The organism is Kitasatospora sp. NPDC088134 (assembly GCF_044741705.1).
Lineage (GTDB): Bacteria > Actinomycetota > Actinomycetes > Streptomycetales > Streptomycetaceae > Kitasatospora.
The window spans coordinates 1-57,292 of the sequence record NZ_JBIUTD010000031.1 but is presented as its reverse complement, the minus strand read 5'-3'; the positions used below and the strand labels follow the sequence as shown (position 1 = coordinate 57,292).

Sequence of the window (57,292 nt, the reverse complement as noted above, 5' to 3'; positions counted from 1 at the left end):
CCGACCAGCGCCCCGGCCGTGAGGCCGAGCAGCCCGGCCAGCGGCCGGTCCCCCGCCAGCCGCCCGAGCAGCCGTCCGACGGCGGGCCCGGCCCGGCCGCGCCACCCGCCCCGCGCCGGACGGACCGCCACCGCCGGGACGCACCGCTCGGCCCGCCGCCGCACCGACCGCCACCACGCCGCGGCCAGCACCTCGCCCGCCAGCCCGGCGGCAGCCGCCGGCACCAGAACCACCGTCCCGTCCACCACGCTTCCTCCGATTCACCGACACCGAACACCTGTCACCGACCCACCGCCCGGTCGCCGCCACCGTCCGCCACCCGCCCCCGCCCCCGCCCCACGGGCCGGGGACCCGGCGGCCGGGCCGTGGCGGGTCCGGCTGATCCCGCAGCCGGTGGCCGGGGCCCTGGGTGGCCGCGGCCGGGCCGGGGCGTCCTCGGCCGCACGGACGATCCGAGCCGTCCAGAACAGCCCGGCCGTCTCCAGGGCGCCCCCGGCCAACAGGCAGAGCAGACCGGCGGGGGTGTGCAGCAGGACGTGCACGGGGTGCGCACCGAGCGCGGTGCCCAGCCCCAGGCCGACCGCCGGCAGGGCGGCGAGGACGACCACCGTGGTGCGCGGGCCCGCGAGTTCGCCCGTGATCTCCTCCGTGAGGGCCCGCTCGGCGCGCAGCGCGTCCGCGACCTGTTCGAGGCCGGTGGCCAGGCCCGTCCCGCTCTCGGTGCTGACCTGCCAGCAGGCCGCCATGGCTGCCGCGCCCTCTCCGCCCGGCAGTTCGGCCACCAGGCGGAGCGCCGCGGGCAGGTCCGCGCCGTAGCGGCCGGCGGCCAACCCGACCGCCGGTCCGGCACCGAGGCGGCGGCCCCAGTCGGGCGCGGCCCGGGCGAGGACGGCGTTCATCGCCTGCTCCGGCGTCGCGCCGCTGTGCAGTTCGGTCGCCAGACCGGCGCACAGCTCGATCACCGCCACGGCCCGCTGCCGGGCCGCCCTGGCCACCCCGCGCCGGGCCCGCCAGCGGCGCACCGGCAGCACCGCGCAGGCCGCCCCGAGCAGCGGCAGCACCGAATCGGTACCGTGCCCCGCCGCCGCCCCGACCGGGAGCAGCAGCAGTTCGGGCACCAGCCAGCGGGGCCGCCGCCGCTGCCACGCCGCCCCGATCCGGCCGAGTCGCCCGCCCGGGCCGACGGGACCGCGCGACCCCGCCAGCACCCGCCGCGCCCGGCCGGCGCCACGCACCCTGCGGCGCACCGCGAGCAGCCGCCCCGCCCCGAACGACCCGAGCGCGAGCCCGACGGCCACCGCCCCCACCGCGACGGCTCCACCGGCCGGGCCCGCGGCCCCGACCGCGCCGCACACCCGCAGCACGAGCAGTTCCAACAGCCCGCTCACCACGGCCACCCGGCCCCCGAGCGCAGCAACTGCCAGGCCGCCGCCCCGACCACGCAGAGCACGACCACCCAGGCGAACTCGACCTGTTGCACCGTCATGTCCCCTCCCCCGCCGCCCGATCGACGGGCACCGGATCGACCGGATCGACCGAGGAAGCTCCGGGGAGCGCAGGACGAGAGCCACCCGAGGAAGCCGGGGACAGCGCCCCGACCATCTCCCGCTCGCCGGGCACCGGCTCGACCGGCTCGGCCCCGGCAACCACGGCGGGCAAGCCACCCGGGAGCGCCCTGGCCGGTTCCCCGACCCTCGCCCGGTCGACGGACACCGGCTCGACCGGAGCTGCGCCAGGAACCGCAGGGTGCAAGCCGATCGGAGATTCCTGGGCCGGTTCTTCGACCGCCGCCAGTGCCAGGTCCGGTGGGAGGTCGACGCCGCGTTCGGCGCAGAGTTCCCGCAGTCGGGGCCAGCCCGGCCCGGGGCGGCTGCGGCCGTCGCGCTCGAAGTGGACGGCGGCGAGGGTGGCGGTCAGCCCGTCGGCGTCCCCGACCAGCAGGTGCAGGCCGGTGACCCGGCGGCGGCCGTCGGCCCGGTCGCGGCCCAGGTGGACGATCGCGTCGAGCCCGGCCCGGAGCTGGCTGTGCAGCGCGTGCCGGTCGAGTCCGGCGAGTGAGCCGAGCGCCTCCAGCCGGGCGGGGACGTCGGCGGCGGTGTTGGCGTGGACAGTGCCGCAACCGCCTTCGTGGCCGGTGTTGAGGGCTGCCAGCAGGTCGACCACCTCGGCGCCCCGGACCTCGCCGACCACCAGCCGGTCGGGCCGCATCCGCAGGGCCTGGCGGACCAGGTCGCGCAGGGTCAGCTCGCCCAGCTTAGGAACAGTTCAGCTGTCTCAGGGCTCGTACTGTCTCAGAAGCCCGCAGGCACACAGCCAAGAGCTGGTGATCAACCCTATGGCCGCGGTGTCTCAGCGGGATCGGCAAAGCGTTATCTATCCGTGACCTGCGAGATGGCGCCCTCTGGACGCAGTCTTCTCTCACGGGAGGCTCAGTGCCTGGCCCGCCAGGAGGCCGCCCAGGTGTCCAACGAGGGTGCCAACGATGGGCCCGTCGTCGACATGCCGTCAGCTTTGGGGCCTCCAGCAACGGCCTCGCTGGTCGGGAACCTTCTCCCAACGGACAGGCCCGGCCAGATTCCTTGGGCAGTGCGGAGGGACGACACCGTCTCCGGCGGCGGTGCCCGCTTCCGCCCGGCCTGCGCGCTTCCTGACCCCCCGAGGAGGCCGCAGTGCTCGGGTCCGGATGTCAGGCCGGGCCGATAGCGTCATTCACCCGCCAAGCTGAGCCGAGGGCACAGCGTGTCGGCCGTTCACCCGATCGGAGGCGGCGCGCATCCTCGCGTTCCCGCCGTCTCCCTTGGTGCGTCAGGGGTGTTCAAGGAACTGGTGGGCATCTCTGGAGGGATGAAGGGGGAGAGATGACATCCCGTTTCGCGGATCGTCAGTGCCACGTGCTTGACTGCTGGCAGGATCAGGAGCCTCCAGGGAAGGAGCCAGACATGCCCACCGTGATCGATAAGACGCGCTCAGAGGTTGAGGAGTGGCGTGCCCGCCTGCTCGCGCAGACCCGCCTGACCGAGGCAGAACTGGCGGAGCGTGCTGAGACGTACCAGCTCACCCCTCTTGAGGCCGACATTTGGGCCACTTTGCAGGGTCTGGGCTACCTTCTTGAGGGTGACGACTGACCCGCTCAACGAGGATCTGGACCTACACCAGTACGCGAAGGACTTCGCGACAGAGCTGACCGGGACGCTCCAGGGTGTGCTTCCGGTGACTCCCAGCTTCCACGCGGTCCACCAGGGGAAGCGGATCTGGGTCACCACGGTCGCCGACTCCGGCGACGGCCTCCCCACTCAGCGCAAGATCGATCTGCTCATCAACGGGAAAGCCGAGATGAGCATGACGGTCGAGTATTTCTGCTGCTGGGATCAGGCTGGCCAGTTCCTCGCAGTGGACAACTCGGCCGTCAAGATCTACTGCCGCGGACAGCAAGAGCCGTTGTTCCGCTACGAGTACGTACGCAAGCACGGCACCTGGCCTCCAGCCGCCCACATCCAGCTCCACGCCCACCGTGACGAGATCGCCTGGATTCAGCGGCTGGCGGCGCACGGTAAGCCGGCCGTCATGACCAAGAAGGACTCGGTCCCTCGTCTGTCCCAGATCCACTTCCCCGTGGGCGGGCACCGGATGCGTCCGGGGCTCGAAGACGTCCTCCTGATGATCGTCCGTGAGTTCGGCATCGACACCGTGGACGGCTGGGAGGACGCGCTCCTCGCCGGCATCCAGCTCTGGCGGCACAAGCAGGTGCGGGCTGCCGTACGCGACGCACCTGACGAAGCCGCCGACGTACTCCGGCAGCTCGGGTACGAGGTGACCGCGCCAACAGGCACGAGTCCCGGGTCCGCACCCCCGAAGCTCTACCTTCCCTGAAAGTAAAGCTTCGGGGCTGAGCCCCTGCGGGCGGCCTGGGGGGAGCGTCTGAAAGGCAAGCGAAGGCAGGAGCGTACCTGCTATTTACCTGACCAGCCTCAGGACAGGTCGCTGATCTTCAGGGACATCCAGCAACTCTCGGACACGTGCAGGCTTCCAGCCGAGTTCCCGCGCTAGCTTCTCTATAGTCAGGCCACTGTCTTCGACTGCAAGCTGAAATGCCTGGCGCAGGAGGACTGGCTGTTCACCAGCAAAGCTACTAACTGGCTCGGGAGTGAAACCGGGCTGCCCATCCAGCGCCCGCAAGCGTTGATAAGTCCTACTGGTTGTCGCGTCCGAGATCAAGCCCAGCTCCCGGCAGCGGTAAATCAGGGAGTGGATCGAAACTCCCCACGTGCGACGGAGGTCGGCAAGCTGCGCAAGGTCCATTCGCCTGGGCAGCAAAGGGAGGATGCTTTCCTGAGGAGTAAGGAATTCTGCAGCAAACGCGTCGGCTTCCCGTTCCTGACGACTGTCGCCCGTCGCGTCCCCGTGCAAGACCAGGTGCCCAAGCTCATGTGCCGCACTGAACCGGTGACGGTAGACGTCATCGGTCCGGTTGTACGTCAGGACTACCAGCGGGCGCGGGGCACGGGTGGAGAAGGCGTCGACAGTTGCCGCCGAGGCGTCCGCGCTTGGCGGCAGCACAACCACTATGCCGTGAGACTCCATCCGCCGGACGAGATGCGTGACGGGGCCGGTTCCCAGGCCCCATCGACGCCTCAATTCACGCGCTGCGGACGCGGGCTCAGCGGGAAGGTCTTCCCCCGGATGAACCTCCCCGCCGGCGAAGCCAGGAAGGTCCACGAATGGCATCTGAATGCGCTTCTCCAGCGCGAAAGTGAGCTCCCAGATTTGCTCGGCGAATGCTAGGGATCGCTCCCGCTGAGCTTTAGGTGTGCTTCGCAAGCTCCGGAAATGCGCCATGGACGAGTCGAGCCGATTGCTGGGCCTGCCGACCAGGAAGAACTGCATCGGCACATCTAGGAATTCGGCAAGCCTGGGAATTAGCTCTGGGCGAGGCTTTGATACTCCCGTCTCGTACTGTCCTACCGCAGCAGGAGTAACACCCAGGTAGGCCGAGACATCCTTCTTCGTCATCTCGGCCAGTCGCCGGGCCTGGGTCAGGCGGGCAGGGTCGAACCCGTCACAGATGGCGCGTGGAGTGACTCCGCGCTCCTCCATGCCTGGGATCAGATCTTGCTTACTTCTCATCGTCTTCGTTCACTCGGGGCTCGATCGGCTGCTCTTCAGTCTCAGGGGCCAGGTCCAGCTTCACATCGCTGTCCGGACGGGACGACAGGAACACCGGCGGCTCCTCGCCCTGATCGAAGCCCGTGAGCGCCTCGGACACGGTCACACCCTGCTCCGGCACGGAGTGCAGCTTGATCTGCCTCGTCGCCTGGTCGGGAACCGGCAGAGCCTCGGGTGTGGACGCCCACTGGAGGGTCGTGCCGTCGATCCCCAACGAGGCTACCCCCCAGTAGGACTCCAGCAGGCCGCCGACATTGCAGGCGAACGGCACCAGCACGAGCTTCGTGTCGGGCGGCAGGTCAGCCAGGCCGGCCCGCAGAGCAAGGACGTCATCATCGGTCTCGAACCCGTCGAACTCCAGCGCCTCTTGGAAGGTGTCGGGAGCGGTGCCGAAGTTGGCAAGCAGTTCCTTGATCAGAACCGAGGTGTGCGGGATCCGGGCAACCCGGACATCCGCCTGCGTCTTGGCATACCGGAACGGATAGATCAGCCCCTTGCCGACCAGCACGAGTTCGAAGCCGAAGCCGCGGGGCTTGACCAGACGGGCACCGGGAATGGTGATCAGCTCGTCTGCGATTCTCTCGAACTGCCCGGTGTAACGGGCCGCGCCGTACGGGTGAGCCGGCCTGACCGAAGCCTCCTCCTGTGCCGCGCGCGCATTGGCGTGCATGTTCCGGAGCCCTTGTCCGAGTCCGCTCCGGACCCGGTCTGCGTTCTGGTCGAACAGCTGCTGCTGCCACGGCACGGCCTCGTACATGCGTCTGATCCCCTTCCGGGCAGGAACTTCTCAGCTGAGCAGATCACGATCATTGGCACTTTAGTTGATCTACGGCACTTTGCACAAGTGCTTCAGGGGGCGGCGTGTCGGGCTGTGGCACAGGAGTCGCGTCGGCAAGAGACGGCCGGTCTGGCTAGCTGGCCAACGAGGCGCCGAGTCCCTGCTGACGGTGCACGTGAGTGCGCGTGTCGTATTGGTTCAGCCCCTCTCAGGGCTTCGCGTAGTCGCCGGGTACGGTGCTGACTGGACACAGCCAGGCGATCGAGGGCCGTCTGGCGATGATGGCGAGACGAGGGCCCATGCAGAACCGGTACGGGGGCGGCTGCGCAAAATGCTCGGTGTGGGTGTTCGAGGGAGGCGGCTTCCTCAACAAGACAGACGGCAGCTGGGTGGTGAAGTGCGCAACCTGCCACGACCTTGGGGCACTCTATGAGTCCGAGGAGTTCGACCCGGCAGACATAGGCTTGCACCTGCCCAAGGTGCGCTCGCCGTTGACCGCAAGGTTCGTGTCTCTGCGCATTCTCGGACTGACCCGCGAGTGCTGGAAGTGCCACAGGGACACGACATGCCTCGCCGGGCTGTACCCGGAGAGGCCAGCACGCGGGTTCAACTCGCTGCACATGGGCGACGAGGACACACTCGCTCTCTCCCAGAAGCTGCTGCAGCAAGGCGGACGGTCAGATCTCGCCGCGACGATCAAGAGCCGGTACAGCAGCACCATGGGTTCGCGGTACCTGTCCGTCGGCTGCGTCCACTGTGACGCTCTGCAGGGTGACTTCTACCTGCAGGACGAGGTCATCGAGCGTCTCCATCTGCATGGGCTGGGCGGCCTGGAGAACCTGCTGGTCGTGGATTGCCCGGTTCTCGACTGGTATCCGGTGGTCCACCAGAACAGCGGCGGGATCTGGATTGACAGCTGACGGGAGCTCTAACGACTCGGAGACCGCCGGCCTGGGGCCCTGGCCATCGGTCTCGTTCGCGGTTCGACGCGTGTGGCTCGCCCAGGCTCACGCGCCTATCGCGACAGGGACGGCTTGGTCATGTACATCTTGATGATGGAGGCTGGCACCCGGATCGGCTCGTAGGGGGCGATTTCGTCAGCGATCACCTGGGCCAGCTCGTCGATCGTCCGCACTACGTACCTGGGCGGGGTGATCCAGATTCGAGGGGTGGCGTCCCGGTCGTCGCTGTTGTGGATGATCTGGGCGTAGAAGTGCCCGAGGCCCTCTTCCCAGCCCCAGGTGCCGTAGTGCTCCCAGCCCGGCATTGCAAAGTCGTGGAGTCCGCCGACGTTCTCCTCCGTGACCGGCTGGGGGATCGGCGAGTGCTTGTCGGTGTACGACGGCCCGTAGACGATCTCCCAGGTCCCGTCGGAGTGCTCGAGCACGTCCATCTTCACGTGCTGCTTGAGCTGGCGGAGTTGCTGGCGGAACTCCTCCGCGGTGAACCCGGCCCGGGCCGCGAGTGCCGGCAGGTCGGTCTCGGTGACGTCCAGGCCCATGATCTCGGGGATCTCGTGGCCCCACATGCTGGTGGTGGGTTCGGTGTGCTCGGCCAGTACCAGCAGCACCCGCTTGGCGAGCGGATCGGCGACGGCCAGCTGCTGCACGTACTTGATGGCCTGGTCGCTCACTCGAACTCCCGTTTCTTTGCTTCCGGTTAGCACGCCGCGCGGTAGATGGATCACGCTACCGCGACGACTGGCTGGCTCGCGGCCGTTCCCCCCCAGGGCGGCCTTAGGCGGCGTCGGGGTCGAGACGAAGGCGACCAGGCATTGCGGAGCCTCCCGTGGATCTAGGCAGAAGCCTGACGCAGCGCCAAGCCGACTGCGATGATCGGCGAATGCGTACACTCCTGACCCTTGTCGGGCTCGCTGTCGTGTGCTGGATCGCGAACATCGCCAAGCCGACGGTCCTGCGGTGGTGGGAACGGCTGGTGCTCGGGCCGGTGCGACGTCTGCGGGACCGACTGGTGGCAGAGCCCGTGAACGAGATACTGATCAGTGCGGGGCGCGTACTGCCCCACGTCGTGGGAGACCGGGTGCCGGACCTCCAGCCCGGCTTGGTCGGTACGGCGATACGCCGGTGCTTCGAGCAGGTCATCAACGCCCTCCCGATCTATGCCGTCGCCGTGATCATCCTGGTGAGGATGGATGGCCAGAGCGTCATCGACGCCCTCCGGCATGCCGTGGCGGAGGCGAGCCACCCCACCGGGGCCCACACTGTGCGCGATCCACTCAGCTCACTGTTGCTCGGGATCGTCTCGGCGCCGGTCGTCATCGGCAAGAAGCTCCCCGTCCTGCTGTCGGAGCACGGCGCCGTCAAGCTCGTTCCGCTGCTGCTGGCCGGCGCTCTGGTCTTCGTTGTCCTGAGGAGGCTCATGCCCATGGGTGTGGCCGATTCCCTTCGTGGGGAGCCTGGTCACCCAGCCCTGGACCGCAGGCACAACTCGGTGAACTGGTCGGGAGTTGCCGTCCTCGTCGCCACCGCGACCCGGTGTGCGCGTGTTCATCTGCAATGGAGCGCGGAGCCGTCTCTGGATGCACTTTCCCGGGTCTCGCTCAGAGCGGCGGAGCGGGAGATCCGAAAGGCTTACCAAGCTCGCGGGTACCGGCTGAGGCGGCACCAGCGCCGGGTGGCGAAGGCGCATGCGGCGAAGGTGATCGGTGCGTTGCGGGCGGATGAGGCGCGAGTGTTGTCGGAGCCTGCTGCGGCGTTTCAGGACCTCGCGGTCAAGCTGATGACGATTGCGAGCAGGTATGCGGAGGGGCGATGCGCCGCGCTCCTGGAGGAGGAAGATCTCGGGGCGGAGCCGGTCGTCGACCGGCCGTTCCTGCGCTGGCTGGGTGTTGCTGGTGGTGGTCTCGGCGTGGTCGTCGCAGTGACGTACTCGGGACTGCCGACCAGCTTGACCGGGCCCGTCGTCACTGTGGGAATCGCAACGCTGTTCCTCGCGCTGTTCCGCGGCAGTCAGCTGACCGACGCGGCTCAGGCGGCGAGCATGTTCCGTGCCAGCGCGTGACGATTCAGGCCCGGACCGAGCGGCTGTAGCTTCGGGGCCACGGCAAGGTGAATGCCAACCCCGAGTGGACGAGCTTGGCCCCGGCGACTTGACCGAGGTCAGCGGTCCACCGGGGCTTTCAGAACGAGTGTAAGAGCAACAGGCACCCTCTGGCGCGGAGGCCGAGGCGCGAGTCACGCTGCCATGACGGGAAGCGCGCGCAGGCGCTCGCGGAACTCGGCGACGGCGGGTTCGGCGTAGTGGGGCTTGAGGTAGCCGTCGAACTTGGTGAGGCGGTTGACGGCGCGCACGGAGTGGACCTGGGTTTCGAGGAGGCCGAGGCCGCGGTTGGCGGCGTCGAGGGCGCCGTCGAGGTCCTTGCCTGCGAGGCGGGCGGTGGCGAGGCGGCCCGCGCGGACGGCCTGGTCGCGGGGGACGGCGTGGTCGATGGACGAGGCCAGCGCGCTGGTGGCCCGGTCGAGCTGGCCGGAGCGGAGCATGATCTTGCCCTCGGTAGAGCTGAGCTGGGCGTCGCCGTACCAGGAGAGCCAGCTCGGGAGCTGGTCGCCGCCGTTCCTGGACCACAGGTCGTGGGCGCGGTTGAGGGCGGAGCCGGCCTTCTGGTGCTGGCCGTCGCGGGACAGGCTCTCGGCGTGGTGGAGTTCGAGGTAGCTTCGGACGCCGGGCTGCATCGTCGGCGGGGTGTTGGCGAGGGCGGTCTCGACCTGGGCGACGCGCTCGGCGGGGTTGCCGGCGTCGGAGAGGTGGACGCCCATCTCGGCGAGCAGGAAGCCGCCGAGGGCGTCGTCGCCGACGGTCTTGGCGGCGCGCAGAGCGCCGAGGTAGTACTGCTGGCCAGCTGAGCGCAGGCCGCTGTCGTAGGCCATCCATCCGGCGATGTAGTTGACCTGGGCGGCCAGACCGAGCAGGCGGGCCTCTACGGCTTCGGTGTGGCGGCCCTGCTTGAGCAGGGCCGTGATGATGGCGAGGTCGCCGCGGGCCTGCTCGATGAGGCGGGCGCCGCCCATCTGCGCGTCCAGGCTCTGGAGGGTGGCGACGCGGGATTCGAGGGTGTCGACCATGGCGTCCGTCACCTGGTCGCCCCCGAGGGCGGAAGCGAAGGCGGGCGAGGCGGAGGCCCAGCTCGCGGCGACGGTGGCCATGGCGGCCCCGGTGATGGTGAGAAAGCCCCGCCGATCCATATGCCCACTCCTGACCAGTTCCACCAGTACGTCCACGGTACCGGCCTTCGTCCACGGCGCCGTGATGCCGGTCACTTCCCACACCGGGAGCCACATCGGCCACGGATTGGCAACCAGCGTACGGGGATTGACGCCGAGAAGGTCGGCCAGAACGAACTGCGCGTCTGGCTCGGGCTCCTGGCCCTGCTCCCACTTCCACACCAGCGTCCGGTTGGTCGCCAGGTGGATCTTCAGCACGGCTCCGTGGTCGCGCATCATGCGCGCGAACTGGATCTTTCCCCATCCGTGTAACCGCATCAGGTGGGTGAGTGGGTGGACTGCCAGAACGTCTGAGCTCATCTCAACCCCCGGCGATTCATGACCTGTTGGTGAGCGTACTGCTACCCGCTGTGGCGCGGGCCGCATCGAGGAGAAACCCCCCAGAAACGTTCCGAGTTGCGCTGCGGCACGGCGAACCTGTACCGGCCGCCCGGCCCCGGAAGCCGACGAGGGGAGGAGCCATGAAGGCAGTCGAGAAACCGCATCAGAGCCGTCAGTGCAGGCGTCGCGGGGCACACCGCGACCCGGTGGGGACAGCGCTCACCGCGCTGTGGGGCTTGGGCCACGTCGTAACGCTCGCGCTGCTCGGGGTCGCCGCCGACCACCAGCTGAGCACCGATCACCCGGTCGCGGCACCGCCCGCACGGTCCCTTACCGATCACGATCCGGCCGTCTGAAGCCCGGGCCCGCGCTGCCGCGACTGCCCGTAACGAAGCCGGCACCCGCCCGACGACTTGGAGGACAAGCACCGTGCCACGCCTGCAAGCACCACTGACCCACCCGCGAGAGACCGCAGCCACGGCAGTACCCGCAGCCTTCGCCCGCCGCACCGCCGTCGTCACCGGTGCCGCCGGATTTATCGGCTCGCACCTGTGCGAGCGACTGCTGGGCCTCGGGGCGGAAGTGGTCGGCGTCGACAACCTGCTGACCGGCCGCCTCGACAACCTCTCGCACCTGCGCTCGGTCGGCGGCTTCCGCTTCCAGACCGACGACGTGACCCGGCCGTTCACGGTCGCCGGCCCGGTGGACTTCGTCTTCCACCTCGCCTCGCCCGCCTCGCCCCTGGACTACGCCCGCCACCCGCTGGCCACGCTGAAGGTCGGCGCGATGGGCACGCTCAACGCCCTCGAGTTGGCCGACGCCAAACACGCACGGTTCCTGCTCGCCTCGACCTCCGAGGTGTACGGCGACCCGCTCGTGCACCCACAGCCCGAGCAGTACTGGGGCAACGTCAACCCGGTCGGACCCCGCAGCGTCTACGACGAGGCCAAGCGGTACGCCGAGGCCCTGACCTCCTGCTTCCAGCGCTCCGGCGGCACCCGCACCCGGATCGTACGGATCTTCAACACCTACGGCCCGAGGATGCGCGCCGACGACGGCCGTGCGGTGCCGGCCTTCATCCAGCAGGCGCTGGCGGGCGAGCCGATCACGGTGGCCGGCGACGGCAGCCAGACCCGCTCGCTGTGCTTCGTGGGCGACACAGTCGCCGGTCTGCTCGCCGCCGCCACGGCGGAGCACGCCGACCCGGTGAACCTGGGCAACCCGCACGAGATCACCATGCTGCAGCTCGCCGAGGAGATCCGGGCGATGACCGGCTCCGCGTCCGCGATCACCTTCATCCCGCTGCCCGCCGACGACCCCAAGCGCCGCTGCCCCGACATCACCGCCGCCCGCGCCCACCTCGGCTGGGAGCCCACCACCCACCTGCGCGACGGCCTGCGCCAGACCCTCGACTGGGCCCAGCAGCACTTCCCCCGCCAGGCCAGCGCCACCACCGGAAGGAGCGCCTCGTGAACACCACCTCGCGCCCGCTGCCCGCGATCGTCTGCGGAGTCGACGACGGATACGCCCGCCCGCTGCGGACGCTGATGCACTCGATCGCCGCCGTCCACCCTGGGACCGTCGGAGAGCTTCGCCTGATCGTCCTCGACCAGCAGATCAGCGACGCCAACCGGAACGCGATCCTGCGGGACGCCGACCGCACCGGCCTGCGGACCGAGCTGCGGCCGGCACCGGTGACCGACCCGCGGTACCCGGTCTCCGACTGGGTCAGCGGCGCCGTGTACGTGCGCCTGGCCATCCCGGAGGTCATCCCCGACGAGCGACGGGTGCTCTACCTGGACGCCGACACCATGGTGCTCGGCGACCTCCGGCCGCTGCTGCGGCAGTCCCTCGACGAGCACCCGATCGGCGCGGTGCGCGACCCACAGAACCCGGTCATCGGCCGCGGCATCCAGCTGCCCGGCTGGGACGAGCTCGGCGTCCCGTACGGCCGGGACTACTTCAACAGCGGCGTCATGCTCATCGACCTCGAGCGCTGCCAGCGGCTCGGCGTCTTCGACCGCTCCCGGCAGTTCCTGTCCGAGCACCCCGACAAGGTCCGGTTCTGGGACCAGGACGCCCTGAACTGGGCAGTCGACGACAACTGGCAGCGGCTGGACCGGCGGTGGAACACCTTCGCCATGTCGCCGCAGGCCGCCCAGCCCGGCTTCATCCACTACGCCGAGGCCGAAAGCCCGCTCGCCCAGCTCCTGAAGGACGAGAAGACCGCCGCCCTCGTACACTTCGCCGGCCCCGACAAGCCCTGGCAGGACACCTACCCGGCGGGCCAACTCCGGGACACCTACCGCCTGTTCCACGACTACGTCGCCGACGGCGGGGCCGAGTGAGCACGCGAGGACGCAAACCGCTGTGGCGAAGCGCCACTTGGTGGATCGCCGCCGCCGTGGCCACGCGCAACCTGAACGGGCACCGGCAGGTCCGCCGGACGCTGGCCCGGGTCGACCGGCCCGCGCGGGCTGGGGACCGACGGGCGGAGGAGCCGATGGTGCTGCACGTCATCGTCCCGGTGCTGCGGGAGCAACAGCAGATCACCGCCGCACTGGCCTGGTTCGTCCCTCTCCTGCGCGACCTCCCCGGCTCCACGCTGACCCTGGTGACCACAGCCCGCGAAGAGGCCGAGCGGCAGCACCTGGCCGCCCAGCTGGCGGGGGCGACGGCGGCCGACCTCACGGTGGAGCACTTCCCGCAGCTGACCAGCGACGAGCTGGCCGCCCTCGGCAAGGCCCTGACCGGCACCGGCGAGAGCGCGCTGACCGATGCCGTGGCCACCGAGGTGCTGTCCGGCTTCCCCACCACGGCGGACGTCGTCACGGCGGAACTCGCACGCCTGCCGGAGCCCGACCCGGTGATCCGGCACGTCCACTACCGGGGCGACGGACGCAAGGCAGCGCAGGTGAATGCCGCCGTCGAACAACTCGCCACCGCCGAACCGGGCCAGGAGTACGTCGCCGTCTACGACGTGGACTCCCGCCCGAGCCGCGAGCTGCTGGCGCGGACCGCCGAGTTCCTGGCCCACCGCCGGGCCGACGACGGCGAACTCCCGTGCATCGTCCAGCAGTCCGCCCGCTTCTCCACCCAGGGTGCAGCCGGCACCTGGTGGGAGCGGAGCCTGTGCCGAGGCGCCGCCCGCGCCCAAACCCTGTGGACTCTCCGCCGGGAGATCCCCAACCTCCGCCGGCACGCCGACGCCGCCCGCCGCCCGCACACCACCCCCGGTCTGTCGGGGCTGGCCCAGACCGTCGGCCACGGCCTCCTCGTGCGTACGGACGTCTTCCGGCAAGTCGGGGGCTTGCCGACCTTCACCGTCCTCGACGACGTCGCCTTCGGCTACCGGCTCACCCTGGACCGCGTCCCGGTGGACAGCCTGCCCTTCACCACCACCGTGCCGGCAGCCGAGTACCTGAGCGAGCTGCTGGCCCAGAGCGAGCGCTGGTTCCAGAGCTACCTCGACTACCCGCAGTGCGCCACCCGCTGGCACGCCGAAGGCCACGGCCGCCGAGCCGACCACGCGGCGGCCCTGACCATCGGCGCCTACCGGGGCATGGCCTGGCTGCTGGTGTCCCCGGCCACCGCGCTCTGCCTGACCCTCGCGCTCGGCCCACGCACGCGGCTGCCCGTCCGGGCGGTGGCCGCGACCGCGCTCTGGGCGGTCACCATCGCACCGGTCCGCGCACTCGCCGCTGCTGAAGATCGCCCCCTGACGGGGCGGGAGACCGCCGTGCGGAGCACGGAAACGCTGGCCGGGCTCCTACTCAAGAGCGTCGGCCCGCTGACCGCGCTCGGCCGCTGGGCGGTCACCGGCACCCGGCACACCGCGCTCGCCCCCAAGAGCAACCGCCGCACCGCCCCATCCACCACCACGGACAGGGAGTTCGCGTGATCCTCGGCATCGAGGGCGTCAGCTGCGTCGGCAAGACCACGCTGGCCGCCCAGCTCGCCCCCCACCTGAACCGGCCCGCCGTCATCCCTTGCTACTACCACGCCAGCCCCGACTCCACCCGGCTGCCGGCCCCCGAGCCGTTCACGGCCGAGCACCAGCTGGCCAACATCGCCCAGTTCCTGGAAGTCGAGGACCTGCGGCTCGCCCGGGCCAGGCAGGCCCACATCGAGGGCCGGGACGTGATCCTCGACCGCACCGTGGACACCCTTCTCGCCCACGCCCACGCTGTCGGCCGGATGCACGGCTTCGACTGCGACGACCAGGCCCGGCGCCTGGTCACCAGCCGGCCGGTGGCGATGCCCGACCTGACGATCGTGCTCACCGCCGACCCGGACGTGCTCGCCCGCCGGGCCCGCCTGCGCAAGGGCATGCCGACGATCTTCTACGACCGGCACTTCAGCGAGCACTTCAACGCCTACCTCGCCCACCCGCTCGCCCCGGCCGTCGTCCTGCTCGACGCCGACTGCGGCTCGCCGGGCGACCTCACCGCCCGTGCCCTCGACTACGTCAACCGCCACCAGGCCGCTCAGCACCGCCCCGGCCCGGCGCTGGGGCCGCACCCGCTCAAGGAGGCGTCGTGAAGGCCGCGATCATCGGCTGCGGCGCCATCGCCAGCCGCTGGGTCCGCTCCCTGCTCGCCGACGGCCGCATCGAGATCACCGCCCTCGTCGACCCCGACCAGCAGGCGGCACGGGTGCTCGCCGCCCGCTACGGGCTGAGCCCGGCCGTCGCCACGACGCTTCCCGAGGCGCTCGCCCAGGCCGAGGCCGACGTCGTCGTCAACCTCACCCCGCCCGAACTCCACTACCCCGTGAGCCGCTCGGCGCTCGCCCAGGGCTTGCACGTCCTGACGGAGAAGCCGCTGGCCCTGAACCTGCCCGACGCCCTCGACCTCGTCCACCTCGCCCGCGAGCGCGGCCTGCTGCTGGCCGTCATGCACAACCGGGGCGCCGACCCGGACTTCCTCGCCTTCGCCGACACGGTCCGCTTCGGCGGACATGCGCCGTTCGCCGTCACCGCCGACACGCTGGTCACCCTGCCCGGCCCGGGCTTCCGCAGCGGCCAGCACCTGCCCGTCACCACGGACCTCGCCGTCCACGCCTTCGACCAGGTCCGCGGGCTGATCACCGCGCCGCCCATCGAAGTGACCTGCACCGAGACGATGACCGGCTTCCTCGCGGCCCACAGCTCGATCGCCGCGATCACCGTCCACTTCGCCGACGGCTCCCTGTTCACCTACCGAGGCGGGTACATCGTCGACCCGGCCCTGCGGACCGACGCGAACGGCGACTGGCGAGTGGAGGGCCGGGGCTTCGCCGCCCGGTGGGCCCCGGACCCCAACCGTCAACGGGACGCGCCCGAGGCCGGGCCTCCGGCCTACCAGCGGTGCATCACCGCGATGGTCGACGCCCTCCACCAGGGCGGCCGCCTGCCGGTGCCCGCCGCCGACAACCTCGCCTCCATCGCCCTGCTGGACGCCGCCCTGGCCTCCGCCACCAGCCGCCGCCCCGTCCCCGTGCCGGAGGTGCCCGATGCCCGCCCCTGACGTGATCAGCCGACCGCACCCGCTGCTGGTCGACGCTCTCGCCGCGGCGGGCTTCGACACCGCCGACGCGCACTTCGCCCCGCTCAAGTCCGGCACCGACAGCCTCCCCTTCGCGGCCACCACCCGCGACGGCCACCAGCTGGTCGTCAAGGTCCGCCGGTCGGGCAGCCGCTCCCGCTACCCGACCGCCGCCTGGGCCTCGGCCCGCATGCGCGAAGTCGGCATCCCGGCCGCCGAGATCCTCTGGCACAGCCGGGAAGCGTGCGTGGAGACCCGTTGCCCCGGCCGGCCTATCGAAGCCGAACCGCCCACGCCGCAGGACCTGGACGCGGCGAGGTGCGCGGGCGAGGTGCTCCGGCGCCTGCACACCATCGAGGTCGGCAGCTTCGGCCAGCTCGACGGCCACGGCATAGGCCAGCACGCCACCATTCAGGGCTGGTTCCTCAGCCTCGCGTCCCGCGGTATCCCGGACATCGACGGCCTCGACCTGGCCCGGCTGCTGCACCGGACCCGCTTCATCCTGGACGTCGGATCGGGCCGCCTGCCCCGCAGCACGCCCCGGCTCCTTCACGGCGACTGGGTCGGCCGGCACCTGTTCACCGACGACCGGCAGATCACCGGCGTCGTCGACCTGGAGAGCGTGCGCGGCGGCGACCCGCTGGCCGAACTCGCCGGCTGGTCGCTGCGCGAACCCGCCCCGATGACCGAGGCCCTGCTCGACGGCTACTTCGACGGCCCGATCCCCGCTGACCGCCTGCTGTCGCTGGTCCTGTTCCGCCTGCGCATCGCCTACTCGCTGCTGCACGTCCACGCCTCCTGCGACGAGACGGACATGGTCCGGCTGCGGGCCGCCCAGCTCCAGGCCGACCTCGACGACCTCGACCACGGCCACCTCGCCGCCGTCCCCCGCATCACCCCCGACGCCGACTCCGACGCGCGCCGCCGCCCGTAACCCCGCCCAACATCCTGTTGCCCCTGCCCGGAAGGACACCCGTGAACGACCCCGCCGTCACCCTCCCGTTCCCCCGCCGGCCAAAGTACGGCCAGGCCGAGAAGGACGCCGTTCTCAAGCTCCTCGACGACGGCCACCTCTCCGAGATCAACCGCGGCCCGGCCACCAACGCCCTCGAAGCCGCCTTCGCCCGCCTCACCGGCACCCGCCACGCACTGTCGTTCAACTCGGGCACCGCCTCCCTGCACGCCGCCCTCCACGCGGTCGGCGCCGGCCCCGAGGCCGGTGTCGCCGTCTCCCCGATGACCTGGGTCTCCGCCATCACCGCCGTCTTCCAGGCCGGGAGCTACCCCGTCTTCTGCGACATCGAGCCCGACAGCCCGAACATCGCCGCCACCGCCGTCGCCGAGGCCGCCGACGCCTGCTCGGCGGTCCTGGCCACCCACACCTGGGGCATCCCCGCCCGCATGGATCAGCTCACCAAGGCCACCGGCCTGCCGGTCGTCGAGGACTGCTCGCACGCCCACGGAGCCCTCTACCAGGGCCGCGCGGTCGGGTCCTGGGGTGCGGCCGGCTGCTTCAGCCTCCAGGAGTCCAAGGCCGTCTCCGGCGGCGAGGGCGGCATCCTGACCACCACGGATCGCCAGGTCTACGAGCGGGCCCTCACCCTCGGCCACCACCCCGCCCGCCTCGCCGCCGAGCTCACCCTGCCCGAGCTGAAGCCGTTCGCCACCACGGGCGCCGCCTACAAGTACCGGATGCCCGCCCTGTCCGCCGTCATCGCCCGCCAGCAGCTGCGATCGCTGCCCGACCGGATGCTGGCCGCCGAGCAGAACCTCGCCACCCTCCGCAAGGCGCTGGAGGAGTACGACGTGCCCCTGGCCTGGCCCGAGATCGGCGAACTGTCGGTGCGCGGCTGGTACGGCACCCCGCTGACGATCGGCGTCCGCGTGCCGGACCCGGCCGAGCTGAGCAAGCGGTTCAAGGCCGCCGGCGTTCCCGTCCGCTCCCTGTACGAGGACTGGACCCAGGCCCCGCTCCTCCAACGCCCCGAGCTCGCAGCCCGCTTCTGGCCGCACCTGACCCACAGCCCCTACCGGCCGCCGACCCGCGAGGAGCTGCCCAACTTCCACCGGGCGATGCGGCAGATGATCGTCCTCAAGGTGCCGCAGATCCCCGCGCCGGACTACATGGAGCAGGTCGCCGAGGCGCTGGCCGCCGTGCTGGTCCGCACGCTGGTCACGGCATAGCCGCGAACGCCTCCTGCACCACCTCGCGCCGCTCGGTCCACCAGGCCAGCAGCCGCTCGGCGGGCAGGAACAGGTGGTCACACGAGTGGTCGTCGCGGTCGTAGTGGAAGACCAGCTGCCAGTAGTCCGACATACGCTTCCACCACAGCCGCTCCACCGCGTCCGCCAGGGCCGACACCGGAAGCTGCACCACCGACCGGTAGCCGGCCACGAACGCGGAGGTCCGTTCCAGGTCGAGGAAGCCGTCCTCGCCGCCGAACTGCACGGTGGCGGTGCGGGCGACTTCCTCGCCGAACGGGCGCACGCGGATGCGGTCCCAGTCGATCACCCCGGCGATCTTGCCGTCGCGCCACAGCACGTTGCGGTGCTGCACGTCACCGTGGGTCCAACCCGCCGGGCCGGCCGCCACCTCGGTGGTGGGGTGAAAGTGGGCGTACTTGTCGAGCAGTACCTTGCGCTCGCCCAGCGCCTGGGCGGCCTCGGTGTCGAAGGCTGTCGGGCTGTCCAGGGCGGCGATCCGCGCGAGATACCGGTTCGCTTCGACGCGCGCCCAGTACGGGGTGATCACCGGGGCTGTCGGGGGCTCCGATGCCGGCGGCAGCAGGCGGGTGGTCCGCTCGTCGTTCAGGCTTCGGTGGATCTGGCCGAGCAGGACGCCGAGGTCTCCGGCCTGGTCCAGGGTGAGTTCCGTTCCCGGCTGGTGGCCGCCTTCCAGCCAGGGGATCAGGCAGTAGCCGCGGTCCGCGACCTCTGCCACGGTCTCCCCAGAGAGGGCGGCCATCGGCCGTCCGACCGGGACTCCGGCGTCGGCCAGCTCGGACATGACGGCGAGGTTGCGGCGGGCGAGCGGCAGCGGCACGTCCATGATCCGCTTCAGTGCGAACGCGCCGTCTGCCGTCTCGAGCCGCCAGTTGCCGTTCATCAGGCCGTTGGGCAGGAAGCGGCACGCCTGGACCTCACCGAGCCCGAAGGACTCGCAGAGGACCACCAGGTCCTCCTCGATGATGCTGTAGCGCGAGCCGCACGAGGGGTCGTCCATCGCTTCCGTCACCCAATGCAGGCTAGCGGAGGACGCGGCCCTGCGAGGCCGGTTCGTCCACCCCAACCCGGCCTGGCCGCGCACAGACCGGCACAGGCTCTCAACCCACTGGGTGTCCCCTGGCTGTGCGGTGCCGTCGCGGGCCCGCTCTGGGGGTTGGGGCGGGGCGGGCCTCTCACTTTCGGCGGGCCTTCTTGTGGTCGGAGTCGGAGGGGTGGCGCTTGGGCGCGGGGAGGTTGTCGATCAGGTCCCACAGCAGTCCGCCGCCGGCCGCCCACGTCTCCAGCAGGTGCCGGTCGACGAGATGGATGCCGTGGGTCTTGCCCCATGGGACTGCCTTGGAGGAGAAGCCTCCGTTGGTGACGATGAGGGCGAACGTGGCGCCGTGGACGGGCTGGGCGGTGCCTTTGACCTGCTGGAGGACCGGGACGCCGATCTTCTTGCCGGCGGCGCCGTCACGCCGGTGTTTGACCTGGACGGCCCAGATCCGCCCGTCCGGGTCCACGGCCCGTACGTCGCAGGCGTCGTCCCCACCGCCGCCGGTCCGCTCTGCTCGGAAGCCGTCGCGGCGCATCAGGTCCCGCACCGCGTACTCGAACCTGCGGTAGTGGAGAGCGTCGAGTTGCGCGAGGGAGTACTTCAGCCCGGTGCGGCGGAGTCGCTCCTCCCACTTCTGGCGGCCCTCTCGCCGGTAGCCCCACACCGCGAGGAGGAAGCATGCCGGCCCCAGCACGGTGGTGGACGGCCACCAGATGCTGTCCAGCCAGTTGCCGAGCACCACGATTCCGGCGATCAGGGCCAACCCGCCCAGCACTGCGGTAGCCACCATCGCCACCTCCGGCCAGTCCCACGTGTTGTCCGGGGCTGGTTCGCCGGACGTTCCCGTGGTCGCGCCCGGCGGCACGCTGTCCAGCGCGTCGTCCGCCGACTCGGCGGCGAGCGCCGAGGTCCTGGCGATCGTCATGCCGCCGCCCTGAGTCGACCGCGCCGGGGCAGGTGCAGGAGGTCGGGCAGGGCGGTGCCGCCCTCGGCCCAGCGTCGCAGGGCCTCGCGGTCCACCCAGTGGATGCCGTGCTTGTCGCCCCACGCCTTGGCATCGCGGGTGAACGACCCGTTGGTGACCACCACCGCGACGTCGGCCCGGTGCACGGGCTGGGCGGTGCCCTTGACCTGGTACATCACCTGGGAGCCGACCTTGCCGCCGACCTTGGTGTGCTTGGCCTGCACGACGATCCGGCCCCACCGGGCGTCCTGGCCGATCACGTCGGCGGCCTGGTCACCCTGCTGGCCGACCTGCCGGGCCTCGATCCCATCGCGCAGGAGTAGGTCGCGCAGGGCGAATTCGAACTGCTTGTCGTCCATCGCGTCGAGCTGGGCGAGGCTGAGCCGCAGCGAAGCGAGCCGCTCGCGGCGCGCGGCCGCACCCACGCGCCGCAGCCACCACCAGGTGACCACGCCCACCACGCCGAGAGCGGCCAGGACCACGAGCAGGGGCATGCCGTCGGTGACCACCCACCGCAGGCCCTGCGCGGCCCACGACACGACGACCAGCGCGATAACAGCGGCGGCGACGCGTTCGGGCGCCGTACGCGGTGCCCGCAGCCCGAGCCGGCGGAGCTTTCGGCGCATCAGTGGCCCGCCGCCGGGGCGGAAGCCGGAGCGGTGGTGCCCGGGCTGGTGTTCGTGGTCGTCGCCGAGCCGCCGCCCTGTCCATACAGCCACAGGCCGCCGACGACGAGCGCGACGATCACCCAGCCGCTGGTCTTCTTCATCCGCGGGCGCGGGTTGCGCCGGATGTGACCACGGACGTAGTGGAATCCCTCGGGTGCCATGGGCTTTCCCCTCCCTGACCGGCGGCCCGCCCGATGCGTTCCCGCCCTGGGGAATTGGTGTAGCAGCGGGCTCCGACAAATCCTGACTGATCATCAACAATGATCATCAGGTGCGGCGTTAACCAGCCATCGGCCCGCCTGCCGGGGCGCATAGCCCCGGGCGAAGCGATGACCAGTGCCGATGTCCCAGTGCCTCGAGGCCATCCGGCTCCGCTGAGGCATGGCGCCACTGCGGGCATCGGGGCTGGGGAATGCGGACCGCCTGCGGAGGGATGCGAATCGGCGCTGTCGCTCCTACGGACGCCTCGTCGCCACAGATGGCGGGTTCACGGCGGTGCACGCCCGCGCACGGTGGCCGCGCTGGCAACGGCAACTGCCTGCTACGGCAGCGCGGCGGCCGCCTCGTGGTTCTCGGTCGGCTGGTCCAGCTGCTGCTGGCGACGGCGCTGTTCGCCCCGCAGAGCCTCGACGCGATCGGTGAGCCTGGCCAGCGCCTCGCCCTCGGTGCCCAGCCCCGCGTACTCGCCCACGCGCAGGGTCGCGGCGTTGGCCTCCTGCTCGATCGCGTCCGCGGTCAGCTGAAGGTAGAACGAGCGTTCACGGAACTTGAAGTAGCCGGTGAAACCCGCCGCCAGGCCGACCGCCAGGCTCACGCCGACCGTGGTCCAGCGGTGGGCAGGCAGAGCGCCCGCCAGCGCGGCGATCGTGCTGGTCAGCAGCGATCCCACGGTGATGACGCACTGGAACCAGTTGTGCAGCCTCCGGTACTTCAGGCTCTCCGCCTGGTACTGCGCGATGATCTCCGAGAGATCCTCGCGGTAGTAGCGCTGACGGACCTCCACTTCCGGATACGTGGTGGCGGCGAAGTGGCGCTTGGCTTCGCGTGCTCTCTCCAGCCGTCCTTGCAGAACCACTTGGCTCGGCAGTTGCCGGTGGACGGCCTTCGTTCCCGTACGCCAGTTCACCCACTCGCCACCGACTACGAGCACCGCGCAGATACCGTCCATCCGGACCAGTTCGGGCCAGCCGACCCGTCCGATCAGGGCGATGGTCCCCACGATTCCCACTGCCCACCCGAGCACGGCCACCGCGGCTGACAACCGCATTCTCCGGTCCACCCGGCGGCGGAGGGCGAGCTCGGCCTCGGTCTCCCGTACGGTGTCCGCCAGCAGCAGCAACTGCTCCAGCCTCACCGGCTGGGACGGGCCGACGGGTGGTTCGCTTCCAGGCACGCTTCCCCCTGCGGGCACCTCGGGCATCTGGCGGGCGGTCGCCTCGTGATCGAACGGAGTATGCCACCGCGGAAACGGGCGCGAGGGTGACAGTGGCGAAGTCCCTTTGCGGCCCAGCAGTTCTACCCGGTCGGCTGGCTCCACCCTGATGGCTCAGTGACGGTGGTGAAGAGGGCTCGTTGTCCGTGCGGACACCAGCGAGGCGGCGGGAGGCCGGCAACGTGGGCAGGCAGAAGATCAGCAAACCACGCAGGCCACGGCGACCCCCGGTCGTGCCCACCAGGTTGAAGCCCACGCTCGCGCTCTCCGAGGAGCGGCCTGACGGGGTGTTCTATGAGCTGTGGGCTCCCACCGACCGCACCGGCCTGGACGTGTGGCGGCTGGTGGACCACGAGCTCCGCCAGCGCGGCGCCAGCGATCTGCAGTTGCTGGAAGACCTGGAGTTCTTCGCCACCGTCTACGGCCCCGAGGCCCCTGTCAACGCGGTCTTCATGCTCGAACACCACATCGGCAGCGGCCAGATCCCCTTGCGCTGGCCCGGCGAGGAAACCTACGAACTCATGCCGGCCCACGGCGCCGGTGGCTGGGCGAAAAACCAGGCCGAAAGCCGCGAGGCCCACCACCGGATGCACGCCGGCGTGTGGATCGTCATGGATGACCACGGGGTGATGTGCTCTCGCGTCACTCCCGACGTCCCTCGTCATGCTCTCCTCTCTATGCTGGCCGGCATGGATGACGGCGACTTGGCGGAACTGGTCGCCGACATCGGCGAGGCAGCGGCGGAGAAGCTGGTGCACCAGCTGCGGTGATGGCCGCCGACCCGCAGGCCACGGGCCGTGGAGCAAGGGCTGCCTGCCGGTCGGCATCGAGGGCTTGACGCGGACGCTCCCCGAGCACCGGTCTCCGACCTCAGGAGAGGCTGGAGCCTGTCACGGCTGTCGCCTGCTAGGCAGGCCCGCGACAGTGCGGCTCTTGCCCAGCTTCTCCTTGAGCTGGAGGTTCTCGCGGTAGAGGTTGGCGGTCACCGAGGCGAGTGCGTCGAGCTTCCCGTTCATCTCGGTGACCTGCTGCTTGGCCTCGCGCAGGTCTTTGCGGAGCTTGGCGATCGTCTCGTCCCGCTCGACTTCACCTGGGGTTCGCAGGACCGGCCGGGCGACCTTCAGGTCCCACTCGGCGAGGATGTCCTCGGCGCGGTGGACCGTGGCATGGCTGACCCCGGCCTCCCGGGCGAGGTTCTCCTTGGTCAGGGCGCCGTCCGTGCGCAAGGGCCGCCCCGCCAGGAGCCTTTCCATGGCCTCTCGCAGCTTGGTCGCGGTCGCGGCGGATACCGGCATCAGTCGTTGTCCGTTTCGTCGTTGAGTGCGTGGGTGATGCGCTGGACGTCGCTCAGGCGGATCAGGACGGCCTCTCGCCTCGGCGGGGCCAGTCGGCGGTTCTTGGCCATCTCGGTGAGGTCGTTCTCCTCGGCGAGCCAGATCGGCGCGTGGGCGCGGGTGATCACGGAGTTTCGGCACCGTGCCGGTTCGCATGCTCCGATCAACGGGGACTGGCCTCGCTGGTCTTCGGGCAGCGCGTTCTGGCATTCGGCCTGCTTGGCGTCCCACATACAGTGGTTGAGCGTGCCCAGGTGCAGTTCGGGGAACTCGTTGTGCAGGAGGATCGTCTGGACTCTCTCGTCGGCGAGCTGGGCTCGCAGTTGCGGGTCGTTGTCCATCGCGGCGATAACCTTGTCCAGGCCGGCGTGTAGGCGGGCGGCGCCTGGCCCGACGGCCACGTCCTCGCCGCTGCGGCGGGCCTTCAGCAGTGCCACCAGCTTCTGGGCCGCGGCGAACTCGAGCTGCCGGTCGAACTCCTTGATCCAGTCCTTGTCGGCTCTCGCGTATCCGAGGGTGACGCGGTTGGCGAGCGCCCGGCGGGCGGCGTGCTTGAGCTGGAGGCCGAGCGCGATCTCCGCGTCGGGTTCCTGCCCGGTGATCACCGCCATCGTCTTGCGGAGCATGTGGGGTCGTACCGCCGCCGGCGCGATGGGCTCCAGTCCCAGCCTCTCGTGGTTCGCGTTGATACCCGCTATGAAGAAGTCGATGGCCTGATCGGCGTGGATGCCGCGTCGGCCGGCCTGCAGGTGGGCGGGGTCACGTGATGGCAGGTCAGCCTGCGAGCCTCTGATCGTGGCGAAGACGTGGGTGTCGTGCCAGGACAGCTGCTCGGCGACCGCGAGTGCCTGCGCGACCGGCTCGATGATCCACCAGTGCTTCTCCGGTTGGTTCTTGTCGTGCTTGATCTTGCGTGAGCGGATGGCGGGGGACCCGTAGTAGGTGGCGAGGGCTCCTCGCTCGATCTCCTGGATCTCACTGTCCCTCATCATGCTCAACGCCCCGATGAACACGTAGCAGGCGGCTCGGAGCATACGCAGTTCGTAGTCGAGATTGGCCATGGTGATGCCTGATCGCCACGGTTCGCAGCTGCCGTCCGGCCGCGTGATCAGGCTGAACTCGACGCCCGCGATCGGGACATCGCGTCCGGTGCCCTCACCGCTCACCCTGACCACCTGGCCGGCCGCCACGGCCGCTTCGACCATGCGGAGTCGGTGCTGTGCTGTGGGGGTCTTGGCCATGAAGACCCCAGTGTCGTTCAGGTCGTAGATCACCCGTGCCAGGACCTTCACGATGGGGCTGCCCGCGGGGCCCTCCGACGTGTCGTGCTCGCGGATCGGAACGAGGTTGTTCGGGTCTGCCAGCCACATCGCGAGTGTGTCGCTCAGCTCGGCGGTCGACCGGTACTTGTGCCGGGGCTGTTGGCGGGCGACCCCCAACTCCTTGGCGGCGTTGCGTGGGTTGACCGCTCGGGTCCGGCCCGCGTCGAGCGCCGGTTGCACAAGGTCACGGCGGGCGCGTCCGAGAGCGCTGGTACCCAGGAAGATCATGTTGTTCGCGCCGTCGGTGATCATCAGGCTCAACGAGCACCACAGGGCGCTTCCGGTGGGAAAGCCGTTGCTCGGGCGGTCCCGTACGGGGACAAGGTTCGCCGGGTCGGCCAGCCACTGGCGGAGCTTGCGGTCGTAGTCGGCGTTCCTGGAGATCGAGGAGCGCGACTTCTGTGTGGTCGTCTCCCTCGGACCGGCCGGCACCTGCTGGGCGCGGGCCCTCGCCTCGAAGATGTCCGGGGCGAAGCTGTGGATGTAGGTCCATGCCGCCCGCAGCAGCGGCCACCAGGTGGCCGGTGGGACCGACGGTGTGGTCACCTCGCCGTCGGCCCTGAGGTCTGCTGCCGTGATCACCAGTTGGTCGATACCGGCGGGGCGGGCGGTCACGCGCGTGGCCGGCACCCCCGGCCACGGGTCCTCGCGCATACCGCCATGGGTCAGGACGGGGGCGAAACGTTGCAGCCTACGGAGTGCCACAACGTAGCCGGGCAGCGTCTGCGGTCCGACCCGCTCGGCGGTGGCGTCGATGAAGTCCTGCCAGTCGTCCGGCTCCCACAGGCCGAGGTTCTCGGGCATCTGCCTCTTGAGCGCCCAGCGCCGCAAGCCGTTGAGCTTATTCAGTGTGTGCCGGCTCGTGCCGAGGCTGTCCGGTTCGGCGGGCAGGTCGATCCCGGCGGCGCGAACAGCCGCGTGGGCGGGGTTGCAGTGGACGAACGACACTTCCCTCGCACGAAGGTTCCACACCGGGTCACGGGTGGGGAACAGGAGCCTCCACTCACCCCGTATGCGGTTCGACGGACGCCGCAGGCAGTCTGCCAGCCACCGGTCGGTCTGTCCGAAGACCGGTACTGGAACCCCGGGCAGGATCGTGGAGAAGGCGGTGAACACCTCCTCGTCGTCGCGGAATTGGCGGGAGGAGTGGGGCAGGAGGCGGGCTGTGGCAGTGCTCACCGGTCGTACTCCGTTCGCATGCCCAGCGGCAGGTCGAGTCTCAGCCGCTCGTCCTCGATCTGCTGGCGGGCTTGGGGGATCTGGTCGGCGCATTCGGTGAACACCTCGGCGAGCGCGGCGGCCTGCTTGCCCCAGTACGCCTGCCAGCGCGGCGGGTCGAGCACCGTCTTCATGTGCTCGATGTGGTCGGAGAGCATCAGCAGGCGTGGGATCTGGGAGGTGAAGATCACCGCGTTGCGGCAGAGCATGCACATGGCCGGGGCGACATGGCAGAGCTTGGTGCCCGGGGTGTACGGGGAGTCGTACGGATCGCGGCAGTTGACCAGGCCCATGTCCAGCTGGCCGTCGCGCAGGGCCTCGGCCTGCGGCACGGTGACGCCCAGTGCGCTCGCGGCCGCCGGCTTGGCGAGATCCTTCTCCGCGTCCTGCTGGACGAGCACCGGCTTCCCCTCGATCTTGCTGAACACCGTCTTCTGGGCCTGGTTGATGGCCCGGCCGGACAGCGTGTAGGTGGTGGTGCCGTGGCCGTAGTGGCTTCGGAACGTCTCAACGTGGTGGTCATCGCCAGCGAGGTCGGACAGAACGCCGCCCAGGACGGCGACTCGGGCCGACTTCACGGCCTTGCGGAAGCGCCGGACGTCGTGCGGCAGGGAGATCTCCAAGGCAGGAGAGCCGTCCTCGCGGACATGGCCGGCGATCCAGTCCGGGAAGCGCCGCTTGGGCAGCTTGAAGCTGACCTGCGCGGCTCTCAGGCTCAGTCCTTCCTTCGTCCTCGGGCCGATTTCCACCGACACCATCAGATACGGGTCGACGGCGAACACGACGCGGGTGAGCTCGGTGGCGGAGATCAGTCGCCGGATCAGGCCCGGCACGTCCCACACGCCCTGGCCCGCGAAGTCCTGGGGTTCGTCGGCGCTCTCGTCGAGCTCGGGCAGGTCCCGGTGCAGGCGCTGTCGGATGCGGTGGGCCCGCAGCTTCTGCTGTACGAGACGGACCCCGCCGTCGGTGAAGACGACATCGGGCAGCATCAGCGTGGGCAGCTCTTCCGGCGCACAGTCCATCCCCATGGTCAGCAGGATGCGGAACGCCTGGAGATCGAGTTCGCCTGGGAACAGCAGCGCGCTGACCTCCCGCATCAGGTTCATCGTGCCCTGAGAGCCGCCCGAAGTCAGCAGTTCCCGCAGTGCAGCGGGCCAGCGGTAGGTATGGCTCGACAGCGCGTCCCGCAGGGTCGTGGTGTTCAGGAGCCCGGCCCGGGCGGCCCACACCAGGTTCGGAAGCTCGTGCCAGCCCTGATGGACCAGCCGCGGGTCCTGTCCGATCTCGAGCAGGCGCCGGCCCTGAGACAGGCGTGCCTCCATGGCCCGGACGTCGGCTCGTGCGGCCTGCGTCAGTGCCAGGCGCTCGGCGTTGGAGAACTCCTCCAGCACCCCGGTCTCCGGCTTCCCGAACGACGCTCCGTTCTCTGCCCGGCGCCGCAGCCGCTCCGACACCTCACCACCGTGCACAGCGCAGGAGTCGATCAGGACCAGCAGGCTATTCGCCAGGCCCCACGGCATCGTCGAGGTCGCCGCGTATTCTTCGCGCAAGGACACCTCCCACGCGTAGATGACCTCGACCAGATCGAGCGGACCACCACTGAGCGTGACCTTCGACGCGTCGAGTCCGTGCGACAGGGCGTGCTTGTCGACGTACTCGGCGAACGCGCGGATCGTCTGGCCGTAGAGCGACCCGTCGCGGAGTTTCGCCCGGCGCACGTAGGCGACCCACTCATCGGCCAGCTGGGCGGCCAGGCGGGAGCAGGTGTACTTGCTCGGGTCGACTGCGGCCGCGGCCTCGGTCCGGCCGCTCTGCTTCTTCCTGACGGTGCGGACACCGACCGCATCCGGTGTCGGCGGCTCCGGGCGCGGGGGTACCGGTGCGGTCCGAGCGGCGCGTTCTCCTCGGCGCGGCATCAGGCCACCGCCTCGTCGGACAGCCAAGTCGCGTAGTCTGCATAGGTCTTGTCCGCGCTGGTCCACTCGGCCAGGGCTCGTTGGACCAGGACGTTTGTGTCCTCCAGGTAGTACAGGTACTTCATGGTCGTGGACGGACTGCTGTGACCGAGGAGCCGCTGCACGGTCAGCAGCGGGTTGCGGGAGATGTGCTTGAACACGTAGGTGGGCGTGGCCGCGTCGCCCGCCCGCTTCGCGCTTTCGACGTATTCCTGAACCAACTGCTCGGTGAGGATCTGGAGCATGTAGACGGCGAACGTGTGGCGGCAGTCGTGGGCGGTCACCTTCGGTGGCATCACCACGGGGCCCTTGATCGTTTCCGCGCGGCTGCTGGCGGCGTCGAAGATCTGCTGCCAGCGCGACTTGCCGAGCATCCGCCCGCCCCGGCCGATGAACAGCGCCATCGGCTCCAGGCCCCGGTCGCCCTCGATGACCGTGATCCGCCGCAGCGGCTCCTTCATCGCCGCGATGGCGAACGTGCGGGTGCGGCCGTGCAGCCGGCCGGTCAGCTTCATCGCCCGGCGGTCCACGTCGGTGACCACGAACAGGTTGGCGCGGTTTCGGTAGAGCGTCGGCGCGGCCTTGGTGATCGTCGCGGCCCGTTCGATCCGGCGGTAGAGGTCCACCGAGCGGAGCACCTCGTGCTGAATCCACAGGTCACGCGGTCGGCCCCGCTTGGCGATGGCTTGCAGCTTGACCTTCGCCGGCGTTCTGTCGAGACGCGGTTCTCCGACCTCGATGTCCAGCAGGGCCCGGAACTCGCGCTGCCGGGCGCCGCTGGTGACTGCCAGCTCGGCCGCCGACATGTTCCGCAGCACGTCCTGGCCGCGGAAGCTCCGGTCCATCCGCCCGTCCGGGAGGTAGCCGCCGAACCCGACCCGATGGAGGTGGTGCCACTGCGGATAGGTCAGGTGCCGGACGGGCATCTCCACGACCACGTCCCACTGGAGCGCGTCCCTACCGTTCTTCCGCTTCAGGTACGGCATCCGGTCGAGCAGATGAGTGTCCACTGCCCACCCGTAGAAGCTGTTGATCGCGGCACGGTTGCGCTTCCATGTACCCGGCTGCACGGGGTTGTCCTGGTGCTCGGTGCGGTAGTCGCGGTACCCGACCAGGTCGTCCTCGGTGGCCGAGAGCAGATCGACCGGCGGATCGAGCGCAGCGAGGTAGTCCTCGACCGCCAGCAGGTCGTAGGTGTAGTCCTCCAAGGACCCCGCGCCGAGGGTCTTCTGCATCTCGAACGCGTAGGAGCACAGCGGCTCACGCGGGCGCATGTCCGGTCCAAGGAAGAACGGCGTGCCGTCCGCCAGAGCGCCCTTCCGATCGACCACGTCCAGGGCCCGAAGGTCCGTACCCGGCACGACATCCAGGTACCGGCGGACCTTGTCCCTCGATACGAAGTAGTAGCTCATCCCCCACTCCTCACTGAGATAGCAAGCAAGCTGGACACTAACCGGCTCATCTGCCGACCTCAGCTCCCTCTGCCAACTCCCTGAGACATGTATTGATACTGGTCCTAACCCAGCGACTCCTGGTTGGGCGGGCGGGACTGCAGGCGGACCACGTGCGGGTGGTCCGGGCGCAGCTCGGCGGAGTCCTCGGCGAGGACGATCCGTTCGTGGTCGGGGACCAGCCCGAGCAGGGCGGCGAGCAGGGTGGTCTTGCCGCTGCCGGTGCCGCCGGAGATCAGCAGCGAGAGCCGGGCCCGCAGCACGGCGGCCAGCAGGTCGGCCCCGGACGGGGGCAGCGCCCCGGCGGCGACCAGTTCGGCGAGGGTGAAGGGCGTGCTGCGGCTGGTGCGCAGCGAGATGTGCGTGCAGTCGGCGGCGATCGGCGGGAGCACGGCGTGCAGCCGGGTGCCGTCGGGGAGCCGGGCGTCCACCCAGGGGCGGGCGTCGTCGAGGCGGCGGCCGGCGGCCGTGGCCAGCCGGTGGGCGAGGCGGCGGACGGCGTCCGCGTTCGGGAAGCGCACTCCGGGAGCGCGTTCCAGACCACGGCCCCGGTCGACCCAGATCCGGTCCGGGCCGTTGACCAGGACGTCGGTGACGCCGCTCTCGGCGAGCAGCGGATCGAGCGGGCCCGCGCCGACGATCTCGGCGCGCAGCGTGCGGACCGCGTTCAGCACGTCGGCCCCGCCGAGCGGCGGCCGGGCCGCGCGCAGGGCGGCGGCGACCGACCCCGCGGTGGGTGGTGCGCCCGCCTCGGCGAGCCGCATCCGGACGGCGTCCACCAGCTCGGCCGCGGCCTCGTCCGGCATCCCGCCGGACGACGCCCCGCCGGGCAGCGCCCTGCCGACCCCCGGCCCACTCGACAACGGCCCGCCCGACGACGGGCCACCCGGCGGGGGCGGTGCGGCGGCGCCCTGCTGACGGCGCACCAGGTACCGGACGGGCGGGGCCTGCTGAGGCCCGGGAGCGGTCCCGTCCGGCTCGGGCACCGGTCCGTCCCCGGCCGGCCCGGCGGGGGCGCCGAACAGGTGGCGGGCCCGCGGTACGGCGATCCGGCGGTGGGTGCGGGCGATCGGCTGCCGGACGGCGCGCGCCGCACCGACGGCCCTCGCTCCAGTGTCCGCCGCGCGGGAGTCCGCGCCCCGGTCGTCGACGGCGTGCAGACGGTTGGTCATGAGTCCTCCTCAGGCCGCCACGACGGGCGGCATCGCTTCGGTCAGGAACCGGCCGCAGAACCGGGCCAGCGGCCCGCGTTCGCGCAGTCCGGGCGGGGTGCCGCGTTCGACGTCCAGCGCCAGGCCGGGCTCGGGGGCGAGTTCGCCGGCCAGCCGCAGGCGCAGGCCGCGGGCGACGTCGGCGGCGGTGAGCCCGGCCGGGCCGGGGGTGCGGACGACGACCCTGAGGTCGGCCAGCCGCATCCGGACGGCGGCGGCGACCCGGTCCGCGGCGGCCATCGCGCGGAGCTCGGCGGGCACCACCAGCAGGGCGGTGTCGGCCTGTTCGAGCGCCTGGTCGGCGGCCGCGTCGAGGTGTCTGGGCAGGTCGAGGACGACCAGGCCACCGCGTCTGCGGGCCGCCGCCAGGACGCTGCGCATGGCCTCGGCGGGGATGGCCAGGGTGTCGGACCTGTCCCAGGACAGTGCACTGAGCCGGTGCGGCTCGGGCAGCGCCCTGGCCAGTTCGGCCCCGTTGATCCGGCCGCGGGAGGCGGCCAGGTCGGGCCAGCGCAGGCCGTCGGCCCGTTCCGCGCCGAGCAGCACGTCCAGCCCGCCGCCGAGCGGGTCGCCGTCGATCAGCATCGTCCGGTGCCCGGCCCGGGCCGCACGGACCGCCAGGGCGCAGGCCAGGGTGGAGGCGCCGGCCCCGCCGCGGCCGCCTAGCACCGCGACGGTGAGCGCGGGCGGCCCGACGCCCTCGGTGGCGTCGGCGATCCGGTCGAGCAGCCAGGACTGCGCGTCGGGCAGGAAGAGGACGTGCTCCGCGCCGAGCCGGACCGCGCGGACCCAGATCTCCCCATCGTCGAGGTCGAGGCCGAGCAGCAGCACCCCGGGCCGCCTGGGCAGGCCCGCGCACCGCTCGGCCAGGTCGTCGCCGACCAGCACCAGCGGGGCGCCCTCCCAGAGCCGGGCGGGCGGTGGGGCGCCGCTGAGCAGTCGTGGCTCGGCCCCGGCCGCGGCGCAGAGCCGGGTGAGCTGTTCGGCGAGCTGCTCGTCGCCGGTGAGGATCAGTGGCCCCGGCGGGGGCTCGGGCGCGGTGGGGTGCGGGTCGGTGACCGGAGCGGACAAGGCGGGCCTCCCGTGGTGCGGGAACGGTCGGACGTCGCGCCGGACCCGACGGCCCGGAACGGGCTCCGCCGAGCGGCGCGGACACCACGGTGAAGGACTGCGCGGAATGTGTCGGCCGAGTTCCCATTGCCTGTGGATAACCGGCCCCTGTGGATAACCGGGGTCACTCGAACAGTGGACGAAGCAGTTGCGAATTGACACATCGGGTATACCAATATGACACTCGCACAACTACGCAGCGTCACATAATCCCGGCCTGCGAAGACCTCGCGGAGACCCCTCGACAGCGGCCCACGAGCCACTGGAGCACCCCCGGAAAGCTTCGGCCCCACCCCTCCCGAAAGCCCCAACTGCCCAAGAAAACGGGCCCGGACATGCGACGACCCCCGCCGGGGGGGAGAGCGGGGGTCGTCTATCCACGGTCCGACTCGGGGGGGAGGAGCCGGACCGGGTTAGCACGGTCGCGCGAACGATCCGTGACTTCCATGGTGTACCCGACCGGCCAGAAACACAAACCCGCACGCCCGCAGGTCCACCGAATGGCCGCCGGTTTTGGTCGCCCCTCTATCCTCGGTTCCCGTGGACACCACCGAGAACGCCGACTTCGCCGACCGCGGCGCCGACCGGAACACCGAACCGGGCGTCGACCGCCAGACCGAACCCGAACCCGGACCCACGACCGCGCCCGCCGCCGGGCCCGCAACAGAACCTGCGACCGAGCCCGCAGCCGAGCCCGCAGCCGGCCCCTCGACCGTGCCCGCCCCCACCGGCTACGGCGTGCCCCGGACGGCCGCCTTCTTCGACCTCGACAAGACGATCATCGCCAAGTCGAGCGCGCTCGCCTTCAGCCGCCCGTTCTACCAGGGCGGCCTGATCAACCGCCGTTCGGTGGTGAAGAGCGCCTACGCCCAGTTCGTCTTCCTGGTCGGCGGTGCGGACCACGACCAGATGGAGAAGATGCGGGCCTACCTGTCGGCGCTCACCCGCGGCTGGAACGTCCAGCAGGTGCGGGAGATCGTCGCGGAGACCCTGCACGGCATGATCGACCCGATCATCTACGACGAGGCCGCCTCGCTGATCGAGCAGCACCACGCGGCCGGGCGGGACGTGGTGATCGTCAGCAGCTCGGGCTCCGAGGTGGTCGAGCCGATCGGCCAACTCCTCGGCGCGGACCACGTGATCGCCACCCGGCTGCACGTCGAGGAGGGGCGCTACACCGGCGAGATCGAGTACTACGCGTACGCCGAGAACAAGGCGGCGGCGATCCGCGAGCTGGCCGGCCGGGAGGGCTACGACCTGGCCAACTGCTATGCGTACAGCGACTCTTCGACCGACCTGCCGATGCTGGAGGCGGTCGGCCACCCGGCCGCGGTGAACCCGGACCGGGCGCTGCGCAAGGAGGCGGTGGCCCGCGAGTGGCCGGTGCTGGTGTTCAGCCGTCCGGTCGAACTGACCCGCCGGCTCCCGGAGTTCCACGCGCCGAGCCGGTCGGTGCTGGCCGCGGTGGCGGTCGGTGCGGCGGTGCTGACGGCCGGGGTGCTCTGGTACAGCGCCCGGCGGCGGCGCCCCGCAGCAGCCTGAGCAGCCCCGCCGACGCCCCACCGGCGGCCCCGCCCGCGCGCGGCGCGAGGGTTCGCCGAATCGGACAGATCCGGAACAAAGGCAGGTTATCGGCCGTTTTCGGGTTCCCCTTTCGGCCGATCTGCGGTAGAAATGGGGTACGGCCCGCGAGACCCGGTAAGGACCCCAAGAGGTCGAACCGACAACGCAGTTCAGGCCCCACGGACCGATGTACGGACAACTGGGCACCCACATGCAGCCGACCCGCTGACGGGCCGCCGCACCAGGCGAACGGGCGCAGGACCCCGCCTGATGGGCAAAGAACACGGTGCATGCACTGGTAACCCGGCCGCCGTACCAGCGGCGGCGCCCGGAGGAGCCGGGCGCCGCCGCATCACTGCGAGTCCCACCGATCCATCCCCCCACGCCCACGCCCCCGGCCGGGTAACTCCGGCCGGGGGCGGGCGGTTTCGGACGGCGGGCGGGTTCAGACCATGCCGCGCTGCATCGCCTCGCACACCGCGGTGCTCTCCCGGACGCCGAGGCCGAGCCCGGCGGCGCAGTGGGTGAGCCAGCGGGCCAGCCCCTCGGGGGTGCCCGCCAGGTAGCCGAGCAGGGCCTGCCGGTAGGCGGCGGTGCCGAGTTCGGCCAGGCCGACCTCGGCGGGGCAGATCGCCTTGGGGTCGAGACCCTCGGCGGTCAGCACGATCCGCTGGGCGGCCCGGGCGACCAGCCCGTTGTACGAGCCGAACGGGCGCAGCGCCAGCAGTTCGCCGTGCACGACCGCGGCGACCACCAGCGCGGGCGCGCCGCCGGTGGGGCGCTCGGCGCGGGCGGCCAGCAGCCCGGCGAGCTGGTCCAGCCGGGCGGCGGCCTCGGCGGGCGGGGGCGGCGGCGGCAGCTCGCCGGCCGGACCGGCGAAACCGGCCGAACCGGCGGAACCGACGGAGGGGCCGCCGTCCGCACCCGCGCCCTCGGTGGCGGCGAGCTCGCGCGGGAACAGCGGGTCGGCCCGCTCGTCGGCGCGGCGCGGCCGACCGGCGGCCGGGTCGCCGTCGCCGACGGCGAGCAGGTGCAGCCGGGCCAGCACCTGGAGCGGGGAGGTGCGCCAGATGCTGAGCAGCTGGCCGGCCTCGGCGGACAGGCGCAGCGCGGCGCCGACCGTCCGGGCCTCGGGGTCGGCGCCGAAGTCGGTGCGGCGGCGGACCTCCTCCAGCGGCCAGTCGGCGCCCTCCAGGGCGGCGGAGGCCCGGGCGCCGCGCAGCGCGGACTCGGAGGTCACCTCGGCCGCCCGGCGCCGCATCACGCGGTGCCCGTAGAGGCGGTCGACGTTCCTGCGCACCTCGGCGACGGCCTCGGGGACCCCGGCCAGCAGGGCCAGCGGGGCGAGCGGGTCAGTTCCTGTGGTCACCTACCCGAGAGTAATGAATCCACCGGGCAGCCGGGAGGCAACCCCCGGGTCACCCTTTCGTGGCAATCCGCTCTTCCCCCACGTGCGACACCCCAAACCACCGCTAGCATGTGGCACTAATCGGTGACGATAACGGTTTCCAACAAGCGTCCACCGCGGCAGCAGGGCCACTCCGACCGCACGGCAGGCGCGGCGCACCGGGTCCGCGCACCGCAAAGCCACAGAGCCCCACAGGGCCACAGAGCCGGAGACTCAGAGATGAAGATCGCCTTCGTCGGCAAGGGCGGCAGCGGCAAGACCACCCTGTCCGCCCTGTTCATCCGCCACCTGGCCGCCGCCGGACACCCGGTGGTCGCCGTCGACGCCGACATCAACCAGCACCTCGGCCCGGCACTCGGCCTGACGGACGGTCAGGCCGCCACGCTCCCCTCGCTCGGCGCCCACCTGCCGGAGATCAAGGAGTACCTGCGCGGGGACAACCCGCTGATCCGCTCCGCCGAGGAGATGATCAAGACCACCCCGCCCGGCCACGGCTCCCGGCTGCTGCGGATCGTCGAGGAGAACCCGGTCTACGCGTCCTGCGCCCGGCCGATCGCGCTGGACGAGGGCTCGGTGCGGCTGATGGCCACCGGCGCGTTCACCGAGGAGGACCTCGGGGTGGCCTGCTACCACTCCAAGGTCGGCGCGGTGGAACTGCTGCTCAACCACCTGCTGGACGGCCCGGACGAGTACCTGGTGACCGACATGACGGCCGGTTCGGACTCCTTCGCCTCCGGCCTGTTCACCCGCTTCGACCTGACCTTCCTGGTGGCCGAGCCGACCCGCAAGGGCGTCTCGGTGTACCGCCAGTACAAGGAGTACGCCCAGGACTTCGACGTCCACCTGCGGGTGGTCGGCAACAAGGTGCAGGGCCCGGACGACCTGGAGTTCCTGCGCCGCGAGGTCGGCGAGGACCTGTACGCCTGCTTCGGGCAGTCCGGCTGGGTGCGTCGACTGGAGCGCGGGGACGAGCCGCCGCTGCGCGAGCTGGAGCCCGCGAACCGGGGCGTGCTGGCCGAGCTGAAGGCCGCCGCCGACGCCGCCCACGAGCTGCGCGACCCGCGCCGGTACAGCGCCCAGGCGGTCCGCTTCCACCTGCGCAACGCGGAGAGCTGGGGCAACGCCAAGGTCGGCGTCGACCTGGCCACCCAGGTCGACCCGGAGTACGTGCTGGGCGCCGAGCCGGTCCGCGCCGCCGACGTCTGAACCCGGCTCCCCGGGGCCGGTCCGCGCATCGCGCCGGATCGGCCCTTCGGCGTATCCGCAGGAATTCCCGCACGGTTCGGATGCCACCCGATGTGGTGAATAGCCCCTTTTGCGCTTCCCCGGCGCGCACACGCTGTGCAAAGGTCTCATTACTCTCGGTTTACCAGCTCTTGAAACTAGGCCGCCGCGCAGGCACCCCTCGCCGCGCGCCCGCCCCCCGCCACACCCGCTGCGACCCACGACAGCCGATCCGACCAGGCAGCACCGCCGGACCTGACTGCGTTCGTTCCCCCGGAAGAAGACGGGCACCACCATGACTCTCGACGTCTCCAGCGCACCCATCGCCTCCGACACCACCGACCACGCCCCGCCGGCCGGCACCCCCGCCGCCCCGCCGGCCACCGCACCCGCCGGCCGGGCCCACGCCCTGCTGGCGCACGACCTGCCGGCTTCGCTCGCGGTCTTCCTGATCGCCGTGCCGTTCGCGCTCGGCATCGCCCTCGCCACCGGCGCCCCGCTGACGGCCGGCCTGGTCTCCGCCGCCGTCGGCGGCCTGGTCGCCGGGGCGCTCGGCGGCACCCACCTCCAGGTGAGCGGCCCGTCCGCGGCGCTCACCGTGGTCACCGCCGGCCTGATCGCCCAGTACGGCTGGCCGACCGCCTGCCTGGTCACGGTCGCGGCCGGGCTGCTCCAACTGCTGCTCGGCGCGCTGCGGGTGGCCCGGGCCGCGCTCGCCGTCTCGCCCGCCGTGGTGCACGGCATGCTGGCCGGCGTCGGCCTGACGATCGCCATCGCCCAACTGCACGTCATCCTCGGCGGCCGGCCGCACAGTTCGGCCCTGGCCGACCTGCTCTCGCTGCCCGGCGAGCTGGCCGGTCCGCACCCGCCCGCGCTGCTGGTCGGCCTGCTCGCGCTCGCCGTGCTGTACGGCTGGCCGCGGCTCGGCCGGCTGCCCGGCGCGGCCGGCCGGATCGGCGCCCGGCTGGGCCGACTGCCCGCCGCGCTGGTCGCGGTGGCCGCCGCCACCGCGCTCTCGGTGGCCGCCGAACTGCGGCTGGCCCGGGTCGAGCTCCCGGTCTGGGAGCACCACCGGTTCTTCTCGATGCCCGCCCCGGGCCCGCTGGCCGCGCACTGGGCGACGCTGCTCGGCCTGGTGCTCACGGTCGCCGCGGTGGCCGGCGTCGAGTCGCTGCTCTCCTCCGTCGCGGTGGACCGGATGACCCGCCGCTCCGGCGACCTGAACCGCGAGCTGCGCGCCCAGGGCGCCGCCAACCTGCTGTCCGGCCTGCTCGGCGGGCTGCCGGTGGCCGGCGGCGCGGTCCGCTCCACCGCCAACGTGCAGGCCGGCGCGGCCTCCCGGATGTCCGCGGTGCTGCACGGCTGCTGGGTGCTGCTGGCCGCGCTCGTCCTGACGGCCGGGCTGCGCCGCATCCCGCTGGCGGCGCTGGCCGCGCTGGTGCTGGTGGTCGGCGTGCAGATGGTGAGCTTCGCGCACATCCGCCGGGTGCACCGGCACCGCGAGTTCCCGGTCTACCTGGCCACCGTGCTCGGCGTGGTGCTGCTCGGCGTCCCGCTCGGGGTGCTGCTGGGCGGCTCGGTGGCCGTGCTGCTCGCCCTCTACCGGCTGACCCGCGCCCACGTCGACGTGCTCGCCGAGGCCGACGGCTCGTACACCGTCCGCACCCACGGCCCGCTGACGTTCGCGGCCGTCCCCAAGCTGTCGAGGGCGCTCGGCGGCGTCCCGGCCGGCGCGCGGGTGACGGTCCACCACGACGGCTCCTTCCTCGACCACGCCGCCTACGAGGCGCTGCACGCCTGGCGGACGGCCCACCGGGGCACCGGGGCCCAGGTCTCGATGCTGACGGACCGCCAGGGGCGGGACGTGCTGGACCCGGACGGCACGGTCCGCGCGGGCAGCTCCCCCGGGCCGCACCGCTGCCGGGCCTGGACGCCCTGGGTCGGCCACCACTGCATCGAGCAGCGCGAGGAGGACCCGCACGTCCGCCTGCTCGACGGCGTCCGCGGCTTCCAGCAGCACACCGCCCCGCTGGTCCGCCAGGAGCTGGCCCGGCTCGCCCGGGACGGGCAGACGCCCTCGCAGCTCTTCCTCACCTGCGCGGACTCCCGGATGGTCACCAGCATGATCACCAGTTCCGGCCCGGGAGACCTGTTCACCGTCCGCAACGTCGGCAACCTGGTGCCCGCCCCCCACGAACCGGGCGCCGCCGACGACTCGGTGGCCGCCGCCGTCCAGTACGCGGTGGAGGTGCTGGAGGTCGCCTCGATCACGGTCTGCGGCCACTCCGGCTGCGGGGCGATGAAGGCCCTGCTGGACGGCGTGACCGAGCAGGACGGCCCGCCCACCGCGCTGGCCCGCTGGCTGCGCAACGGCCGCGGCTCGCTGGCCCGGCTGCACCGCGCCCCCGCCGAGTTCGAGGGCCGCCCGGCGGTGGACGTGGTCGAGCGGCTCTGCGTCACCAACGTGGTGCAGCAGCTGGACCAGCTGATGGCCAACCCGGCGGTGGAGCGCCGGGTGGCGGAGGGTTCGCTGCGCCTGGTCGGGATGTACTTCGACTTCGCCACGGCGCAGGCCTACGTGCTGGACGCGGCAACCGGCCGGTTCGCCCCGGTGCACGCGGAGCAGCCGCAGGAGCTGGCCGCCTAGACCCCTGCGAACCCTGCGAACCCTGCGCCGGCCCCGGCCGGGGCTAGCGCAGCAGGTCGGCCAGATCGGCCGGGGTGACGTAGCCGGGCCAGCGGTGGTCGGTGAAGAGGTGCACCCCGGCGTCCTGGTAGCACTGGTCGACGAGTTGCGAGCAGATCATGTGCTTGCTGCTGGCCACGTAGCCGCGCAGCAGGGAGCCCGCCGGGAGGTGCAGGCGGGCGGCGGCGAGGGCCAGGTAGTCGGCGAAGCTGTAGGGGGTGCCGAGGTAGTGGTGGGCGGCGGTGACGATCGCGGTGCGCTGGGCTTCGGTGAGCGGGATGCGGCCGGTGGACCAGCGGACCGGGTACCCGTCGTAGACGGTGAGCGGGCGGAGTTCCGCGCCGCCGGGCTGGGCCTCGACGAGTTGTCCGTCGCCGACGTGCACGAAGGCGTGCTCGTAGTCGGCGAACCCGTCGCCGTTGAGGAACTGGCCGATCCGGATCAGGCGGCCGGTGCGGCCGCCCATCCGGACGACGGCGAAGTCTCCGGGGAGGGGGGAGGTCGGGGCGGTGGCGTTCATGGGGGCACCCCCGTCGCGGTCGCGTACGGTAGTTGGTCGCGCACCGTCAGTGGAGTACCGGACGGGGGCCGCGTCAAGACGCTGCGCGGGATTGACCGGGGCGGGGGACGGGAAGGCGTGGGGAGGGCCGGCCGAACGGCCGGGGCGGCGTCCACCTGGGACGACGCCACCGGCCGATCAAAGGTCTACACCAATTTTCCGGCAGCTCTTGTCAACACGGCTGTTGGCCTGGTGAGCTGTGCGCTGGGACACACGGGACAATCCCTCCGCACGGGGTTCCCCGGTATTTGAGACTCGATGAGGAGTGCGCGTTGAGCAACGAGAGCCTGGCCAACCTGCTCAAGGAGGAACGGCGCTTCGCCCCGCCCGCGGAGCTCGCCGCGGCCGCCAACGTCACCGCCGACGCCTACGCGCGGGCCTCCGAGGACCGGCTGGCCTTCTGGGCCGAGCAGGCCCGCCGGCTGAGCTGGGCGGTCGAGCCCACCGAGACCCTGGACTGGTCGAACCCGCCGTTCGCCAAGTGGTTCGCCGACGGCAAGCTCAACGTCGCGTACAACTGCGTGGACCGCCACGTCGAGGCCGGGAACGGCGACCGGGTGGCCATCCACTTCGAGGGCGAGCCGGGCGACAGCCGGGCCATCACCTACGCGGAGCTGAAGGACGAGGTCTCCAAGGCCGCCAACGCGCTGCTGGCGCTGGGCGTCGCCAAGGGCGACCGGGTCGCCGTGTACCTCCCGATGATCCCCGAGGCGGTCGTCTCGATGCTGGCCTGCGCCCGGATCGGCGCGGCGCACTCGGTGGTCTTCGGCGGCTTCTCCGCCGACGCCGTCGCCTCCCGGATCGAGGACGCCGACGCCAAGGTGGTCATCACCGCCGACGGCGGCTACCGCCGCGGCAAGCCGTCCGCGCTGAAGCCCGCCATCGACGAGGCGCTGACCAAGGTCGACGGCGTGGAGAAGGTCCTGGTCGTCCGCCGCACCGGCGAGGAGGTGGCCTGGACCGAGGGCCGCGACGTCTGGTGGCACGAGCTGGTCGACGCGCAGTCCGCCGAGCACACCCCCGAGGCGCACGACGCCGAGCAGCCGCTGTTCATCCTCTACACCTCGGGCACCACGGGGAAGCCGAAGGGCATCCTGCACACCTCGGGCGGCTACCTCACCCAGGCCAGCTACACCCACCACGCGGTGTTCGACCTCAAGCCGGAGACCGACGTCTACTGGTGCACCGCGGACATCGGCTGGGTCACCGGCCACTCGTACATCACCTACGGCCCGCTCTCCAACGGCGCCACCCAGGTCATCTACGAGGGCACCCCGGACACCCCGCACCAGGGCCGGTTCTGGGAGATCGTCCAGAAGTACGGCGTGACCATCCTCTACACGGCGCCCACCGCGATCCGCACCTTCATGAAGTGGGGCGACGACATCCCGGCGCGGTTCGACCTGTCGAGCCTGCGCGTCCTGGGCTCGGTCGGCGAGCCGATCAACCCCGAGGCGTGGATCTGGTACCGGGAGCACATCGGCGCCGGGAAGACCCCGATCGTCGACACCTGGTGGCAGACCGAGACCGGCGCCATGATGATCAGCCCGCTGCCGGGCGTCACCGAGACCAAGCCGGGCTCCGCCCAGCGCGCCCTGCCGGGCATCGCCGCCACCGTGGTCGACGACGAGGCCCGCGAGGTCCCGAACGGCTCCGGCGGCTACCTGGTGCTGACCGAGCCGTGGCCGTCGATGCTGCGCACCATCTGGGGCGACGACCAGCGCTACATCGACACTTACTGGTCGCGCTTCGAGGGCCGCTACTTCGCCGGCGACGGCGCCAAGAAGGACGAGGACGGCGACATCTGGCTGCTCGGCCGGGTCGACGACGTGATGCTGGTCTCCGGCCACAACATCTCCACCACCGAGGTCGAGTCGGCCCTGGTCGGGCACCCGGCGGTCGCCGAGTCCGCGGTGGTCGGCGCCACCGACGCCACCACCGGCCAGGCCATCGTGGCGTTCGTGATCCTGCGCGGCACCTCCGAGGAGAGCCCCGAGCTGATCGCCGAACTGCGCGACCACGTCGGGAAGACGCTCGGCCCGATCGCCAAGCCGAAGCAGATCAAGGTGGTCTCGGAGCTCCCGAAGACCCGCTCCGGCAAGATCATGCGCCGCCTGCTGCGCGACATCGCCGAGGGCCGCGAGGTCGGTGACACCACCACCCTCGCCGACTCCTCGGTGATGAACCTGATCCAGTCCCAGCTGCCGGCCGGCGGCACCGAGGACTGATCCCGCGTCAGCGACGGATCGGCGACGACACGAGGCCCCCGCCGCGGCGGGGGCCTCGTGCGTGCGCGGCGCTACGCCGCCGGGCGGTCGGCCAGCGAGCGCAGCGTCTCGTGGGCGGTCTGGACGAACCCGCGCCGCCCGGTGGCGAGCGGCCCGGCCAGCGCGACCAGGCCGGTCTGGGCGGCCCGGTCGAAGCCGACGAAGGCGGTGCAGCGGCCGGTGGCGCCGGTGTGGAAGACCACCTCACCGCCGTCGTCCGGGCGGTGCTGCCAGCTCAGGCAGATCCGCTGGCCGAAGCCGCGCCGGGCGACCCGGGGCAGCGACACCTCGCGCAGCGCGGTGCGCAGGCTGGCGGCCGCACCGGTCCGTTCCGGGATCGGGACGGCGTCCACCGCGAGGTGGGCCTGGAGGTAGCGCAGCATGTCGTCGGCGGTGGAGCGGAGGGCGGCCGCGCCAGGCAGCGCGGGCGTCTTGAAGGAGGGGATCCAGCGGCCCCGCCGGTAGCCGGTGGCCTCGTCCCGGCCGGTACCGCAGGAGGTGTCGATCAGGCCGAGCGGCTCGCAGACCCGCCCGGCCAGCAGCTCGTGGTAGCGCTGCCCGGCGGCCCGTTCCAGCACCAGGCCGAGCAGTCCGGCGCCGAGGCTGGAGTAGCGGACCCGGGTGCCGGGGGTGCCGCGCACGGGCGTGCGGGGCAGGGCGCGCAGCAGGTGGGCGGCGCTGAAGGTGGCGTACGGGCGGGTGAACCAGCGGGGCACGGCGGCGGGGGCGAGGCCGACCGGCAGCCGGGGCAGTCCGGAGGTGTGGGTGGCCAGGTGCAGCAGGGTGATCGGGCGCTCGTGCGGGTAGCCGGGCACCGCCCCGGCGGGCAGGTAGCGGTCGATCGGGTCGTCGTAGCGGACCTCGCCGCGGGCGACCATGTCGGCGAGCAGCAGGCCGGTGAAGGTCTTGGTGACCGAGCCGAGTTCGAAGCGGGTGTCGGCGCGGACCGGGCGCTCGCCGGCCCGGTCGGCGTAGCCGCGGCAGGCGACGGCGCGTTCGCCGCCGCGGATCACCGCGACGGCCAGCCCGCCCTGCGGGGCGGCGGTGGCGAACAGCGGGCGCAGCAGCCGGTCGAGGTCCGGTTCGGTTAACGGAGGCCGGGCGGTGCCGTCGCCCACGTCTCCCTCCGCTCGGGGACCCACGGCCTGGACCGGTATGGGTTCGGTTTCCTGACTGGGCATCGGTTCCTCCATGACGGTGCGGGCCGCCGGGGAGGCGGCCCGCTTCTGCCGCCGACGTTAGGAAACCGAAGGGTCGTTCGCATCCGGCCGCACCCGTCCGGGTCAGCGCCCCCGAGCCGGGCCGGATATCGACATAAAGTAGGACGAACCGAATGGCTACTTGCCGCGCCCCGTAGGATGTCAAGAAAGCATCAAGAGCCCAGAGGCGCGCCGGGAAGTCTGGTCGGCACCGCACCACCCGTGTGTCCGCAGCCGCCCGCCCTGGAGGTCCCGCCCGTGCGCAGCCCCTCGTCCGACTCCGACCGCCGCCCGTTCCTCGGACTGCTGTCGCTGCCCGAGCGCCGCTACCTCGCCGAGGCGCTGCGCACCGAGACGGTCGGCGGGGTGCTGCTGCTGCTCGCCGCGGCGGCAGCGCTGGTCTGGGCGAACGTCTGGCCGCACGCCTACGAGGCGGTGCGGGAGTACACGGTCGGGCCGGCCGCGCTGCACCTGGACCTGCCGCTGGAGGCGTGGGCGCAGGACGGCTTGCTGACGGTGTTCTTCTTCGTGGCGGGCATCGAGCTGAAGCGCGAGTTCGTGGCGGGCGAGCTGCGGACGCCGAGCGCGGCGCTGCTGCCGGTGGTGGCGGCGGTGTGCGGGGTGGTGCTGCCGGCAGTGCTGTTCACGGTGGTGAACGTGGCGGGCGACGGCCATCCGGCGGGCTGGGCGATCCCGACGGCGACCGACATCGCGTTCGCACTGGGCGTGCTGGCGGTGGTGGGCAGTCACCTGCCGTCCGCGCTGCGGGCGTTCCTGCTGACCCTGGCGGTGGTGGACGACCTGATCGCGATCCTGATCATCGCGGTGTTCTACTCCTCCGGGATCGAGTTCTGGGCGCTGGGGGCGGCACTGGCCGGGCTGGTGCTGTTCTGGTTCCTGCACCGGCGCGGGGTGCGCGGCTGGTGGCTGTACGTGCCGCTGGCGGTGGTGATCTGGGCGCTGATGCACGAGAGCGGGGTGCACGCGACGGTGGCGGGCGTGGCGATGGGCCTGATCCTGCGCTGTCACCGGGAGGAGGGCGAGGAGCACTCCCCCGGCGAGCACGTCGAGCACCTGGTGCGGCCGCTGTCGGCCGGGCTGGCGGTGCCGGTGTTCGCGCTGTTCGCGGCAGGGGTGCCGGTCTCGGGGACGGCGCTGCGGGAGGTGTTCACCGAGGCGGCGCCGCTGGGCATCGTGATCGGCCTGCTGGTCGGCAAGTCGGTGGGCATCTTCGGCGGCACCTGGTTGGCCGCCCGCTGGACCAGGGCCACCCTGAACCCGCGGCTGACCTGGTCCGACATGTTCGCGCTGGCGACCGTGGCGGGCATCGGCTTCACGGTGTCGCTGCTGATCGGCGACCTGGCCTTCCCGGACGACCCGCACCTGGCGGAGCTGTGCAAGGAAGCCGTGCTGGTCGGTTCGCTGGCCTGCGCGCTGCTCGGCACCCTGCTGCTGAAGCGCCGCAACCGGCACTACCGGGAGCTGTGCGCGGAGGAGGACCGCGACGAGGACGGCGACGGCGTCCCCGATGTGTACCAGCGGCAGGGGTGACACGCCCGCGACGGGGTACCCGGAGTGGTGCCCGACTCACCGGTAAGGGCATGATGCTGAACTGACGCACCGCTGCATGACGCACCCTCATGACGTACCACCCAGCCCGCTGAACGGAGACCTCCGATGGCCGCAGGAGCCGCACCCTCGAACGGCCGCACCCCGCACGAGGGCGAGCGGACCGTCGGCGAACTGTTCGCCGACGCCACCGCCGAGCTCTCCAGCCTGGTGCACGACGAGATCGCCCTCGCCAAGGCCGAGATCAAGGCGGACGTGGTGCGCGGCGGCATCGGCACCGCGGCGGGCGTGGTGGCCGGGGTGGTGGCGCTGGCGTCGGTCCCGATGTTCTCGTTCGCCTTCGCCTGGGGCCTGCAGGCACTGGGCATCACCACCGGCTGGTCGTTCGCCATCGTGGGCGGCGCGTACGTGCTGATCGCGGCGCTGCTGGCGTTCCTGATGATCCGGTACTTCAAGAAGATCCGGAAGCCGGAGCGCACCATCGCGGGCGCGCAGGCCACCGCCCAGGTGCTGAAGAACGCCAAGCCGCGGCCGGCCACCAAGGAGGAGATCGACCGGGCGCTGGGCCGCATCCAGTGACGTCCGGCCGGTAACGGTTGCGCCCGGCCGCGAGTGCCGGGCGGGTGGGAACGGCGGGGGTATGACAGGCTGCGGACATGTCGTTGGACCAGAAGCCCGTGGATGAGACCGCCCCCGTGCCCGCCCGGCCCGCCGTCGACGAGGCGTGGAGCGTCCGCTCGGCCGGGCCGTGGACGCACCGCGACGTGGCGGCGAACGGCGCCCGGTTCCACATCGCCGAGCTGGGCGAGGGGCCGCTGGTGCTGCTGGTGCACGGCTGGCCCGAGTACTGGTGGGCCTGGCGGCACCAGCTGACGGCGCTGGCCGAGGCGGGCTTCCGGGCGGTGGCGCTGGACCTGCGCGGCACGGGCGGCTCGGACCGCACGCCGCGCGGCTACGACCCGGGCAACCTGGCGCTGGACATCACCGGCGTGATCCGGTCGCTCGGCGAGCGGCAGGCGCACCTGGTCGGGCACGCCACCGGCGGCACGCTGGCCTGGGTGGCGGCGGTGATGCGGCCCTCGGTGATCCGCAGCCTGACCGCGGTGTCGGCGGCGCACCCGCGGCACCTGCGGCGCGCGCTGCTGACCGACCGCCGGCAGATCGCCGCGTTCGAGCACGTGCTGGGCTTCCAGCGGCCGTGGCTCCCGGAGCGCCGGCTGGTCGCGGACGACGGGGCGCTGGTCGGCACGTACCTGCGGGCCTGGACGGGGCCGAACCTGCTGTCCGAGGAGGCGGTGACGGCGTACCGGAAGGCGATCCAGGTGCCGAGCACCGCGCACTGCTCGATCGAGCCGTACCGCTGGCTGATGCGGTCGATGGCGCGGCCGGACGGCATCCAGTTCGCCCGCCGGATGAAGAAGCAGATCACCGCGCCGGTGCTGCACGTGCAGGGCGCGGCGGACCCGGTGCTGCTGTCGCGGACGGCGCTGGGGGCGGGCGAGTACGTGTCCGCGCCGTACCGGTGGCGGCTGCTGCCGGGGGTCGGGCACTTCCCGCACGAGGAGGTCCCGGAGGAGTTCACCGCGGAGCTGATCGGGTGGGTCCGGCAGCACCAGGACTGAACGGGGGCCGGGGGTGCCGTCCCGTCAATCCCCTGGCCCGGAGCGGACGTTACTTACGTTCATATGACAAGCGCATAGGCCAGTTGCAAGGGTCGGCGCGGTTACTCCGGGCGGAGCAGGGGAATCCATCCGGTATGACCTGGATGCCCGATCGAGAAGCCCAGCCGCGCCGAGGCCGCCGTGGCAGCAGCAGCTCGCAACCGCACGTCCCGCAGCCGGAATGGCCCTACGAGCCGTCCGGACGGACACCACGCGGCTCGGGGTACCGCCTCGGCATTCCGAAGATCATCGGACGCCGCGCCCGCTGGGTCGGCGCCCGCCTCCGCCGGGAGCTGTAACCGCCGCGCACCCCCGGCGGGGGGGGCCCCCCCCGGGGGGCCCCCCCCCCCGGGGGGGGGGGGGGCCCCGCCGGGCGGGAGACAGGCGGCCGCGCAGCCCGGGTGCGGCACACCGCCCCCCCCCCCGGCCGCCGCGCCGGGGGGGGGGGCCCCCCCCCCCGGGGGGCGCCCCCCCCCCCCCCCCCGCCGGGGGGCCCCCCCCCGCGGGGGGGCCCCCCCCCTCCGTGCGTGCGGGTGCGCGCCGGGTCAGCTCAGCACGGCCGGCGAGATCGCGGTGGACCAGAGCAGCAGCCCGAAGGTCGCCAGCGTCATCACCGGCACCAGGATCTTGGTCTCCACCTTGTTCCCGGTGCGCTTGATCAGCACCACCTCGTAGCGCTCCTTGTGCGGCCACAGCAGCGGCGAGCCCTGCTTGGTCAGGCAGTCGCCGAGCAGGTGCGCCAGGGTGCCCAGGGCGACCGCGTAGGGCAGCCAGCCCGGGGCGCTGGGCAGCCACTTGAGCATGCCGAAGGTGCCGAGCGCGGCCAGGCCCATCACGGTGATCCAAGCCTGCGGCCCGTCGCCCGGCGGGCGCAGGTGCAGCGCCTGGAGCGCCATGGCGAGCAGGAAGAACGTCAGCCCGATGGTGAAGTTGCGGCCCAGGAACTCGATGCCCGCCCAGCTGCCGCCGCCCATCAGCGCGACGAACAGCAGCGAGTGGGTGGCGTGCCGGTGGCCGCCGGAGACCCAGGCGACGAACTGGCACAGCACCTTGGAGATCGGGCCGAGGAAGTTGGCGATGGTGCCGTCGTGGTGGTCCAGGTCCGGCAGCAGGGCCGCGCCGGCGCACAGCACGGTGCCCATCAGGACGTCCGCGGGCTGCAGGTGGATGCCCAGCACCGGCGGGAGGAACGGCGCGGTGGCCGCGAACAGCAGGGCGCCGCTGACCGCGTGCGAGTGACCCATCATGACGTCTGCGTGACCTCCCGTCGGGCTCCTTCCAAGGCGGCCCGGATTGGACCGTTCGGGTGAGCGCCGCCGACGCTACCAGGCCGGGCGGACGGTCCGTCAGGGCCGGTGCGGGACCCGGCGGGTCAGAGCGCGCAGCCCTCGGTGTCGACCTTGGCGCCGCCGGTGGCGCCCTGCGCGACGTCGTCCTTCACCTCGGCGGCGGTCAGCACGTAGCCGGTGTCGGAACTGTCCAGCGACTTGGCGAACACCACCCCGTACACCTGGCCGTCCGGGGTGAGCAGCGGGCCGCCGCTGTTGCCCTGGCGGACCAGCGAGCGGACCGAGTAGACGTCCCGGACCACCTGGCCGCGGTGGTAGATGTCCGGGCCGTTGGCCTGGATGCGGCCGCGGATGCGGGCGGGCTGGACGTTGAAGGCGCCGTTCTCGGGGAAGCCCGCGACGATCGCCGAGTCGTTGGTCCTCGCCTCCCCCGCGAAGGCCAGCGGCGGGGCGTTCAGCTTGGGGACGTCCAGCACCGCGATGTCGCGCTGCCAGTCGTAACGGACCACCGTGGCGTCGTAGAGCTGGCCGGTGCCGCCGATCTGCACGGTCGGCTCGTCGACGCCGCCGACCACGTGGGCGTTGGTCATCACCCGGTGCGGGGCGAACACGAAGCCGGAGCCCTCCAGGGTCTTGCCGCAGGAGGCGGCGGTGCCCAGCACCTTCACCAGCGAGCCCCGGGCCTTCAGCACGCCCGGGCTGTTGGCGAGCGCCGGGTCGGGCGGCTCGACCTCGGTGATCGGCTCCTGCTCGAACGGGTTGAAGACCTGCGGGAAGCCGTTGCGGGCCAGCTCCTTGCTGAAGTCGGAGAACCAGTTCGGGGCGTCGTCCGGCAGTGCGGCCTGCACCGAGCCGAGCACCGCCGAGGTGCGGACCTGCTTGGAGACGGTCGGCATCGAGGTGCCCGCCAGCGCCGAGCCGATCAGCCAGGCCACCAGCAGCATCGACACCACGTTGACCAGCGAGCCGCCGATCGCGTCCAGCACCTTCACCTTGCCCCGGCCGATCCGCCCCCGGAGCTTCCAGCCGAAGTGCGTGGTGACCGCCTGCCCGATCGCGGCCAGCAGGATCACCACCACCACCGCGACCACCGAGGCGGTGGTGCCCGGCGACAGGTGGCGCAGCAGCAGCGGCAGCAGTTGCACGGCGATCAGGCCGCCGCCCAGGAAACCGAGCACCGAGAGCACGCCGACCACGAACCCCTGCCGATAGCCGGAGACGGCGAAGCCCAGCGCGGCGGCGATCAGCAGGAAGTCCAGGACGTTCACCCGGATACCCTCCCACGAGCCACCGGGCGGGGGACACCGGCGTCCGACCGTCGCCCGATCGGGTCAGTCCGGCGGGCAGCCCACCCGCTTCCCTTGCGACCGTCTGAACATCCGAACAGCTGACGAGTCATCAGGGAGTGGCGGCGTGGAACAGCCCAAGTGGGACGTGCCGGTGGTGGACCGCACCGAATTCCTGCCCGCCCTGGACGTGCCGCCGCCCGGCCCGCAGAACCGGCTCACCGTGCTGCTGCGCCTGCTGCTGCTGGTCCCGCAGTTCGTGGTGCTCTGGCTGCTGTCGATCGTCAGTTTCGTGGTGGTGGTGATCGGCTGGTTCGGCGCGCTGCTCACCGCCCGGCTGCCCCGGTTCGCCGCCGACTGGCTGAGCGGGTACCTGGCGTACGACACCCGGGTCTACGCCTCGATGCTGCTGATGGTCGACCGCTACCCGCCGTTCCGCTTCGACGCGCCCGACCACCCCGTCCGGATCGAGGTCCGCCCCGGCGAGCCGCTGAACCGGCTGGCCGTCTTCTTCCGGCTGCTGCTGGCGATCCCCGCCGCGATCGTCCAGGGCCTGCTGCAGACCGGCTGGTGGGCGATCTCCTTCATCAGCTGGCTGATCGTGCTGATCCTCGGCCGGATGCCGCAGACCCTGTTCGAGGCCACCGCCGCCGTGCTGCGCTACCGGATGCGCTTCCAGGCGTACGTCACCATGCTCACCTCGGCCTACCCCAAGGGCGTGTTCGGCGACCCCGCCGGGTCCGAGCCGCAGCGCTCCGCGACCCGGCCGCTGGTGCTGGGCGGGCCCGCGAAGGCGCTGCTGGTGATCTACCTGGTGCTCGGGCTGGCCGGGTCCGGGGCGGGCTCGACCAGCAGCCAGTGGAGCGACGACGGCTACGTCGGCGACGACACGGTGTCCACGCTGGCGCCGCTGACGGGGGCCGCCGGGGGCTGACGGGGGTCGGCAGGGGCTGACGCGGGTCGGCGGAGGGGTGGCGGGGTCAGGAGCCGCGGTGCCGGGAGAGCTCCGCGGCCTCCTCGGAGAGCTCCACGGTGCGCCGGGTGTCCCAGGGCCGTTCCAGGCCGCTGAAGTGCAGCACCCGGTCGATCACCCCGGCGGTGAAGCCCCACACCAGGCGGTCCGCGACCTGGAAGGCGGGCCCGGTGAACCCCGACGGGTGCCGCAGCTTCGCCCGGTTCGCCGGGTCGGTCAGCTCGGCCAGCGGCACCCGGAACACCGCGCCGGTCTCCGCCGGGTCCACCACGTCGACCGGCGACTCCCGCCGCCACCAGCCCAGCACCGGCGTCACCACGAACCCGCTGACCGGGATGTACAACGCGGGCAGCCGGGCGAACAGCTGCACGCCGGACGGGTCCACGCCGGTCTCCTCGACCGCCTCGCGGAGCGCCGCCGCGAGCGGCCCCGCGCCCGCCGGGTCGCCGTCCTCCGGGTCCAGCGCGCCGCCCGGGAAGGACGGCTGGCCGGCGTGCGAGCGCAGGCTGCGGGCCCGCTCGATCAGCAGCAGGTCCGGGCCCGCCGGGCCCTCGCCGAACAGCATCAGCACGGCCGAGGGCCGACCGCCCTCGGCCGGGGGCAGGAACCGGCTCAGCTGCTCCGGCGCCGCCCGCTCGGCGGCGTCCCGCACCGGCAGCAGCCAGCCCGGCAGGCCCTCGCGCTCCAGCACGGGGGGCGTCGTCGTCACGAGCGGCCTCCGGCGGGCTCGGCGGGGGCGGCCGGGGCGGCGGCCCCGCCGGGGAAGTCGGCGGGCGGGCGCAGGCGCTGGCCCGGCTGCCCGGCGAGCTCGTACTTGAGCAGCTTGCGGGCCTGCTCCGGGTCGGTCTCGCCGATGCCGTAGGACGGGCAGAGCGGTGCGATCGGACAGGCGCCGCAGGCGGGCCTGCGGGCGTGGCAGACCCGGCGGCCGTGGAACACCACCCGGTGCGAGAGCATCGTCCAGTCGGACTTCGGGAAGATGGCCATCACGTCGGCCTCGACCTTCTCCGGGTCCTCCTCGGTGGTCCAGCCGAAACGGCGGGCCAGCCGGCCGAAGTGGGTGTCCACGGTGATGCCGGCGCCGCCGAACGCGTTGCCGATCACCACGTTGGCGGTCTTCCGGCCCACGCCGGGCAGCGTGACCAGGTCCTCCAGCTTGCGCGGCACCTCGCCGTCGAAGCGGTCGCGCAGCGCGATGGACAGGCCGATCAGCGACTTGGCCTTGGCCCGGAAGAACCCGGTCGGCCGGATGATCTCCTCCAGCTCCTCCGGCACCGCCGCCGCCAGGTCCTCCGGCGTCGGGTACTTCGCGAACAGCGCGGGCGTCGTCTGATTGACCCTCAGGTCAGTGGTCTGCGCCGACAGCACCGTCGCCACCAGCAGCTGGAACGGCCCGTCGAAGTCCAACTCCGGGTGCGCGTACGGGTACAGCTCCGCCAGTTCCCGATTGATCCGGCGGGCCCGCCGCACCATCCCCAGATGCGTCTCGGGCTTCTTCCGCCCGGCCTTCGCGGCCTTGCTCTCTGCCATGCACGAAGGCTACGCCGAACCGGCGGGGCCACGGCCGCGATTCGGCCGCCCGGCGAACCCGGCTCGGGGAGGCGCTTGCACTCCATACCCCCCAGGGGTATAACTGGGGACATCGAACGAGATACCCCCAGGGGGTATTAAGAGACCACGGAGGCCCCGATGTCCTGCTGCTCCGCCGAAGGCACCTGCTCGACCACCGCGACCGTCGCCGGGCCGGCCGCCGTCACCACCGTCTACGCGGTCGCCGGGATGACCTGCGGCCACTGCGAACAGGCCGTCGGGACGGCGGTCGGGGCGCTGGAGGGCGTCACCGCCGTCCGGGTGGACGTCCGCGGCGGGCTGGTGAGCGTCGACTCGGCGGACGAGTTGGCGGAGGAGGCGGTGCGCGCCGCGATCGACGAGGCCGGCTACGAGCTGACCGGCCGGGCCTGAGAGACACCCGCAACGACCCGGCCCCGGCCGGGCAGAGAGCACGAGGAGCCCCGATGACCACCCAGGCCGCACCCGCCCCGATCGAGGTGGAACTCCGGATCGGCGGCATGACCTGCGCGTCCTGCGCCGCCCGGATCGAGAAGAAGCTCAACCGCATCGACGGCGTCCGGGCCAGCGTCAACTACGCCACCGAGAAGGCCAAGGTGGTCGTCGAGGGCCCCGTGGAGGTCGCCGAGCTGGTCGCGGCCGTCGAGGCCACCGGCTACACCGCCGCGCTCCCCGAGCCCCCGGCGGCGGCCCCGGCCGCCCAGGGCCCCGCGCCCGCCGACGAGTTGGCCCCGCTGCGGCAGCGGCTGGTGACGGCCGTCGCGCTGGCGCTGCCGGTGGTGGCGATGGCGATGGTGCCGGCCCTGCAGTTCGACAACTGGCAGTGGCTGTCGCTGACCCTGGCCGCGCCGGTCGTCACGTACGGCGCCTGGCCGTTCCACAAGGCTGCCTGGACCAACGCCAGGCACCGCGCGGCCACCATGGACACCCTGGTCTCGCTCGGCACCGGCGCCGCGTTCCTGTGGTCGCTGTGGGCGCTGTTCCTCGGCCACGCGGGCATGCCCGGGATGCGGCACGGCTTCGAGCTCACGGTGTCCCGCTCGGACGGCGCCGCCAACATCTACCTGGAGGCGGCGGCCGGCGTCACCGCGTTCATCCTGGCCGGACGGTACTTCGAGGCCCGCTCCAAGCGGACCGCGGGCGCGGCGCTGAAGGCGCTGCTCGAACTGGGCGCCAAGGACGTGACGGTGCTCCGGGAGGGGCGGGAGGTCCGGCTGCCGGTGGCGCAACTCGCCGTCGGGAACCGGTTCGTGGTGCGTCCCGGGGAGAAGATCGCCACCGACGGCCTGGTGGTCGAGGGCAGTTCGGCCGTGGACGCCTCGATGCTGACCGGCGAGTCGGTCCCCGTCGAGGTCGGCCCGGGCGACCGCGTGACGGGCGCGACCGTGAACGCGGGCGGCCGGCTGGTGGTCGAGGCGGCCCGGGTCGGCGCGGACACCCAACTCGCCCGGATGGCACGGCTGGTGGAGGACGCGCAGAACGGCAAGGCCGCCGCGCAGCGCCTGGCCGACCGGATCTCCGGGGTCTTCGTGCCGATCGTGATCGCGCTGGCGCTGGCCACCCTCGGCTACTGGCTGACCACCGGCGAGGGCTGGAGCGCCGCGTTCACGGCGGCCGTCGCGGTGCTGATCATCGCCTGCCCGTGCGCCCTGGGCCTGGCCACCCCCACCGCCCTGATGGTCGGCACCGGACGCGGCGCCCAGCTCGGCATCCTGATCAAGGGCCCCGAGGTGCTGGAGAACACCCGCAAGGCCGACACCGTCGTCCTCGACAAGACCGGCACCGTCACCACCGGCCGGATGACCCTGCTCGCCGTCCACACCGCCGACGGCACCACCGAGGACCAGGCGCTGCGCCTGGCCGGCGCCCTGGAACACGCCTCCGAGCACCCGATCGCGCAGGCCGTGGCCGCCGCCGCGCAGGAGCGGTTCGGTGAACTGCCGGGCGTGGAGGGCTTCGAGAACGTCCCCGGCCTGGGCGTGCAGGGCGTCGTCGACGGGCACGCGGTGGTCGCCGGACGCGAGGCGCTGCTCGCCGACTGGGCGCAGCACCTGCCGGTCGGCCTGCTGGCGGCGAAGGCCGCGGCCGAGCGCGCCGGGCGGACCGCGATCGCGGTCGGCTGGGACGGCGCCGCCCGGGCCGTGCTGGAGGTCGCCGACGCGGTGAAGCCGAGCAGTGCCGAGGCGATCGCCGAGCTGCGGGCGCTGGGTCTGCGGCCGGTGCTGCTGACGGGCGACAACCGGCTGGTCGCGGAGTCGGTGGCGGCCGAGGTCGGCATCCCCGCCGAGGACGTGATCGCCGAGGTGCTGCCGGAGGACAAGGTCGCCGCGGTGCGGCGGCTGCAGGCGGAGGGCCGGACGGTGGCGATGGTCGGCGACGGCGTCAACGACGCCGCCGCGCTCGCCCAGGCCGACCTGGGCCTGGCCATCGGCACCGGCACCGACGCCGCGATCGAGGCCGCCGACCTCACCCTGGTGCGGGGCGACCTGCGCTCGGCGGCGGACGCGATCCGGCTGTCGCGGCGGACCCTGGCCACCATCAAGGGCAACCTGTTCTGGGCCTTCGCCTACAACATGGCCGCCCTGCCGCTGGCCGCCGCCGGGCTGCTCAACCCGATGATCGCGGGGGCCGCGATGGCCTTCTCCTCGGTCTTCGTGGTCGGCAACAGCCTGCGGCTGCGGACCTTCCAGGCCCGCTGAGCGGCCGGCCGGGACACGACGAGCGGTCCGGCCCCGGGGTTCGCGCCCCGGGGCCGGACCGATCAGTTTCCGAGAAGCCCCGGGGCGGGTCGCGTTCCTAGGATGAAGAACGTCAGCAGGCAGCGGGAACGGGAGGAACGGTCATGGCGGGCACCGAGAAGCACGAGGGTTTCACCACCGACGAGCGCGCGGCGATGAAGGAGCGCGCCAAGGAGCTGAAGGCGGAGTCGAAGCGCGCCTCGGCCGCCGCGAAGGCCGCCGAGGCGGAGCAGGACCTGCTGGCGAAGATCGCCGAGATGCCGGACGAGGACCGGGTGCTGGCCGAGCGCTTCCACCGGATCGTCACCACGGTCGCGCCGGAGCTGGCCCCGAAGACCTGGTACGGCATGCCCGCCTACAACAACGCGGACGGCAAGCCGGTCTGCTTCTTCCAGAGCGCCGCCAAGTTCAAGTCCCGCTACGCGATGATCGGCTTCAGCGACAACGCCAAGCTGGACGACGGCGCCATGTGGCCGACCTACTTCGCCGTCGCCGACCTGGGCGAGGCCGAGACCGCCCGGATCGGCGACCTGGTGAAGCGCGCCGTGAGCTGATCAGCCGTCAACTCTCCTGAACGCCCCGGTCAGCGCCCGCCGACCAGGGCGTTCAGGGTGCCGAAGTCCAGCCCTCCGGCCAGGGTGTCGAGGGTGCCGGGGCCGAGCAGTTCGGCGGTGGCCCGGTGCGCGGCCGCGTAAGCGGCCTGGGCGAGCGCGGTGCCCAGGCTGATCCGGCGCACCCCGGCGGCGGCCAGTTCGGCGACGGTCGGGCCGCCCGGCACCGCCATCGCGTTGACCGGCAGCGGGGAAGCGGCGGTCAGCTCCGCGAGCGCGGCGAGGTCGAGCAGGCCCGGCACGAACAGCGAGTCGGCCCCGGCCGCCGCGTACGCCCCGGCCCGGCGCAGCACCTCCGCCGGGCGGTCGGCCGCCGCGCCGACGCCGAACAGGTGGACGTCGGTGCGGGCGTTGACCAGCAGCTCCGGCAACCCCGCCGCGACGGCCGCGGCCCGGGCGGCGCGCAGCCGGGCGGACTGCTCCTCGACGGTGAACAGCGGGCCGCCCGGGGCGGTGGAGTCCTCCAGGTTGACGCCGACGGCGCCCGCCTCGATCACCGCCCGGACGGTCTCGGCGACGTCCTGCGGCGCGGCCCCGTAGCCGCCCTCGATGTCGGCGGTGACCGGGACGTCCACGGCCGCGACGATCCGGCGCACCTCCTCGGCCATCGCCGTCCGGTCCAGCCCGTGGCCGTCGGCGCGCCCCGCCGACCAGGAGACGCCGCCGCTGGTGGTGGCGACGGCCGGGGCGCCGGCGGCGGCGATCACGGCGGCGCTGCCCGCGTCCCAGGCGTTCGGCAGCACCAGCAGCGGGCCGACGGCGAGGGCGCGCAGGGCACGGGCCCGCTCGGTGGAACGGGCGGGGAGGGAGCGGGCGGGGAGGGTCTGCGAGGGCATGGCGGAAACCGCTTTCCGGACGGGGTGCTCGGGCTGCTCCGATGCTGGCACCGTTCGCGGCGGACACCGATGGATTAAGCTCCGGCCGAATCCACGGAGGAGGTGAGGCGATGCGGACCGGACTGCCGCTGTCGGTGGGCGACCTCGCCCTGACCAGGTTCGCGGTCTCCCCGATGTGGGAGGTGGTGACCAGTTTCCGCGCGCTGGCCGCCGATCCGGTGCCCGAGCCGCACCGCCGCTGGGCCGCCCAGGTCCGGCCCCGGCTGGCCGCCGCCGGCCTCGACCGCGGCTGGCTCGCCGACCTGGTCCCGCCGCGCGGCCACCTGCCGGACTTCCTCAACCCCGTCCCCGGCGAGCCGGTCACCGAGCTGACCGGGGAGCTGGCGCTGGTCCGGGCCACCGGCCCCGAGCAGGTCCGGCGGGACCTCGACCAGCTGCGCGCGGACCGGCGCGGGCCGCTGCCGGCCCGGCTGCGGGCGCTGGAGCGCGAACCCGCCGAGGCGCTGGGCCGGATCGCCGCCGAGATCGGGGCGTACTGGCAGCTCGCCCTGGCGCCCTACTGGTCGCGGATCCGGACCGTCCTGGAGGCCGACGTCCTGCAGCGGGCCCGGCACGCCGCCGGGGCGGGCAGCGCCGGGATGCTCGGCGAGCTGCACGGCACCGTCCGCTGGGCCGACGGCACCCTGCACCTGTCCGAGCGGCACTGCGCCGTCACCCGGATCGCCACCGGGGCCGGGCTGCTGCTGATCCCCTCGGTGTTCGCCTGGCCCCGGCTGCTGACCCGGGTGGTCGGCGCGGAGACGCCGCAGCTCTGCTACCCCGCGCTGGGCGCCGGGACGGTCTGGGAGCGCCGGACCCACCCCCGGGCGGAGGCGCTCGCGCTGGTCCTCGGCCGGACCCGCGCCCGGCTGCTCACCGAACTCGACACCCCCGCCTCCACCACCGAACTCGCCGCCCGCTGCGGGCTCTCCCCCGCCGCGGTCTCCCAACACCTCACCGCCCTCCGCGACGCGGGCCTGGCCTCCTCGCACAGGGCCGGCCGCCAAGTCCTCTACGCCCGGACAGGCGTGGCGGACGGCTGGCTGGAGGCGTGACAGCGCGGCGGTCGAGAGGCACGCGGTACTTCTGCGGGAAACTCCTTCAGCTGTGGGCCCGGAGGGTGAGGAGGGCGGCCAGGGTGACGCCCGGGCGGGCCTCGTGCTCGGTGGCGGGGGACCAGCGGGCCCAGGTGATCGGCCAGCCGCCGTCGGGGAGTTGGCGGGAGCGCAGGTGGGCGAGGCCGCGGTCGAGTTCGGCGGGGGTGAACCAGGCGCGGGCCAGGCTGTCGGGGCGGGACGCGTAGTCGTGCGGGAGGTGGAACTCGCCGGGGGCGTAGCCGGGCGCGAGGCGGACCTGTTCGGGGTGCTCGGGGTCGAGCAGCACCAGCCGCTGCTCCCGCACCGATTCGCCCAGCCGGGCGGCCTGTCGGGTTGCCCAGGCGCGGTCGGGCTCGGCGTCCAGGTAGCCGACGGCGGTGATCACCTCGTACGGGTGGGTGGTGCCGATCGCCTCGATCGCGGTCCGGCAGAACCGGCGCGCGCCGTCCAGCCAGGGGTGTCGGACGCCTGCGGCGAGCAGCGGGGCGGCGATCTGGCCGGTGGCGAGGAGTTCGGCGGGCGGGTCGTCGGCGATCGGGAGGAACGGCGGGTGCGGGTAGGCCCGGAGGCTGGGCAGGACGGCCGGGACGCCGCCGTCCGGGGTGGTCAAGGTGCTTGCCCAGTCGCAGAGTTCGCGGCCGCGCTCGCCCGCGAGGGCGCCGGCCTCGGCTAGGTTCTGTCCGTGCGATCATGAGCGGAGCCAGATGGCCAGGGCGGCGGCCGTGACGGTGCCGAGGAAGACGTACACGCGCTTGTCGTACCT

50 protein-coding genes and 2 pseudogenes (1 of these 52 cut by a window edge) are annotated in these 57,292 nt (G+C 72.2%); 25 read left to right on the top strand and 27 right to left on the bottom strand.

What is annotated here, in order from left to right:
* The 3 genes and pseudogenes from ACIOHG_RS32840 to ACIOHG_RS32830 form a co-directional block, all read right to left on the bottom strand.
* Positions 1–245: the 5' portion of a type II secretion system F family protein gene (locus ACIOHG_RS32840; RefSeq protein WP_400956053.1), read on the bottom strand. It extends 553 nt beyond the left edge of the window; only the first 245 of its 798 coding nucleotides appear in the window; its start codon is at positions 243–245; its stop codon lies beyond the left edge, outside the window.
* Positions 246–260: 15 nt separating this feature from the next.
* A complete protein-coding gene (locus ACIOHG_RS32835) occupies positions 261–1,388 on the bottom strand; it encodes a type II secretion system F family protein (RefSeq protein ID WP_400956051.1) in 1,128 nt (375 codons plus the stop codon).
* Positions 1,389–1,818: 430 nt separating this feature from the next.
* Positions 1,819–2,253, bottom strand: a pseudogene (locus ACIOHG_RS32830) (ATPase, T2SS/T4P/T4SS family); the annotation flags it as partial.
* A gap of 686 nt (positions 2,254–2,939) precedes the next feature.
* On the opposite strand from ACIOHG_RS32830, the gene ACIOHG_RS32825 reads away from it, so the two are divergent.
* Complete coding sequence (locus ACIOHG_RS32825) at positions 2,940–3,125, top strand: hypothetical protein (protein ID WP_400956049.1); 186 nt, start codon at positions 2,940–2,942, stop codon at positions 3,123–3,125.
* Complete coding sequence (locus ACIOHG_RS32820) at positions 3,115–3,870, top strand: hypothetical protein (protein WP_400956047.1); 756 nt, start codon at positions 3,115–3,117, stop codon at positions 3,868–3,870. Before ACIOHG_RS32825 ends, ACIOHG_RS32820 begins: the two co-directional genes overlap by 11 nt.
* 84 nt (positions 3,871–3,954) lie before the next feature.
* Here ACIOHG_RS32820 and ACIOHG_RS32815 read toward each other — a convergent pair whose 3' ends face one another.
* The gene (locus tag ACIOHG_RS32815; protein ID WP_400956045.1) at positions 3,955–5,094 is read right to left on the bottom strand and encodes a helix-turn-helix domain-containing protein; all 1,140 of its coding nucleotides are present in this window, start codon (positions 5,092–5,094) and stop codon (positions 3,955–3,957) included.
* 19 nt (positions 5,095–5,113) lie between these two features.
* A complete protein-coding gene (locus tag ACIOHG_RS32810) occupies positions 5,114–5,920 on the bottom strand; it encodes a hypothetical protein (protein WP_400956043.1) in 807 nt (268 codons plus the stop codon).
* Positions 5,921–6,240: 320 nt separating this feature from the next.
* Between ACIOHG_RS32810 and ACIOHG_RS32805 the strand changes: the two genes are divergently transcribed.
* Positions 6,241–6,861, top strand: coding sequence for a hypothetical protein (locus ACIOHG_RS32805; protein ID WP_400956042.1), 621 nt, complete (start codon positions 6,241–6,243; stop codon positions 6,859–6,861).
* 95 nt (positions 6,862–6,956) lie between these two features.
* On the opposite strand, the gene ACIOHG_RS32800 is transcribed toward ACIOHG_RS32805, so the two are convergent.
* Positions 6,957–7,574: a hypothetical protein gene (locus tag ACIOHG_RS32800; protein WP_400956041.1), complete on the bottom strand. Its 618-nt coding sequence runs from the start codon at positions 7,572–7,574 to the stop codon at positions 6,957–6,959.
* 209 nt (positions 7,575–7,783) lie between these two features.
* On the opposite strand from ACIOHG_RS32800, the gene ACIOHG_RS32795 reads away from it, so the two are divergent.
* Positions 7,784–8,962 carry a hypothetical protein gene (locus tag ACIOHG_RS32795; protein ID WP_400956040.1) on the top strand — a complete coding sequence of 393 codons (1,179 nt, stop codon included), beginning with the start codon at positions 7,784–7,786 and terminating at the stop codon, positions 8,960–8,962.
* Positions 8,963–9,135: 173 nt separating this feature from the next.
* Here the strand turns inward: ACIOHG_RS32795 and ACIOHG_RS32790 are convergent, their stop codons facing one another.
* A complete protein-coding gene (locus ACIOHG_RS32790) occupies positions 9,136–10,482 on the bottom strand; it encodes a transcriptional regulator (RefSeq protein ID WP_400956039.1) in 1,347 nt (448 codons plus the stop codon).
* 161 nt (positions 10,483–10,643) lie between these two features.
* Between ACIOHG_RS32790 and ACIOHG_RS32785 the strand changes: the two genes are divergently transcribed.
* The 8 genes from ACIOHG_RS32785 to ACIOHG_RS32750 all read left to right on the top strand — a co-directional run bounded on the left by ACIOHG_RS32785 (position 10,644) and on the right by ACIOHG_RS32750 (position 18,212).
* On the top strand, positions 10,644–10,859 hold the full coding sequence (locus ACIOHG_RS32785; protein WP_400956038.1) for a hypothetical protein: 216 nt from the start codon (positions 10,644–10,646) through the stop codon (positions 10,857–10,859).
* Between the two features lie 73 nt (positions 10,860–10,932).
* Positions 10,933–11,976, top strand: coding sequence for a UDP-glucuronic acid decarboxylase family protein (locus ACIOHG_RS32780; RefSeq protein WP_400956037.1), 1,044 nt, complete (start codon positions 10,933–10,935; stop codon positions 11,974–11,976).
* A complete protein-coding gene (locus ACIOHG_RS32775; RefSeq protein WP_400956036.1) occupies positions 11,973–12,851 on the top strand; it encodes a glycosyltransferase family 8 protein in 879 nt (292 codons plus the stop codon). Before ACIOHG_RS32780 ends, ACIOHG_RS32775 begins: the two co-directional genes overlap by 4 nt.
* 56 nt (positions 12,852–12,907) lie before the next feature.
* Entirely contained in the window at positions 12,908–14,404 is a 1,497-nt protein-coding gene (locus tag ACIOHG_RS32770; RefSeq protein ID WP_400956035.1) for a glycosyltransferase family 2 protein, read from the top strand.
* Positions 14,401–15,045, top strand: a complete 645-nt coding sequence (locus ACIOHG_RS32765) for a dTMP kinase (protein WP_400956034.1) — start codon at positions 14,401–14,403, stop codon at positions 15,043–15,045. Before ACIOHG_RS32770 ends, ACIOHG_RS32765 begins: the two co-directional genes overlap by 4 nt.
* Entirely contained in the window at positions 15,042–16,010 is a 969-nt protein-coding gene (locus ACIOHG_RS32760) for a Gfo/Idh/MocA family protein (protein ID WP_400956033.1), read from the top strand. Before ACIOHG_RS32765 ends, ACIOHG_RS32760 begins: the two co-directional genes overlap by 4 nt.
* Positions 15,997–16,962, top strand: a complete 966-nt coding sequence (locus ACIOHG_RS32755; RefSeq protein ID WP_400956032.1) for a phosphotransferase family protein — start codon at positions 15,997–15,999, stop codon at positions 16,960–16,962. Before ACIOHG_RS32760 ends, ACIOHG_RS32755 begins: the two co-directional genes overlap by 14 nt.
* Before the next feature lie 41 nt (positions 16,963–17,003).
* On the top strand, positions 17,004–18,212 hold the full coding sequence (locus ACIOHG_RS32750; RefSeq protein ID WP_400956031.1) for a DegT/DnrJ/EryC1/StrS family aminotransferase: 1,209 nt from the start codon (positions 17,004–17,006) through the stop codon (positions 18,210–18,212).
* Here the strand turns inward: ACIOHG_RS32750 and ACIOHG_RS32745 are convergent.
* The 5 genes from ACIOHG_RS32745 to ACIOHG_RS32725 all read right to left on the bottom strand — a co-directional run bounded on the left by ACIOHG_RS32745 (position 18,202) and on the right by ACIOHG_RS32725 (position 22,261).
* Complete coding sequence (locus tag ACIOHG_RS32745; protein WP_400956030.1) at positions 18,202–19,263, bottom strand: homoserine kinase; 1,062 nt, start codon at positions 19,261–19,263, stop codon at positions 18,202–18,204. The genes ACIOHG_RS32750 and ACIOHG_RS32745 overlap by 11 nt on opposite strands.
* A 163-nt stretch (positions 19,264–19,426) precedes the next feature.
* Complete coding sequence (locus ACIOHG_RS32740) at positions 19,427–20,215, bottom strand: restriction endonuclease (RefSeq protein ID WP_400956029.1); 789 nt, start codon at positions 20,213–20,215, stop codon at positions 19,427–19,429.
* Complete coding sequence (locus ACIOHG_RS32735; RefSeq protein ID WP_400956028.1) at positions 20,212–20,880, bottom strand: restriction endonuclease; 669 nt, start codon at positions 20,878–20,880, stop codon at positions 20,212–20,214. Before ACIOHG_RS32735 ends, ACIOHG_RS32740 begins: the two co-directional genes overlap by 4 nt.
* Positions 20,880–21,083: a hypothetical protein gene (locus tag ACIOHG_RS32730; RefSeq protein WP_400956027.1), complete on the bottom strand. Its 204-nt coding sequence runs from the start codon at positions 21,081–21,083 to the stop codon at positions 20,880–20,882. The genes ACIOHG_RS32735 and ACIOHG_RS32730 overlap by 1 nt, the downstream gene beginning before the upstream one ends.
* Positions 21,084–21,463: 380 nt before the next feature.
* Positions 21,464–22,261, bottom strand: a complete 798-nt coding sequence (locus tag ACIOHG_RS32725; RefSeq protein WP_400956026.1) for a DUF4231 domain-containing protein — start codon at positions 22,259–22,261, stop codon at positions 21,464–21,466.
* Positions 22,262–22,536: 275 nt separating this feature from the next.
* Here ACIOHG_RS32725 and ACIOHG_RS32720 point away from each other — a divergent pair, with 275 nt between their 5' ends.
* Positions 22,537–23,124, top strand: coding sequence for a hypothetical protein (locus tag ACIOHG_RS32720; protein ID WP_400956025.1), 588 nt, complete (start codon positions 22,537–22,539; stop codon positions 23,122–23,124).
* Positions 23,125–23,244: 120 nt separating this feature from the next.
* On the opposite strand, the gene ACIOHG_RS32715 is transcribed toward ACIOHG_RS32720, so the two are convergent.
* The 6 genes and pseudogenes from ACIOHG_RS32715 to ssd all read right to left on the bottom strand — a co-directional run bounded on the left by ACIOHG_RS32715 (position 23,245) and on the right by ssd (position 31,916).
* Positions 23,245–23,607, bottom strand: a complete 363-nt coding sequence (locus ACIOHG_RS32715) for a hypothetical protein (RefSeq protein ID WP_400956023.1) — start codon at positions 23,605–23,607, stop codon at positions 23,245–23,247.
* 41 nt (positions 23,608–23,648) lie between these two features.
* Positions 23,649–26,189 carry a hypothetical protein gene (locus tag ACIOHG_RS32710; RefSeq protein ID WP_400956022.1) on the bottom strand — a complete coding sequence of 847 codons (2,541 nt, stop codon included), beginning with the start codon at positions 26,187–26,189 and terminating at the stop codon, positions 23,649–23,651.
* On the bottom strand, positions 26,186–28,171 hold the full coding sequence (locus tag ACIOHG_RS32705; protein WP_400956020.1) for a hypothetical protein: 1,986 nt from the start codon (positions 28,169–28,171) through the stop codon (positions 26,186–26,188). Before ACIOHG_RS32705 ends, ACIOHG_RS32710 begins: the two co-directional genes overlap by 4 nt.
* Positions 28,144–29,595 (bottom strand): tyrosine-type recombinase/integrase, encoded by a 1,452-nt coding sequence (locus ACIOHG_RS32700; protein ID WP_400956018.1) that lies wholly within the window; start codon positions 29,593–29,595, stop codon positions 28,144–28,146. Before ACIOHG_RS32700 ends, ACIOHG_RS32705 begins: the two co-directional genes overlap by 28 nt.
* Positions 29,596–29,702: 107 nt before the next feature.
* Positions 29,703–30,440, bottom strand: a pseudogene (locus tag ACIOHG_RS32695) (CpaF family protein); the annotation flags it as partial.
* A 375-nt stretch (positions 30,441–30,815) separates the two neighbouring features.
* Positions 30,816–31,916, bottom strand: a complete 1,101-nt coding sequence (ssd, locus tag ACIOHG_RS32690) for a septum site-determining protein Ssd (RefSeq protein ID WP_400956016.1) — start codon at positions 31,914–31,916, stop codon at positions 30,816–30,818.
* Between the two features lie 777 nt (positions 31,917–32,693).
* Between ssd and ACIOHG_RS32685 the strand changes: the two genes are divergently transcribed.
* The gene (locus ACIOHG_RS32685; protein WP_400956083.1) at positions 32,694–33,497 is read left to right on the top strand and encodes an HAD family hydrolase; all 804 of its coding nucleotides are present in this window, start codon (positions 32,694–32,696) and stop codon (positions 33,495–33,497) included.
* A 466-nt stretch (positions 33,498–33,963) separates the two neighbouring features.
* On the opposite strand, the gene ACIOHG_RS32680 is transcribed toward ACIOHG_RS32685, so the two are convergent.
* Positions 33,964–34,887, bottom strand: coding sequence for an oxidoreductase (locus ACIOHG_RS32680; protein ID WP_400956014.1), 924 nt, complete (start codon positions 34,885–34,887; stop codon positions 33,964–33,966).
* A gap of 258 nt (positions 34,888–35,145) precedes the next feature.
* Here ACIOHG_RS32680 and ACIOHG_RS32675 point away from each other — a divergent pair, with 258 nt between their 5' ends.
* Together ACIOHG_RS32675 and ACIOHG_RS32670 are read left to right on the top strand one after the other, a co-directional pair.
* The gene (locus ACIOHG_RS32675; protein WP_400956012.1) at positions 35,146–36,132 is read left to right on the top strand and encodes an ATP-binding protein; all 987 of its coding nucleotides are present in this window, start codon (positions 35,146–35,148) and stop codon (positions 36,130–36,132) included.
* Positions 36,133–36,445: 313 nt separating this feature from the next.
* Entirely contained in the window at positions 36,446–38,797 is a 2,352-nt protein-coding gene (locus ACIOHG_RS32670) for a SulP family inorganic anion transporter (protein ID WP_400956010.1), read from the top strand.
* 43 nt (positions 38,798–38,840) lie between these two features.
* Here ACIOHG_RS32670 and ACIOHG_RS32665 read toward each other — a convergent pair whose 3' ends face one another.
* Entirely contained in the window at positions 38,841–39,356 is a 516-nt protein-coding gene (locus ACIOHG_RS32665) for a hypothetical protein (RefSeq protein WP_400956008.1), read from the bottom strand.
* A 311-nt stretch (positions 39,357–39,667) separates the two neighbouring features.
* Here ACIOHG_RS32665 and acs point away from each other — a divergent pair, with 311 nt between their 5' ends.
* Positions 39,668–41,623, top strand: a complete 1,956-nt coding sequence (acs, locus tag ACIOHG_RS32660) for an acetate--CoA ligase (RefSeq protein WP_400956006.1) — start codon at positions 39,668–39,670, stop codon at positions 41,621–41,623.
* Between the two features lie 71 nt (positions 41,624–41,694).
* On the opposite strand, the gene ACIOHG_RS32655 is transcribed toward acs, so the two are convergent.
* A complete protein-coding gene (locus ACIOHG_RS32655; protein WP_400956004.1) occupies positions 41,695–42,780 on the bottom strand; it encodes a serine hydrolase domain-containing protein in 1,086 nt (361 codons plus the stop codon).
* A 240-nt stretch (positions 42,781–43,020) separates the two neighbouring features.
* Here ACIOHG_RS32655 and nhaA point away from each other — a divergent pair, with 240 nt between their 5' ends.
* From nhaA to ACIOHG_RS32640, 3 genes are all read left to right on the top strand, one after another.
* A complete protein-coding gene (nhaA, locus tag ACIOHG_RS32650) occupies positions 43,021–44,412 on the top strand; it encodes a Na+/H+ antiporter NhaA (protein ID WP_400956003.1) in 1,392 nt (463 codons plus the stop codon).
* 126 nt (positions 44,413–44,538) lie between these two features.
* Positions 44,539–45,009, top strand: a complete 471-nt coding sequence (locus tag ACIOHG_RS32645; protein ID WP_400956001.1) for a phage holin family protein — start codon at positions 44,539–44,541, stop codon at positions 45,007–45,009.
* A 77-nt stretch (positions 45,010–45,086) separates the two neighbouring features.
* Entirely contained in the window at positions 45,087–46,052 is a 966-nt protein-coding gene (locus ACIOHG_RS32640; RefSeq protein ID WP_400955999.1) for an alpha/beta fold hydrolase, read from the top strand.
* Positions 46,053–46,636: 584 nt separating this feature from the next.
* Here ACIOHG_RS32640 and ACIOHG_RS32635 read toward each other — a convergent pair.
* On the bottom strand, positions 46,637–47,338 hold the full coding sequence (locus tag ACIOHG_RS32635; RefSeq protein WP_400955998.1) for a metal-dependent hydrolase: 702 nt from the start codon (positions 47,336–47,338) through the stop codon (positions 46,637–46,639).
* Between the two features lie 125 nt (positions 47,339–47,463).
* Positions 47,464–48,648, bottom strand: a complete 1,185-nt coding sequence (locus ACIOHG_RS32630; RefSeq protein WP_400955996.1) for a MarP family serine protease — start codon at positions 48,646–48,648, stop codon at positions 47,464–47,466.
* A gap of 145 nt (positions 48,649–48,793) precedes the next feature.
* Here ACIOHG_RS32630 and ACIOHG_RS32625 point away from each other — a divergent pair, with 145 nt between their 5' ends.
* On the top strand, positions 48,794–49,600 hold the full coding sequence (locus tag ACIOHG_RS32625; protein WP_400955995.1) for a DUF4389 domain-containing protein: 807 nt from the start codon (positions 48,794–48,796) through the stop codon (positions 49,598–49,600).
* Between the two features lie 46 nt (positions 49,601–49,646).
* Here the strand turns inward: ACIOHG_RS32625 and ACIOHG_RS32620 are convergent, their stop codons facing one another.
* Entirely contained in the window at positions 49,647–50,348 is a 702-nt protein-coding gene (locus ACIOHG_RS32620) for an NUDIX hydrolase (RefSeq protein ID WP_400955993.1), read from the bottom strand.
* Positions 50,345–51,169 (bottom strand): endonuclease III, encoded by an 825-nt coding sequence (nth, locus tag ACIOHG_RS32615; RefSeq protein ID WP_400955992.1) that lies wholly within the window; start codon positions 51,167–51,169, stop codon positions 50,345–50,347. The genes ACIOHG_RS32620 and nth overlap by 4 nt, the downstream gene beginning before the upstream one ends.
* 159 nt (positions 51,170–51,328) lie before the next feature.
* On the opposite strand from nth, the gene ACIOHG_RS32610 reads away from it, so the two are divergent.
* The 3 genes from ACIOHG_RS32610 (at position 51,329) to ACIOHG_RS32600 (ending at position 54,500) form a co-directional block, all read left to right on the top strand.
* Positions 51,329–51,601 carry a heavy-metal-associated domain-containing protein gene (locus tag ACIOHG_RS32610; protein ID WP_400955991.1) on the top strand — a complete coding sequence of 91 codons (273 nt, stop codon included), beginning with the start codon at positions 51,329–51,331 and terminating at the stop codon, positions 51,599–51,601.
* A 53-nt stretch (positions 51,602–51,654) separates the two neighbouring features.
* Positions 51,655–53,907 (top strand): heavy metal translocating P-type ATPase, encoded by a 2,253-nt coding sequence (locus ACIOHG_RS32605; RefSeq protein ID WP_400955989.1) that lies wholly within the window; start codon positions 51,655–51,657, stop codon positions 53,905–53,907.
* Between the two features lie 143 nt (positions 53,908–54,050).
* Positions 54,051–54,500: an iron chaperone gene (locus ACIOHG_RS32600; RefSeq protein WP_400955988.1), complete on the top strand. Its 450-nt coding sequence runs from the start codon at positions 54,051–54,053 to the stop codon at positions 54,498–54,500.
* Positions 54,501–54,529: 29 nt separating this feature from the next.
* Here the strand turns inward: ACIOHG_RS32600 and ACIOHG_RS32595 are convergent, their stop codons facing one another.
* On the bottom strand, positions 54,530–55,393 hold the full coding sequence (locus tag ACIOHG_RS32595; RefSeq protein WP_400955986.1) for an isocitrate lyase/phosphoenolpyruvate mutase family protein: 864 nt from the start codon (positions 55,391–55,393) through the stop codon (positions 54,530–54,532).
* Positions 55,394–55,503: 110 nt separating this feature from the next.
* On the opposite strand from ACIOHG_RS32595, the gene ACIOHG_RS32590 reads away from it, so the two are divergent.
* Positions 55,504–56,487 carry an ArsR/SmtB family transcription factor gene (locus tag ACIOHG_RS32590; protein WP_400955984.1) on the top strand — a complete coding sequence of 328 codons (984 nt, stop codon included), beginning with the start codon at positions 55,504–55,506 and terminating at the stop codon, positions 56,485–56,487.
* Between the two features lie 46 nt (positions 56,488–56,533).
* Here the strand turns inward: ACIOHG_RS32590 and ACIOHG_RS32585 are convergent, their stop codons facing one another.
* Positions 56,534–57,139, bottom strand: coding sequence for a hypothetical protein (locus ACIOHG_RS32585; RefSeq protein ID WP_400955982.1), 606 nt, complete (start codon positions 57,137–57,139; stop codon positions 56,534–56,536).
* Positions 57,140–57,292: the final 153 nt, after the last annotated feature.

Coding starts and splice junctions, on each gene's coding strand:
- nth (WP_400955992.1), bottom strand. CDS start 51,169: ATGGCAGAGAGCAAGGCCGCGAAGGCCGGGCGGAAGAAGCCCGAGACG.
- ACIOHG_RS32665 (WP_400956008.1), bottom strand. CDS start 39,356: ATGAACGCCACCGCCCCGACCTCCCCCCTCCCCGGAGACTTCGCCGTC.
- ACIOHG_RS32715 (WP_400956023.1), bottom strand. CDS start 23,607: ATGGAAAGGCTCCTGGCGGGGCGGCCCTTGCGCACGGACGGCGCCCTG.
- ACIOHG_RS32790 (WP_400956039.1), bottom strand. CDS start 10,482: ATGAGCTCAGACGTTCTGGCAGTCCACCCACTCACCCACCTGATGCGG.
- ACIOHG_RS32600 (WP_400955988.1), top strand. CDS start 54,051: ATGGCGGGCACCGAGAAGCACGAGGGTTTCACCACCGACGAGCGCGCG.
- nhaA (WP_400956003.1), top strand. CDS start 43,021: ATGTCAAGAAAGCATCAAGAGCCCAGAGGCGCGCCGGGAAGTCTGGTC.
- ACIOHG_RS32810 (WP_400956043.1), bottom strand. CDS start 5,920: ATGTACGAGGCCGTGCCGTGGCAGCAGCAGCTGTTCGACCAGAACGCA.
- ACIOHG_RS32755 (WP_400956032.1), top strand. CDS start 15,997: ATGCCCGCCCCTGACGTGATCAGCCGACCGCACCCGCTGCTGGTCGAC.
- ACIOHG_RS32645 (WP_400956001.1), top strand. CDS start 44,539: ATGGCCGCAGGAGCCGCACCCTCGAACGGCCGCACCCCGCACGAGGGC.
- ACIOHG_RS32815 (WP_400956045.1), bottom strand. CDS start 5,094: ATGGAGGAGCGCGGAGTCACTCCACGCGCCATCTGTGACGGGTTCGAC.
- ACIOHG_RS32595 (WP_400955986.1), bottom strand. CDS start 55,393: ATGCCCTCGCAGACCCTCCCCGCCCGCTCCCTCCCCGCCCGTTCCACC.
- ACIOHG_RS32805 (WP_400956042.1), top strand. CDS start 6,241: ATGCAGAACCGGTACGGGGGCGGCTGCGCAAAATGCTCGGTGTGGGTG.
- ACIOHG_RS32635 (WP_400955998.1), bottom strand. CDS start 47,338: ATGATGGGTCACTCGCACGCGGTCAGCGGCGCCCTGCTGTTCGCGGCC.
- ACIOHG_RS32675 (WP_400956012.1), top strand. CDS start 35,146: ATGAAGATCGCCTTCGTCGGCAAGGGCGGCAGCGGCAAGACCACCCTG.
- ACIOHG_RS32605 (WP_400955989.1), top strand. CDS start 51,655: ATGACCACCCAGGCCGCACCCGCCCCGATCGAGGTGGAACTCCGGATC.
- ACIOHG_RS32785 (WP_400956038.1), top strand. CDS start 10,644: ATGAAGGCAGTCGAGAAACCGCATCAGAGCCGTCAGTGCAGGCGTCGC.
- ACIOHG_RS32825 (WP_400956049.1), top strand. CDS start 2,940: ATGCCCACCGTGATCGATAAGACGCGCTCAGAGGTTGAGGAGTGGCGT.
- ACIOHG_RS32795 (WP_400956040.1), top strand. CDS start 7,784: ATGCGTACACTCCTGACCCTTGTCGGGCTCGCTGTCGTGTGCTGGATC.
- ACIOHG_RS32740 (WP_400956029.1), bottom strand. CDS start 20,215: ATGACGATCGCCAGGACCTCGGCGCTCGCCGCCGAGTCGGCGGACGAC.
- ACIOHG_RS32735 (WP_400956028.1), bottom strand. CDS start 20,880: ATGCGCCGAAAGCTCCGCCGGCTCGGGCTGCGGGCACCGCGTACGGCG.
- ACIOHG_RS32700 (WP_400956018.1), bottom strand. CDS start 29,595: ATGAGCTACTACTTCGTATCGAGGGACAAGGTCCGCCGGTACCTGGAT.
- ACIOHG_RS32670 (WP_400956010.1), top strand. CDS start 36,446: ATGACTCTCGACGTCTCCAGCGCACCCATCGCCTCCGACACCACCGAC.
- ACIOHG_RS32610 (WP_400955991.1), top strand. CDS start 51,329: ATGTCCTGCTGCTCCGCCGAAGGCACCTGCTCGACCACCGCGACCGTC.
- ACIOHG_RS32640 (WP_400955999.1), top strand. CDS start 45,087: ATGTCGTTGGACCAGAAGCCCGTGGATGAGACCGCCCCCGTGCCCGCC.
- ACIOHG_RS32730 (WP_400956027.1), bottom strand. CDS start 21,083: ATGGCACCCGAGGGATTCCACTACGTCCGTGGTCACATCCGGCGCAAC.
- ACIOHG_RS32590 (WP_400955984.1), top strand. CDS start 55,504: ATGCGGACCGGACTGCCGCTGTCGGTGGGCGACCTCGCCCTGACCAGG.